Origin of the sequence: Aeribacillus composti (genome assembly GCF_031760945.1) — a bacterium.
Classification (GTDB): domain Bacteria; phylum Bacillota; class Bacilli; order Bacillales; family Aeribacillaceae; genus Aeribacillus; species Aeribacillus composti.
This window is the reverse complement of record NZ_CP134501.1, coordinates 1942220-1998960: the sequence shown is the minus strand read 5'-3', so window position 1 is coordinate 1998960 and position 56741 is coordinate 1942220. Positions and strand designations below refer to the sequence as shown.

Annotated in this window: 65 protein-coding genes and 1 pseudogene (2 of these 66 running past the window's edge); 43 read left to right on the top strand and 23 right to left on the bottom strand. The window is 38.4% G+C overall.

The window, feature by feature from the left end:
* On the top strand, positions 1-646 hold the 3' portion of the coding sequence (locus tag RI196_RS09690) for an HAD-IIA family hydrolase (protein WP_144598028.1). It extends 599 nt beyond the left edge of the window; the window shows 646 of its 1245 coding nt (coding positions 600-1245); its start codon lies off the left edge, out of view; it ends in the stop codon at positions 644-646.
* A gap of 553 nt (positions 647-1199) precedes the next feature.
* Here RI196_RS09690 and RI196_RS09685 read toward each other — a convergent pair.
* From RI196_RS09685 to RI196_RS09665, 5 genes are all read right to left on the bottom strand, one after another.
* Positions 1200-1832, bottom strand: a complete 633-nt coding sequence (locus RI196_RS09685; protein WP_311066135.1) for a response regulator — start codon at positions 1830-1832, stop codon at positions 1200-1202.
* Complete coding sequence (locus RI196_RS09680; protein WP_063387806.1) at positions 1825-2871, bottom strand: sensor histidine kinase; 1047 nt, start codon at positions 2869-2871, stop codon at positions 1825-1827. The genes RI196_RS09685 and RI196_RS09680 overlap by 8 nt, the downstream gene beginning before the upstream one ends.
* Positions 2868-3602 carry a cell wall-active antibiotics response protein LiaF gene (liaF, locus tag RI196_RS09675; RefSeq protein ID WP_066251251.1) on the bottom strand — a complete coding sequence of 245 codons (735 nt, stop codon included), beginning with the start codon at positions 3600-3602 and terminating at the stop codon, positions 2868-2870. Before liaF ends, RI196_RS09680 begins: the two co-directional genes overlap by 4 nt.
* Before the next feature lie 82 nt (positions 3603-3684).
* Positions 3685-4329: a PspA/IM30 family protein gene (locus tag RI196_RS09670; protein ID WP_063387808.1), complete on the bottom strand. Its 645-nt coding sequence runs from the start codon at positions 4327-4329 to the stop codon at positions 3685-3687.
* Between the two features lie 15 nt (positions 4330-4344).
* A complete protein-coding gene (locus tag RI196_RS09665; protein WP_063387809.1) occupies positions 4345-4686 on the bottom strand; it encodes a lmo0954 family membrane protein in 342 nt (113 codons plus the stop codon).
* Positions 4687-4820: 134 nt separating this feature from the next.
* On the opposite strand from RI196_RS09665, the gene RI196_RS09660 reads away from it, so the two are divergent.
* Positions 4821-5252, top strand: a complete 432-nt coding sequence (locus RI196_RS09660) for a hypothetical protein (protein ID WP_311066134.1) — start codon at positions 4821-4823, stop codon at positions 5250-5252.
* Positions 5253-5566: 314 nt separating this feature from the next.
* On the opposite strand, the gene RI196_RS09655 is transcribed toward RI196_RS09660, so the two are convergent.
* Positions 5567-6544, bottom strand: coding sequence for a LacI family DNA-binding transcriptional regulator (locus RI196_RS09655; protein ID WP_311066133.1), 978 nt, complete (start codon positions 6542-6544; stop codon positions 5567-5569).
* A 95-nt stretch (positions 6545-6639) separates the two neighbouring features.
* Between RI196_RS09655 and RI196_RS09650 the strand changes: the two genes are divergently transcribed.
* The 5 genes from RI196_RS09650 to RI196_RS09630 all read left to right on the top strand — a co-directional run bounded on the left by RI196_RS09650 (position 6640) and on the right by RI196_RS09630 (position 11629).
* The gene (locus tag RI196_RS09650) at positions 6640-6783 is read left to right on the top strand and encodes a hypothetical protein (protein ID WP_161939811.1); all 144 of its coding nucleotides are present in this window, start codon (positions 6640-6642) and stop codon (positions 6781-6783) included.
* 565 nt (positions 6784-7348) lie between these two features.
* Positions 7349-8290: a ring-cleaving dioxygenase gene (locus tag RI196_RS09645; RefSeq protein ID WP_130156992.1), complete on the top strand. Its 942-nt coding sequence runs from the start codon at positions 7349-7351 to the stop codon at positions 8288-8290.
* A 41-nt stretch (positions 8291-8331) separates the two neighbouring features.
* The gene (locus RI196_RS09640) at positions 8332-8943 is read left to right on the top strand and encodes an alpha/beta hydrolase (RefSeq protein ID WP_311066132.1); all 612 of its coding nucleotides are present in this window, start codon (positions 8332-8334) and stop codon (positions 8941-8943) included.
* Between the two features lie 1074 nt (positions 8944-10017).
* Positions 10018-10950, top strand: a complete 933-nt coding sequence (locus RI196_RS09635; RefSeq protein ID WP_094245876.1) for an aldo/keto reductase — start codon at positions 10018-10020, stop codon at positions 10948-10950.
* A gap of 97 nt (positions 10951-11047) precedes the next feature.
* Entirely contained in the window at positions 11048-11629 is a 582-nt protein-coding gene (locus RI196_RS09630; RefSeq protein WP_066251226.1) for an LOG family protein, read from the top strand.
* A gap of 83 nt (positions 11630-11712) precedes the next feature.
* On the opposite strand, the gene RI196_RS09625 is transcribed toward RI196_RS09630, so the two are convergent.
* The 3 genes from RI196_RS09625 to lexA all read right to left on the bottom strand — a co-directional run bounded on the left by RI196_RS09625 (position 11713) and on the right by lexA (position 15365).
* Positions 11713-12297: a lysophospholipid acyltransferase family protein gene (locus RI196_RS09625; protein WP_066251223.1), complete on the bottom strand. Its 585-nt coding sequence runs from the start codon at positions 12295-12297 to the stop codon at positions 11713-11715.
* 735 nt (positions 12298-13032) lie between these two features.
* The gene (gene gdhA, locus RI196_RS09620; protein ID WP_094245873.1) at positions 13033-14412 is read right to left on the bottom strand and encodes an NADP-specific glutamate dehydrogenase; all 1380 of its coding nucleotides are present in this window, start codon (positions 14410-14412) and stop codon (positions 13033-13035) included.
* Positions 14413-14741: 329 nt separating this feature from the next.
* The gene (gene lexA / locus RI196_RS09615) at positions 14742-15365 is read right to left on the bottom strand and encodes a transcriptional repressor LexA (protein ID WP_063388299.1); all 624 of its coding nucleotides are present in this window, start codon (positions 15363-15365) and stop codon (positions 14742-14744) included.
* Positions 15366-15524: 159 nt separating this feature from the next.
* Here lexA and yneA point away from each other — a divergent pair, with 159 nt between their 5' ends.
* From yneA to RI196_RS09570, 9 genes are all read left to right on the top strand, one after another.
* On the top strand, positions 15525-15839 hold the full coding sequence (yneA, locus tag RI196_RS09610) for a cell division suppressor protein YneA (RefSeq protein ID WP_063388298.1): 315 nt from the start codon (positions 15525-15527) through the stop codon (positions 15837-15839).
* Between the two features lie 18 nt (positions 15840-15857).
* A complete protein-coding gene (locus tag RI196_RS09605; RefSeq protein ID WP_066251220.1) occupies positions 15858-16508 on the top strand; it encodes a YneB family resolvase-like protein in 651 nt (216 codons plus the stop codon).
* 75 nt (positions 16509-16583) lie between these two features.
* Positions 16584-16814, top strand: coding sequence for a DUF896 domain-containing protein (locus tag RI196_RS09600; RefSeq protein WP_066251255.1), 231 nt, complete (start codon positions 16584-16586; stop codon positions 16812-16814).
* A 71-nt stretch (positions 16815-16885) separates the two neighbouring features.
* A complete protein-coding gene (gene tkt, locus RI196_RS09595; protein ID WP_066251217.1) occupies positions 16886-18895 on the top strand; it encodes a transketolase in 2010 nt (669 codons plus the stop codon).
* A gap of 113 nt (positions 18896-19008) precedes the next feature.
* Positions 19009-19440: a sporulation inhibitor of replication protein SirA gene (sirA, locus tag RI196_RS09590; RefSeq protein WP_157727967.1), complete on the top strand. Its 432-nt coding sequence runs from the start codon at positions 19009-19011 to the stop codon at positions 19438-19440.
* Positions 19441-19526: 86 nt separating this feature from the next.
* On the top strand, positions 19527-19745 hold the full coding sequence (locus tag RI196_RS09585) for a YneF family protein (RefSeq protein ID WP_063388294.1): 219 nt from the start codon (positions 19527-19529) through the stop codon (positions 19743-19745).
* A 321-nt stretch (positions 19746-20066) separates the two neighbouring features.
* Positions 20067-20777 carry a cytochrome c biogenesis CcdA family protein gene (locus RI196_RS09580; RefSeq protein ID WP_066251214.1) on the top strand — a complete coding sequence of 237 codons (711 nt, stop codon included), beginning with the start codon at positions 20067-20069 and terminating at the stop codon, positions 20775-20777.
* A 127-nt stretch (positions 20778-20904) separates the two neighbouring features.
* The gene (locus RI196_RS09575) at positions 20905-21261 is read left to right on the top strand and encodes a response regulator (RefSeq protein WP_063387698.1); all 357 of its coding nucleotides are present in this window, start codon (positions 20905-20907) and stop codon (positions 21259-21261) included.
* 70 nt (positions 21262-21331) lie between these two features.
* Positions 21332-21796: a CcdC family protein gene (locus tag RI196_RS09570; protein ID WP_063387697.1), complete on the top strand. Its 465-nt coding sequence runs from the start codon at positions 21332-21334 to the stop codon at positions 21794-21796.
* Positions 21797-21893: 97 nt separating this feature from the next.
* Here the strand turns inward: RI196_RS09570 and RI196_RS09565 are convergent, their stop codons facing one another.
* From RI196_RS09565 to RI196_RS09555, 3 genes are all read right to left on the bottom strand, one after another.
* Positions 21894-22319, bottom strand: a complete 426-nt coding sequence (locus RI196_RS09565; RefSeq protein WP_063387696.1) for a DUF2621 domain-containing protein — start codon at positions 22317-22319, stop codon at positions 21894-21896.
* A gap of 66 nt (positions 22320-22385) precedes the next feature.
* On the bottom strand, positions 22386-22589 hold the full coding sequence (locus tag RI196_RS09560; RefSeq protein WP_311066131.1) for a hypothetical protein: 204 nt from the start codon (positions 22587-22589) through the stop codon (positions 22386-22388).
* A 638-nt stretch (positions 22590-23227) separates the two neighbouring features.
* Positions 23228-23368: a small acid-soluble spore protein P gene (locus RI196_RS09555; protein WP_063387694.1), complete on the bottom strand. Its 141-nt coding sequence runs from the start codon at positions 23366-23368 to the stop codon at positions 23228-23230.
* Positions 23369-23522: 154 nt separating this feature from the next.
* Between RI196_RS09555 and RI196_RS09550 the strand changes: the two genes are divergently transcribed.
* The 8 genes from RI196_RS09550 (at position 23523) to RI196_RS09515 (ending at position 29381) form a co-directional block, all read left to right on the top strand.
* Positions 23523-23786 (top strand): hypothetical protein, encoded by a 264-nt coding sequence (locus tag RI196_RS09550; protein ID WP_063387693.1) that lies wholly within the window; start codon positions 23523-23525, stop codon positions 23784-23786.
* A 244-nt stretch (positions 23787-24030) separates the two neighbouring features.
* Positions 24031-26757: an aconitate hydratase AcnA gene (gene acnA, locus RI196_RS09545; RefSeq protein WP_063387692.1), complete on the top strand. Its 2727-nt coding sequence runs from the start codon at positions 24031-24033 to the stop codon at positions 26755-26757.
* A 158-nt stretch (positions 26758-26915) separates the two neighbouring features.
* Positions 26916-27425 (top strand): redoxin domain-containing protein, encoded by a 510-nt coding sequence (locus RI196_RS09540; protein WP_066248554.1) that lies wholly within the window; start codon positions 26916-26918, stop codon positions 27423-27425.
* A gap of 204 nt (positions 27426-27629) precedes the next feature.
* Complete coding sequence (locus tag RI196_RS09535) at positions 27630-27770, top strand: FbpB family small basic protein (protein WP_082829475.1); 141 nt, start codon at positions 27630-27632, stop codon at positions 27768-27770.
* Between the two features lie 73 nt (positions 27771-27843).
* The gene (locus RI196_RS09530; RefSeq protein ID WP_063387690.1) at positions 27844-27987 is read left to right on the top strand and encodes an acid-soluble spore protein N; all 144 of its coding nucleotides are present in this window, start codon (positions 27844-27846) and stop codon (positions 27985-27987) included.
* A 162-nt stretch (positions 27988-28149) separates the two neighbouring features.
* Complete coding sequence (gene tlp, locus RI196_RS09525; protein ID WP_063387689.1) at positions 28150-28371, top strand: small acid-soluble spore protein Tlp; 222 nt, start codon at positions 28150-28152, stop codon at positions 28369-28371.
* Positions 28372-28643: 272 nt separating this feature from the next.
* Positions 28644-29069: an acyl-CoA thioesterase gene (locus tag RI196_RS09520; protein WP_063387688.1), complete on the top strand. Its 426-nt coding sequence runs from the start codon at positions 28644-28646 to the stop codon at positions 29067-29069.
* Positions 29070-29072: 3 nt separating this feature from the next.
* Positions 29073-29381 carry a hypothetical protein gene (locus RI196_RS09515; RefSeq protein WP_066248556.1) on the top strand — a complete coding sequence of 103 codons (309 nt, stop codon included), beginning with the start codon at positions 29073-29075 and terminating at the stop codon, positions 29379-29381.
* A gap of 187 nt (positions 29382-29568) precedes the next feature.
* Here RI196_RS09515 and RI196_RS09510 read toward each other — a convergent pair whose 3' ends face one another.
* Both RI196_RS09510 and RI196_RS09505 read right to left on the bottom strand, forming a co-directional pair.
* The gene (locus RI196_RS09510; RefSeq protein WP_063387686.1) at positions 29569-29859 is read right to left on the bottom strand and encodes a HesB/YadR/YfhF family protein; all 291 of its coding nucleotides are present in this window, start codon (positions 29857-29859) and stop codon (positions 29569-29571) included.
* A 72-nt stretch (positions 29860-29931) separates the two neighbouring features.
* Positions 29932-31086, bottom strand: a complete 1155-nt coding sequence (locus RI196_RS09505) for a CapA family protein (protein ID WP_311066130.1) — start codon at positions 31084-31086, stop codon at positions 29932-29934.
* Between the two features lie 224 nt (positions 31087-31310).
* Here RI196_RS09505 and RI196_RS09500 point away from each other — a divergent pair, with 224 nt between their 5' ends.
* The 3 genes from RI196_RS09500 (at position 31311) to RI196_RS09490 (ending at position 34360) form a co-directional block, all read left to right on the top strand.
* Positions 31311-32576, top strand: a complete 1266-nt coding sequence (locus RI196_RS09500) for an ammonium transporter (protein WP_311066129.1) — start codon at positions 31311-31313, stop codon at positions 32574-32576.
* Positions 32577-32642: 66 nt separating this feature from the next.
* Entirely contained in the window at positions 32643-33620 is a 978-nt protein-coding gene (locus tag RI196_RS09495; protein WP_311066128.1) for a DUF294 nucleotidyltransferase-like domain-containing protein, read from the top strand.
* Positions 33617-34360 (top strand): exonuclease domain-containing protein, encoded by a 744-nt coding sequence (locus RI196_RS09490; protein ID WP_311066127.1) that lies wholly within the window; start codon positions 33617-33619, stop codon positions 34358-34360. The genes RI196_RS09495 and RI196_RS09490 overlap by 4 nt, the downstream gene beginning before the upstream one ends.
* Before the next feature lie 19 nt (positions 34361-34379).
* Here RI196_RS09490 and plsY read toward each other — a convergent pair whose 3' ends face one another.
* Positions 34380-34976 (bottom strand): glycerol-3-phosphate 1-O-acyltransferase PlsY, encoded by a 597-nt coding sequence (gene plsY, locus RI196_RS09485; RefSeq protein ID WP_311066126.1) that lies wholly within the window; start codon positions 34974-34976, stop codon positions 34380-34382.
* Positions 34977-35131: 155 nt separating this feature from the next.
* Between plsY and RI196_RS09480 the strand changes: the two genes are divergently transcribed.
* The 3 genes from RI196_RS09480 to parC all read left to right on the top strand — a co-directional run bounded on the left by RI196_RS09480 (position 35132) and on the right by parC (position 40112).
* Positions 35132-35539, top strand: coding sequence for a CoA-binding protein (locus RI196_RS09480; protein ID WP_063387680.1), 408 nt, complete (start codon positions 35132-35134; stop codon positions 35537-35539).
* Between the two features lie 195 nt (positions 35540-35734).
* Positions 35735-37657: a DNA topoisomerase IV subunit B gene (gene parE, locus RI196_RS09475; RefSeq protein WP_094246508.1), complete on the top strand. Its 1923-nt coding sequence runs from the start codon at positions 35735-35737 to the stop codon at positions 37655-37657.
* Between the two features lie 25 nt (positions 37658-37682).
* Positions 37683-40112 carry a DNA topoisomerase IV subunit A gene (gene parC, locus RI196_RS09470; RefSeq protein WP_066248567.1) on the top strand — a complete coding sequence of 810 codons (2430 nt, stop codon included), beginning with the start codon at positions 37683-37685 and terminating at the stop codon, positions 40110-40112.
* A gap of 985 nt (positions 40113-41097) precedes the next feature.
* Here the strand turns inward: parC and ric are convergent.
* The gene (ric, locus tag RI196_RS09465; protein WP_094245864.1) at positions 41098-41793 is read right to left on the bottom strand and encodes an iron-sulfur cluster repair di-iron protein; all 696 of its coding nucleotides are present in this window, start codon (positions 41791-41793) and stop codon (positions 41098-41100) included.
* A gap of 199 nt (positions 41794-41992) precedes the next feature.
* Here ric and RI196_RS09460 point away from each other — a divergent pair, with 199 nt between their 5' ends.
* Positions 41993-42736 carry a YwiC-like family protein gene (locus tag RI196_RS09460; RefSeq protein ID WP_066248572.1) on the top strand — a complete coding sequence of 248 codons (744 nt, stop codon included), beginning with the start codon at positions 41993-41995 and terminating at the stop codon, positions 42734-42736.
* A 279-nt stretch (positions 42737-43015) separates the two neighbouring features.
* On the opposite strand, the gene RI196_RS09455 is transcribed toward RI196_RS09460, so the two are convergent.
* Together RI196_RS09455 and RI196_RS09450 are read right to left on the bottom strand one after the other, a co-directional pair.
* Positions 43016-43228, bottom strand: a complete 213-nt coding sequence (locus tag RI196_RS09455) for a YozQ family protein (protein WP_311066125.1) — start codon at positions 43226-43228, stop codon at positions 43016-43018.
* 92 nt (positions 43229-43320) lie between these two features.
* Entirely contained in the window at positions 43321-44013 is a 693-nt protein-coding gene (locus RI196_RS09450) for a Crp/Fnr family transcriptional regulator (RefSeq protein WP_066248574.1), read from the bottom strand.
* Between the two features lie 338 nt (positions 44014-44351).
* On the opposite strand from RI196_RS09450, the gene RI196_RS09445 reads away from it, so the two are divergent.
* Both RI196_RS09445 and RI196_RS09440 read left to right on the top strand, forming a co-directional pair.
* On the top strand, positions 44352-45464 hold the full coding sequence (locus RI196_RS09445) for a TIGR04053 family radical SAM/SPASM domain-containing protein (RefSeq protein ID WP_311066124.1): 1113 nt from the start codon (positions 44352-44354) through the stop codon (positions 45462-45464).
* A 189-nt stretch (positions 45465-45653) separates the two neighbouring features.
* On the top strand, positions 45654-45776 hold the full coding sequence (locus RI196_RS09440) for a hypothetical protein (protein ID WP_268753464.1): 123 nt from the start codon (positions 45654-45656) through the stop codon (positions 45774-45776).
* A 460-nt stretch (positions 45777-46236) separates the two neighbouring features.
* Here RI196_RS09440 and RI196_RS09435 read toward each other — a convergent pair whose 3' ends face one another.
* From RI196_RS09435 to RI196_RS18570, 5 genes are all read right to left on the bottom strand, one after another.
* A complete protein-coding gene (locus tag RI196_RS09435; protein WP_063387670.1) occupies positions 46237-46539 on the bottom strand; it encodes a metal-sulfur cluster assembly factor in 303 nt (100 codons plus the stop codon).
* A gap of 44 nt (positions 46540-46583) precedes the next feature.
* Positions 46584-47831 (bottom strand): hypothetical protein, encoded by a 1248-nt coding sequence (locus RI196_RS09430; RefSeq protein WP_144598045.1) that lies wholly within the window; start codon positions 47829-47831, stop codon positions 46584-46586.
* Positions 47818-48045 carry a DUF2249 domain-containing protein gene (locus RI196_RS09425; protein WP_311066123.1) on the bottom strand — a complete coding sequence of 76 codons (228 nt, stop codon included), beginning with the start codon at positions 48043-48045 and terminating at the stop codon, positions 47818-47820. The genes RI196_RS09430 and RI196_RS09425 overlap by 14 nt, the downstream gene beginning before the upstream one ends.
* A 4-nt stretch (positions 48046-48049) precedes the next feature.
* Entirely contained in the window at positions 48050-48283 is a 234-nt protein-coding gene (locus tag RI196_RS09420) for a DUF2249 domain-containing protein (protein ID WP_063387667.1), read from the bottom strand.
* 583 nt (positions 48284-48866) lie between these two features.
* Positions 48867-48917 (bottom strand): hypothetical protein, encoded by a 51-nt coding sequence (locus RI196_RS18570; RefSeq protein WP_375338811.1) that lies wholly within the window; start codon positions 48915-48917, stop codon positions 48867-48869.
* Between the two features lie 550 nt (positions 48918-49467).
* On the opposite strand from RI196_RS18570, the pseudogene RI196_RS09415 reads away from it, so the two are divergent.
* The 10 genes and pseudogenes from RI196_RS09415 to RI196_RS09370 all read left to right on the top strand — a co-directional run.
* Positions 49468-50355 (top strand): annotated as a pseudogene (locus tag RI196_RS09415) (GTP 3',8-cyclase MoaA).
* Between the two features lie 10 nt (positions 50356-50365).
* Positions 50366-50866 carry a MogA/MoaB family molybdenum cofactor biosynthesis protein gene (locus tag RI196_RS09410; RefSeq protein ID WP_094245859.1) on the top strand — a complete coding sequence of 167 codons (501 nt, stop codon included), beginning with the start codon at positions 50366-50368 and terminating at the stop codon, positions 50864-50866.
* Positions 50867-50871: 5 nt separating this feature from the next.
* Complete coding sequence (locus RI196_RS09405; RefSeq protein ID WP_063387703.1) at positions 50872-51480, top strand: molybdenum cofactor guanylyltransferase; 609 nt, start codon at positions 50872-50874, stop codon at positions 51478-51480.
* 45 nt (positions 51481-51525) lie between these two features.
* Positions 51526-52791, top strand: coding sequence for a molybdopterin molybdotransferase MoeA (locus RI196_RS09400; protein WP_144598047.1), 1266 nt, complete (start codon positions 51526-51528; stop codon positions 52789-52791).
* Positions 52788-53291, top strand: coding sequence for a molybdopterin-guanine dinucleotide biosynthesis protein B (mobB, locus tag RI196_RS09395; RefSeq protein WP_186439295.1), 504 nt, complete (start codon positions 52788-52790; stop codon positions 53289-53291). Before RI196_RS09400 ends, mobB begins: the two co-directional genes overlap by 4 nt.
* Positions 53292-53323: 32 nt before the next feature.
* Positions 53324-53779 (top strand): molybdenum cofactor biosynthesis protein MoaE, encoded by a 456-nt coding sequence (locus RI196_RS09390; protein WP_130156967.1) that lies wholly within the window; start codon positions 53324-53326, stop codon positions 53777-53779.
* Positions 53776-54009: a molybdopterin converting factor subunit 1 gene (gene moaD, locus RI196_RS09385; RefSeq protein ID WP_063387661.1), complete on the top strand. Its 234-nt coding sequence runs from the start codon at positions 53776-53778 to the stop codon at positions 54007-54009. The genes RI196_RS09390 and moaD overlap by 4 nt, the downstream gene beginning before the upstream one ends.
* Positions 54010-54013: 4 nt before the next feature.
* On the top strand, positions 54014-54499 hold the full coding sequence (moaC, locus tag RI196_RS09380; protein WP_063387660.1) for a cyclic pyranopterin monophosphate synthase MoaC: 486 nt from the start codon (positions 54014-54016) through the stop codon (positions 54497-54499).
* 969 nt (positions 54500-55468) lie between these two features.
* The gene (locus tag RI196_RS09375; RefSeq protein WP_311067342.1) at positions 55469-56098 is read left to right on the top strand and encodes an ABC transporter ATP-binding protein; all 630 of its coding nucleotides are present in this window, start codon (positions 55469-55471) and stop codon (positions 56096-56098) included.
* Positions 56095-56741: the 5' portion of an ABC transporter permease gene (locus tag RI196_RS09370; RefSeq protein WP_311066122.1), read on the top strand. It continues 154 nt past the right edge of the window; 647 of the gene's 801 nt are visible here — the first part of the coding sequence; its start codon is at positions 56095-56097; its stop codon lies off the right edge, out of view. The genes RI196_RS09375 and RI196_RS09370 overlap by 4 nt, the downstream gene beginning before the upstream one ends.

The window sequence follows — 56741 nt, the reverse complement described above, 5'->3', positions numbered from 1 at the left end:
AGCAAAAGTGGTTATGATCGGCGATAACCCGTTAACTGATATATTAGGTGCTCATCAAGCAGGGATTCAAGCGATTTTAATTTCCAACGGGAAGAATGCACCGTTTCCATCTCCCGGGGATTACCGCAATCCGGATGCGGTGATCGGAAATTTGCAGTCTTTATTTGATGATCGTGTCAAAATTAAACAATGGAATACGCGTGATTTTGCATGGCCGGAGCGGATCGAAGCAGGAGTGGCGGGAATTATTTTTAACGAACAGCAGCAAGTTCTCCTATTAAAACGGTCGGATAACGGACTATGGGGCATTCCATCAGGGCATGTAGAGCCGGGAGAAAAGGTGGAAGAAGCAATTATAAGAGAAATTTATGAAGAAACAGGTCTTGAAGTGGAGGTAACCCGGTTGATCGGCATTTACTCAGATCCGGATTCACAAATTTTTTTATACCCAAATGGCGAAATCAGCCACTTTATTACAACCTGCTTTGAGTGCAAAATCATTGGAGGGACGCTGCGTCAAAAAACAGATGAAACGCTTGATGCACGATTTTTCGCTCCAAACGATCTGCCGGAAAACCTTTTAACGATGCATCCGAGATGGCTGCAGGATGCATTGGAAAAAGAGCATGCTCCATATATACGATAAAAGTCGGAATACTGTTGGGGGAAAATTACGTCTTTTTCAAGTTTCGAGCAGAAGAACCTTATTATGTATCTCATTTTACACTGTTCCTAAACCTAGAAACAAAAGGCTTATTAAATGTTCTATCTGCAAGGAAACGCTGCTATTTTTCGGCAGCATAGATAGTCATGCTAGGACTTTTGTTCATCTATTGTTTTTTTAAGAGAAAACTAGTTTTTGGCGGAAAACGAATAGGAAGATTTCTGATTTCTTTTACCGATTTTATCGATTATTTCGATTTCCGCCATCGTTTCGCTTGAGATTTTTGAATTATTTTTAGCCGATTTTATCAAGCGTTAACATGTTTATTTTTGCTTTTGTCGACGAATATGCATTCATTTGGTAGATGAATAACATCGCTTACGTATGTGATCTTCTATTAGGTTGGGAAAACTAGCAATTTTTTTGTTTTAATTATATATGTAAAATGATAAATAAATTTCGAATGAAATTTCCTGTATTTGTGTTTCGGTGAAAAACCAATTCCACTTTCTCTTTTCTTCGCTTATTGTCAATTTTACTTGATTAGCGAATGCTTGAACGCATAAATGACGGCTTGGGTGCGGTCTTGAACGCCCAGCTTGCTTAAAATGTTGCTGACGTGAACTTTGACGGTTTTTAATGAAATGAACAACTCATCTGCAATTTCTTGATTTGATTTCCCTTGAGCCATTAAAAGCAGCACTTCCATTTCTCGGTTTGTTAATTCTTCATGAGGATGGCGGTTTTGTTTTTTATTCATTCTTGCCATCATTTTCGTTGTCACTTCAGGCTCTAAGACAGATTGTCCCTGATACGTTGAACGGATTGCATCGGCGATTTCTTCTGCTTTTGAAGTTTTTAACATATAGCTGACAGCACCGGCTTCAAGGGCAGGGTAGACTTTTTCATCATCGAGAAAGCTTGTGACAATAATGATTTTTGCCTCTGGCCATTGATGAAGTATTTCTTTTGTCGCTTCAATCCCGTCCATTTCCGGCATGACGAGGTCCATTAAAATAATATCAGGCTTTAATTGTAAAGCTAGTTCAATGCATTTTTTGCCATTATCAGCCTCGCCGACGATTTCTATGTCAGGCTGGGACGATAAAAAAGCCGAAACGCCGATTCTTACCATTTCATGATCATCAACTAGTAATACTTTAATCATTTTTATCACCTTCATCTGTTAACAACGGTACTTTTATTTCCAATCTAGTTCCTTCATGAGGGACACTGACAATTTGCAATGTTCCGCCGATTTCGGCTGCACGTTCATACATGTTTTGCAAACCATATGCTCCTGATTTTGCCGATTGAACGTCAAATCCTACACCATCGTCGACAATCCGTAAAATGGCCATATTTTTCCGTTTGATCAGCAATACTTCAAGTGTATTCGCTTTGGCGTGGCGAAGAGTGTTTGACACCGATTCTTGCAAAATGCGGAATAAATGGTCTTCAATCCCTTTATCTAGAGGAAATTGCTCTGTCTTCCATTGGATGTTCATCGGCACCTTTTGCCGCAGCTCTGTGAGCAGTTCTTCAATTCCAGTTTGCAAAGATTTACCTTTTAAAGGGACAGGCCGCAAATGCAAAAGAAGAGCGCGCATTTCAAGCTGGGACTGCTGAATAATTTCTTCAACTAAATGGATTTGTTTGCTCGTTCCTTCATCGATTTTTTCCTTGTTTCCTTTAACAGCAGAAATGAGCATCGAGGCCGCAAACAAGTTTTGACTGACAGAGTCATGCAGCTCGCGTGCCAGCCTTTGCCTTTCTTGTGAAATGATTTCTTCCAATCTTTTTTCTTGTTCTTTTGCGTTTTCACCTGCAAGTTTTTGCGTTAATTTCGTCTGTTCAATGAGATGATGCTGCACTTGGTCAATTCGAAGGTTGATTTCATCTAATTCTTTAATGTTTATATGTTCATTTTGTTCAACCGTTTCTCCTTTTGTTATTTTTTTTAGTTTGTCTTCAATCTTGTGTAGTTTATCTTTAAAAGGAAGTCCGAATAGAATGCCGAAAAGCAAGCCGATGGCGCTGCTGATTACGAACGTGAAGAGGATAAACGGAATATCAAGAATTTTTTGTTTCCATAGTAATGTCCAATTAGGAAACAGGAACGTAAGCAAAAGCGAAACAGTGAAAAATAAAAAAGTGACTACTGATGTTACTAAGCAGATAATAATTTGTCTTTGCAATACATTCATGTTCTTTTCACCTCTATTCTGCCAAAGGTTATAGAGGTGATGATTTTCACTTTTTGGGCAGATTCATGATAGTTTTTGGACTCATATCGAATTGTTTCGTTCCATACATTCGGTTCACTATAATCAAAAATGGAGTAGGAGCCGATGAAACCGGAATGGTGGACGGACACTTCCAGCTCGTAAGGAACAATTATTTCGATATTGCCGATAAGCTTTCGGATGACAATCACCGCTTCACCTTTCGGAAGAATCGTATAGTTTAAATCTATTACTGTATCGCCGATGCCTGTTTGAATGTTGACATCGTTCCATCTGTATATTTGTTCTTCGGTTCGCTGCGTTCCGAACAATCTGTTTTGAAAAAGAGGCGTTTTGGAAAATGTCTCTTCTTGCGAGAGGATTGGATCTGCTTCTTCAATTTTAGGAGACTTTTTAGCAGCTACCTGCTTGTTTTGAACATAGTGAAAAATAAAGTAAATGAAAACAGCAAATAGAAGCAGTCGGAATGTAAACATATTGAAAAAAGATAGAACGCCGCCGATTATTCCGATCCAAAATAACAATAATCCTGATTTTTTCGGCATTCTTTTTCTTCCAATATATACGCAAAAAATCATCATCATTAGGAAGAAAAGGGCCTCACCATTGAAAAATAAAAGCTCTGCGATGAATAAGATGATGCCAATGACGAAAATCCATTTTGTAAAATCTATTTTCGATTGATGAAACACGAGGCTCCTCTCCTTCCTATTAGTGTGAACATAAATATGGAAAGGCGTAGAGAACTACGCCCTTATAGCATAACAATTTACGTTAAGAATTTGAATCCGTTTCTTGATTTTTTAATTCTTTTTCAAGCTTTGCGATTCTTGCATCAAATGTTAATGTATCGTATCTGTTGTTGATTCGATTTTCCAGTTCATCAAGGTAATTCTCTATTTCAGCAAAGCGAACAAAATGGTTCTTTTCGGAATTATGCTGCTCAAGAACTTGGTTGATCCGGGAGTAGGCGCGTGCAATATTTTCTCGTCCCATCAGCTCCATGCGCTTTATATGCATATCTTTTAATTTATGTTTCATTTCTTCATATTTATGTTCTAAGTCAATGAGCTGTTTCGTTGCTTGTTCAAGCGCTTGTTTTAATTTTGATGCACGCTCCTCATACTGCTGCTGCTCGTTGATGGCAAATTGATGCAATTCTTCTTCTTGCGCTTTCAACGCAATTTCGGCTTGATATTTTCTTTTTTCTTTTAAGTGTTCAGCATGGTTGTATTCTCTTAACAGCTCTTGTTTTAATAATCGTTGGCGTTCGATTAATTTTTGAACCTTTTCAACTTCCTTTTCACATTGGCGCAAATATTCATTTAATAGCGCAATTGGATTCCTTTGTTCCTGTTCATTCAATAAATCATGTAAATCGGCCATAATCACATTTTTTAATCTCGTAAATATGCTCATTTTTTTCCCCTCCATTTATTGTCGTTTTAGTGATTCCCATTGTTTTTCAAAATTGGTGAATGGATCGTCTGACACATACGGATCATTCGATTTTTTCCAATTATTAAAAATGAGATAAAGCACATATGCGGCGATTAAACCGAGAATAGCTGGGACATTTGCAGCTGAAACAGATAGTGCAATCAGCCCGACAATCCCCCAAAACCATTTTTTTGATTTTTTGTCGGATTTCACAAATTGTTTAAACGAAAAGTATAGAACAAGCAAACTGATAAGAAGTCCGACGATTGAGCCGAGATTGGCGATTAAAACTATTGCGGCTATTGCACCTGCGATGAACAAACCGATTTTTTTCATAATTTGAATGACCTCCTTTCAATTTTCATCTTACCTTTTGTGGTCGCTGCTCATAACGAACCTGAGGCATATTTTGAACTACGACTTGAGGCGTATTTCGATTTCCTTTCAATGATTATGTTCTGCTTAGGATCATGGTTAGAAGGGAGGACGGGGCATGGGATACATTGATCAATCTGTATAAAAAGCACGCCATTATTGATTTAATGCGATATTACACCGTGATGAATTTGTTAATGATCTTGTTGCTTTTCTTCCTTAATCTAGCGGATGTGCCTTGGCATTTAATTTTATTCGCCTTGCTGCTCGGGTTGAATTTTTTGCTGATTGGTGCGTTATTGATTTTATTGGTCAAAAATGTTGAAATGGCGTTCGGATTCATTGCCATTTATACGGTTGTCGAATACGTGACAAACGGCGAACTTATACCATGGCCGCACTTTTTTTACAAATTCAACTCGATGGTTGACGGAAATAAAGCGTTTGTTTATGCAGCAAATATTTTGAGCATCGTGATCGCAAGCTTGCTGATAAGAAGAAAATTAAAAGACGACTTTGGGAAATAACGCTCCAATTTTAAAGATTTTCATTGCTATGCAATTGAAAACATTTGTAAGGCCATTTGTGATTGACGTACACTTTGCTGTCGGCCAAAAAGGGGAGTAAGTATGCAGACAAGTTGTTAACCAGCTTTGAGTAGTAATCGATGAATTTCACACTGAACGTCAAAAGAAAGCGGAATATGGAAAAAGACGCATGCAAATCGTCAAAATGATTACAAAATCAAATGAAAAATCCTGCCAAGCTGCTTCGGTTTTTGCAGATGATCGTTTGGCAGGAATGATTTGAACTCTAAAGAGGGGGAAGCCTTCTTCATGGGTTACACAGTTTTCCGCTCAATTAACCGAAAAGGGAGAGTCATCTTCTTATTTGTTTGCTCCCGTTTTTCTTTACAATGAATAATCGATTGCACCGCAAGCTTCCCCATTTTTTTTATTGGGATTTCAATAGTAGTGATTCCCATGATGTCGGCAATAGGCTGATTATCAAAGCTTAAGATGGCAATGTCTTGAGGAATCTTTATTTTATATTGTTCGGCACTTAATAAGATACCTGCTGCCACTTGATCGTTTGTAACAAAAAAGGCAGTCGGTTTTTTCTCTAAATGCTGAAGCTTTTCCATAAGCTGTTTGCCGTCAGTGATCGATAGGCATTTGTCGAAGATCCACTCGCTTCGAATCGGTTCGCCTAATTCCTTCATTTTTGTTTTATAGGCTTTTCTTCTTTTTTTACTGTTTGGTCCTTCCATTCGTCCTAAAGTAAATGCAATTTTCGTATGACCTTTCGAAATTAAATAGTCCAAACCAAACTGAAATGCCTGTTCATGCGGAATGCTCAAAGAAGGGAAATGGCTTTGGTCTGAATCTTCGCAAAGAACGATCGGTCCAGCATTTTTATATTCTTTCAATACATCAAAGGAAATGGCTCTTGAACAAAAAATGACACCATCCAATAAGGTTCCCCGCAACAATTCCAATGCTTCAAGCTCTTTTGCTGGTTCATAATTCGTTTGAAAGAGAACAAGCTGCAAATGATGCTTGATCGCTTCCTCCGAAATCCCTTCCACAATGCTGCTAAAATAAGGATGATCGATTTTAGGCAGGACGACGCCGATCAAATTTGAAAAGCCTCTAGACAAGTGGACTGCATGAATGTTCCGTTTATAGTTGATTTCTTCTATCACTTTTAAAACCGCTTCTTTTTTTTCGTCACTGACATATGGATGATTATTTAAAACTCTCGAAACCGTTGTAACAGAAACACCTGCAAGCTTTGCAATATCACGAATCGTTGCCATGAAATATCCCTTTCTTTTAAAAATCCTTGACCTGAAACGCGTTTCATACATTATGTTGATGTTGACAAAGAGATGAGTTTGAGGGGGGGAGGAATATGATGAAAGGATTACTTATTTTAATTGGCTTATGTCTTCTCGAAATCATCTTAGCAAAATTGGCGTTAAAAGACAAAGATGCTTCGTTAATGGATTTTGCTGAGTTTTTTGAATTAGATGATAAAAAAGAAGATCAGAAATGATACCTGTCCGGTTACGGTATTCAACTTCATTTGTCTACATTTGCTAAAGCCATACGGATTTACTAATATTAAATTGCAACGGTCATTCCGATCAGTCTGCAAAAAGCAATTTGCTTTTGCATGTTTTCGGTTTATCTGAAAGCAGCTGGCGGATGCCGGCTACTTTCAGGATGTTGCGTGTTCATCACCAATCTTAAATTCGACTGTGTTTGCCGAGCCATCACAAAAAAATTTATGGAACGGCCAATTGCCCTTGCTACGGCAAGAACAACAATTTCTGTAACGATTTTGCGCGCAAGAGGAGAGGGAGGTTTCTCTTCGCATTCAAACGCTGCTCTTGCGATTGCTTTCATTTTGGTAAGGATGGTATTTTAGTGAATACGGAACGAAAAGAGATGAAAAATTCAACAGATCAGCATTTTGACAATAAATGAAAGATTTGATAAAATTATTTTGAATTAAAAATAATTTAATTCGAGATATTTTAATTCGAAATAATGACCCGTTAAAATGATTGATTTACAAAAACGAATCGCGTAAAGAAAATAATAAAGGAGAATCAAAGATGAAAAAGAAAACAGCTGGAATTCATCATATTACTGCTATTGTCGGCCATCCGCAGGAAAATATTGATTTTTATGCTGGAGTTTTAGGGCTGAGGTTAGTTAAAAAAACTGTGAATTTCGATGATCCCGGCACGTACCATTTTTATTTCGGGGATAAAGAAGGAAAGCCAGGGACACTGATTACTTTCTTTCCTTGGCCTGATGCGTATCAAGGAAAAATCGGCAATGGTCAGGTGGGTGTAACTTCTTATGTGATACCAGAAGGTTCCATGAGCTTTTGGCAAGAAAGACTAGATAAATTTAGAATTCCGTTTACAATGACAGAACGGTTTGGTGAGTCACTGCTTGTATTTCAAGACCCGCACGGTTTGAACATTGAGCTAGTGGAACGAAAAGAAGGAGAATTAAATCAATGGGAATTTGGCCATGTCACCTCTGATGTTGCCATTAAAGGATTTGGCGGCGCCGTATTATATTCATCATTTCCTGAAAAAACGTCAGAGTTGTTGGAGAATATTTTTGGACTTCAACGAATTGGAAGGGAAGGAGATTTTATTCGTTTTCAGTCTCCAAGTGAAATCGGCAATGTCGTTGATGTAAAAATTACTTCTTCCGGACGCGGCATCATGGGGGTTGGAACAGTCCATCATATCGCGCTTCGGGCAAATGACGACAACGATCAATTAGAATGGAAAACATCTTTAGAATCAAATGGATACAGGGTAACGCCAGTTCAGGATCGAAAGTATTTTCATTCTATTTATTTCAGAGAGCATGGTGAAATTTTGTTCGAAATTGCAACAGATCCTCCGGGTTTTGCAATTGATGAATCTTTAGATGCACTTGGAAAAGAATTAAAGCTTCCGGAGCGTTACGAAAAGTATCGGGAACGGTTGGAAAATAAGTTGATGCCAGTGGAAGTCCGTAACCTTGACGAATAAGAAAAGTAATGCTTAATAAACGCTGAGAAGGAGAAAAAACGATGAAACATATTTTTCAAAAAGGAAGCAATCCGGCAAAACCGACTCTCCTATTGCTGCATGGAACCGGCGGAAATGAGTTTGATCTTCTTCCCATTGCAGAAATTATTGATCCAGAAGCATCGATTTTAGCTGTGCGCGGAAATGTAATTGAAAATGGAATGCCGCGTTTTTTTAAAAGACTTGCCGAAGGAGTTTTTGATGAAGAAGATCTTGTTTTCCGTACAAAGGAATTAAACTCGTTTTTAGATGAAGCAGCACAAACATATCGATTTGATCGAAATTCTGTAATCGCAATCGGTTATTCCAACGGAGCAAATATAGCAGCCAGCCTTTTATTCCATTTTCGGGATGCGCTAAATGGAGCCATCTTGCATCACCCGATGGTGCCGAGAAGAGGGATGGATCTGCCGGATCTTTCAGGAAAAAACGTTTTTATTGCAGCTGGAAAGCGTGATCAAATTTGCTTTCCTGAAGAATCAATAGAGCTTAAAACATTTTTAGAAAATAACAACGCGAATGTGCACTTGCATTGGGAAAATGGAGGACATGAGCTGACTTTATCAGAAGTTCAGGCAGCATCCAATTGGTACCGGCAGCTTTATCAAAAATAAGCTGTGAAAGATACCAATAAAAGCAAGTAAATTGGATCAAAATGTTGCCAGCAATCAATTAGCCGTCATTCCAAAATGTTTATAACAAAATGCGGAAGGAAATTGGGCGTGCTCTTTCATTTGTAAATGTTTGTCATTCTCAAGGCTCGTACATCATATATCAAAAGAGCTGCTTAATTCCACGCAAAGCGGATCAAAAATGATCCGTAATGCAAAAAGTTTCGTCAAAGTGCGGGAGTTCTTATATTTGAAAAAATGTTTATCAACTTTGAACCTTGTGCATCAAATATATTAACAGAGCTGCCGAATTCCACAAGATTTACAATAGAAAATCGTGAGCGTTCGGTGGATTTTATGAAATCAAGATAAGTATTCGCAAAATAAATGTTTTGACAGAGGCATTAATTTGCAATTTTTCAGTAATGCTTTATCTGTTTTAATTAATTGATATAATTGCCGAAAAAAAGAATATCCTTCTAAATAAAAAGATTGAAAGTAAAGGACGGAATTGCTTTCAAGCAAACAGTGGGGCTGTCCGACGAGTTGCTAAAATGAAAGATTTTGAGAAATACAACTGTGAAGGACAAAAATAATGAAATAAAATTTATAAATGTTCTTTATAGAGGCAATGAAGTCCAACAAGAAGCGATTGTATGTGCTGAATGTCCGTCATAAAACTTTTGAAGAACCTAATGAAGAAAGAGAGCAAAAGAAAAGTCCTTCATAAGACTTCTGAAGGATATAAAAAGATTGAAAAAAATTGTATGTCCGATAAGTCTCTAAAATAATGCTCCCAAAAGTCAGTTAACCCTACTTTTGGGAGCCTCTTTATTTTGTTATTGCAGCAGGCAGCAATCTCTTAAGATATTTTTATGGTGCTTTAGACAACTTCAAGAATTTGAACATAATGGAACAAACAATAAACAGTCGAGCAACTGCTGCTTGAAAATGAATAAAAGAATCCTTTCATAATTTCATTTATAAAGCCATAATAATATTTAATAGCTTATTAGTTAAAAAACTGATTTTTCTGATAGAATTTGTTATAATGTTAATGAAAGGAGTTGAAATATTGTGACAAAAAAGACTAGATTAGGCAAGACCGATATATATGTGAACCCAATCGGGCTTGGAACAAATGCTGTTGGCGGGCACAACATTTTTCCAAACCTTGACGATGAAACTGGGAAAGAAATCGTTCGTACAGCTTTGGATCATGGAATAAATTTTTTGGATACGGCATTTTATTACGGTCCTGAGCGTTCGGAAGAAATTATCGGTGAAGTCGTCAAGGAGTTTGGGCGTCGTGATGAAGTAGTCATTGCTACTAAAGGTGCTCACAAATTTGTAGACGGAAAAGTTGTTCTTGATAACTCTCCCGATTTCCTTCGCGAGTCGGTCGAGGGCAGCCTGAAACGCTTAAAAACGGATTACATAGATTTATATTACATTCATTTTCCGGACGAAACGACACCGAAGGATGAAGCTGTCGGTGAATTGAAGAAGCTTAAGGATGAAGGGAAAATTCGTGCGATCGGTGTATCGAATTTCTCGCTCGAACAATTAAAAGAAGCGAACAAAGATGGGTATGTCGATGTAATTCAGTCCGAATATAACTTATTTAAACGACAAGCAGAAAAAGATTTGCTTCCTTACACGGCGGAAAATGGAATATCGTTTATACCATATTTTCCACTTGCCTCAGGTCTATTAAGCGGAAAATATTCGAAAGATGAGAAGTTCAATGATTCACGTGCACAAAATCCTTTGTTTCAAGGGGAAGCATTTGCGCGTAATCTCGAAAAAGTCGAGCAATTGCGTCCAATCGCAGAAGCGAAAAATGCTGAAATTGCTCACGTTGTGCTAGCATGGTATTTAACGGTCGATTCCATCGATGCGATCATCCCTGGTGCGAAGAAGCCGGAACAGGTACTTGACAATTTAAAAACGTTAGATGTCCAGTTAACAAAGGAAGAAATAGAGAAAATCAGTCAGATTTTTCAATAATTTTGTAAAAAAGCTGTGATGGAAATATCCCATTCACAGCTTTTAATAGGACTTTCTCATTCGTCAGAACGTTTAGAGAAGAAGCAGGAGTGGTAATATGAGACGTGTTTGTGTTTTTGCAGGATCGAATCCGGGAACAAATCCTAAGTATAAAGAAGCAGCTATCAAACTGGGAGAAGAATTGGTAAAAAACAGGCTTGAGCTCGTATATGGAGGCTCCAGCATTGGTCTGATGGGAGTGATTGCAAACACCGTATTAGAGTTAGGAGGCACCGTATTGGGCGTTATGCCGACGAATTTATTTCAAGGAGAGGTTGTCCACAAGCATCTCACTCAGCTTTATGAAGTCAATGATATGCATGAGCGGAAAGCAAAAATGGGAGAGCTTTCAGATGCGTTCATTGCTCTTCCCGGAGGCTATGGTACTTTTGAGGAAATATTTGAAGCGGTTAGCTGGGGGCAGCTTGGGATTCATGAAAAGCCTGTGGCGTTGTTAAATATCGATGACTATTACACGCCGGTAAAACAGATGATTGAGAATGCGGTAGAGGGAGGCTTCATGCCTGAAACGCATAAACAGTTTATGATTTTTGCAGACAATCCCTCTATATTAATAGATAAACTTCGTGCGTACAAACCGCCTTTGAAGACAAATAAGTGGATCGAACTAGATCGATAAATGAAAATATCAGAACTTTACTTCGCCTTTAGCTTTCTGATCAGTTTGTCTAAAAATGACAAGCTGATCAGAAACGTCAATGTTTAGTCGTTTATGCTTTTTTCAAGAGCTTTCAGCTTATGTTCAAGCTGTTGAAGCGCATCATCAATTTGATTTGCATTTTTCTCTAAATAGATTGGTTCGCCAAATGCAACGACAGCTTTTTTCCCGGCAAAAAAATCTTTTAAACTTTTTGGACCATGATAGGTTGCAGGCAATATGGGAACGCCGGCTTTCATCGCAATTGTAACCGCGCCTCTTTTTAAAGGAACTTCCTCGTCTGTTCTTGTGCCGCTCGGGAAAATTCCAACAACTTTATTTTCTTTTAACAGTTTCAAAGGAATTTTTAGTGCGCTCGGTCCAGGATTTTCACGATTAACTGGAAAAGCATGCATCTTTTTCAAAAACCAACCTATGAGCGTGTTCTGAAACAATTCTTTTTTGGCCATATAATGGACATGAATTGGAAAAAGTGCTGCGGCGAGCAAGACTACATCTACCCAGCTGCGATGAGAGCATGTAACAATAAAACGATGGTCTGCCGGAATATGCTGCTTGCCTTTGACTTCTAGCAAACTAAAAATTTTAATGATCAATATTGCAAGTTTTCCTGCTAAATGATAAATCATTTTGTTCCCCCCCCCCCGAATGACTTCCAGAAATATGTTTGCGTTGCAAAAGATCTGTATTTTCGGTTAGGGCGCATGTCGATTTTGTCTGCGTTCAGTTTAGCATTTTTACGTGATGCATGTAAAGTCGGTAGTACATCGTCAACGAATCGTCTTATCCAAAGTCAGTCAGTGAAAATACCGCCGTTTCATTGGAGGATGGGCAGCCGTATTCGGTGTTTTTTAGATGAACAAGTATTTGTGCTGAAGGTTATTGGCGCTGGATAAAAGGAGCAACCATATCAATAATAAAATGCTTTAATTGGAAAAATCAATTTTAATAGCAGTTACTTTGTTTCTATAAATTTTATACTTGATGATACAAAATATTGAGAGTAAAGAAGAGATGAAGCAGAAAAACAAACATCAGTGCAATCTGTCTTTTTTATTTAAAAAACAAGAGAGATAATCAATCCAGGCATCAGCGTAAAAAAATATGTAAGATAATCTGACATAAAACTTCAATTCTCTCATTGAATGGGATACACTGATAGGGAAAAATTTGATCCAATCGTGGAAATAAAGAAGAGTGAATTTGGATCGGTGTGATGTCAATTTCTATTCACTCAAGTTAAGATGGGGTATTATAGTGAGCATGATGAATCGCCAAAGCAGGTTAGGTAAAGCTTTAGCGATTATCATATATGTTTACTCACTATAAAGAATAAATGATGGAAATGACCATTTTTCTATCTTTTAAATGACTCCTTGTTCTACCATTGCATCAGCGACTTTTTTAAATCCTGCAATGTTAGCGCCGACGACAAGATTTCCGGAGCAGCCGTATTCATTTGCAGCGTTGACGCAATTTCGGTAAATGTTCTTCATGATATCACGTAATTTTGCGTCGACATCTTCAAAGCTCCAAGATAATCTTGCGCTGTTTTGAGCCATTTCTAATGCTGAAACAGCAACTCCGCCTGCGTTAGCAGCTTTTGCAGGTCCAAAAAGAATATTGTTTGATAAAAACACGTCGATCGCTTCTAATGTAGACGGCATGTTGGCGCCTTCTCCAACAGCTTTGAGTCCGTTGGAAACAAGGAGTTCAGCTGCTTTTTTATCGATTTCATTTTGAGTAGCGCATGGGAGGGCAATATCGCACGGAATGGACCAAATTCCGGAACAGCCTTCATAATATTCTGCATGAGGATGTTCATTTACATATTCTTTAATTCTTTTTCTTTCAACTTCTTTTAACCTTCTAACCGTTTCAAGATTAATTCCATTTTTATCAAAAATGTAGCCATCAGAGTCGCTGCATGCGACAACTTTTGCACCTAATTGTGTTGCTTTTTCAATCGCATATATGGCAACGTTCCCAGAACCAGAGACAACAACTGTGCTTCCTTTGAAGCTTAATCCATGGTCTTTAAGCATTTCTTCAACAAAATAAACAGTTCCATACCCTGTCGCTTCGGTTCTCGCTAGGCTTCCGCCGTAACCAATGCCTTTTCCGGTTAACACCCCAGCTTCAAATCCGCCGCGTATTCTTTTATATTGGCCAAACAAGTATCCGATCTCTCTTGCGCCAACTCCAATATCACCGGCAGGAACGTCAATATCTGGTCCAATATGTTTGTAAAGCTCTGTCATAAAGCTTTGTGTAAATCTCATAATTTCCCCATCTGATTTACCTTTCGGATCAAAATCAGATCCGCCTTTTCCTCCGCCGATCGGCTGCCCAGTCAATGAATTTTTGAAGATTTGTTCAAATCCTAAAAATTTAATAATGCTGGCGTTGACGGTCGGGTGAAAGCGCAAGCCTCCTTTATATGGCCCAATTGCACTATTATATTGCACTCTAAATCCGCGGTTTACACGCACTTTTCCTTCGTCATCCACCCATGGAACGCGAAAAATGATCAATCTTTCCGGCTCAACAATTCTTTCAAGTATTCCGTGCTTTATATATGTAGGATGTTGAGCAAATACAGGCACAAGCGAGTCAAATATTTCTTTTACAGCTTGAAGAAACTCAGGCTCATTCGGATTTTTTTCTTGCACGGATTGAAATACTTCATTGACATATTGCTTTGCATTTTCCAGTTCACTTTGTTTCATAAGTAATTGATTCATAGCACCTCTCCTATACCTAAAATTTAAGCAGTTAGAAGAATTCAAACAATTCAGTAAATCATCCCGGCACTGGCTAAGGAAGCGAAATCTACAATAAAAAATTCTACAACAAAATAAATCAAAAAACAATGACTGTTGAGAATTGTTGCATAATAGCTTTGCATGCAGGCGCGGAGAAGGCGCCTGAAATTTGTTTCATTGAATCTAGCTTGTCTGCATACATATTGATTAGAAAACATTTTTAAAAATTTAACATCGCTAAGAGAGGGAATTTTGAAAATTTTATAAAAAGAAAAAGGATGCCTCACCTGTTTTGAGACATCGAATATTCAGTGTATGGAACGGTATAGCCCGATCACTTTTCCGAGTATTGTCACATTTTTTAAAATAATCGGTTCCATTGTTGGGTTTTCCGGCTGAAGCCGTATAAAGTCTTTTTCTTTGAAAAACCTTTTTACGGTCGCTTCATTGTCGTCTGTGAGCGCGACAACGATGTCGCCGTTATTGGCTGTTTGCTGCTGTCTGACAATAACTAAATCTCCGTCCAGAATGCCTGCTTCGATCATGCTTTCTCCGACTACTTCAAGCATGAAAAGTTGATCATCACCTGATGCAATATGATTCGGAAGCGGAAAATATTCTTCGATGTTTTCAACGGCAGTGATCGGAATACCAGCCGTCACTTTTCCTATGACCGGCACGTTGATCACATTGTTTGTTAGAAGGTGGCTGCCATCATCGTCCAAAATTTCAATGGCTCTCGGCTTTGTGGGGTCTCTTCTAATCAGTCCTTTGCTCTCAAGCTTTGCTAAATGCCCGTGAACAGTTGAACTGGAGGCAAGACCGACCGCTTCGCCGATTTCTCTTACAGAGGGAGGGTATCCTTTCTTTTTTACTTCCTCCTTAATGAAGTTCAAAATATCTTGTTGTCTCTTAGATAATTTTGTTGACATGTCAAGCACCTCAGTCATATCAATTTGTGTCGATTATAGCATGATTTTTCCAAAAAAGCAAACGTAAGTTCGAATATTTGCTTGACAGAAACATGTGTTCCCTTTTATACTTAAAAACAAAAAACCGAACAAATATTCTGTTTCAGGGGGCGGTTCTAAATGGATAAATTATCATGGTCTTACATCGTTTCTTTTTTCCTTGTCATCATGGCGGCAGTTTTGGCGATTTCGTATACTGGAGAAAGGGAAGAGCTCGATCATTATTTGGAGGTTCAAGTGAAGGAAGGGGACAGTTTGTGGAAAATCGCTGATGAATATAAAGAATATGACAATATGTCTCATTCAGAGTTTGTTAAATGGGTTCAGGAGCGAAACAATCTCCAAAGCCTTGTTGTAAAACCGGGGGAAACAATCGTCATTCCGATTGAAAAAAATAAATACTACAATGCTGAATATTTGGCAAACAAAGAATAACCGCAAGGAGCATTTAACATGAGAGCAGTCGTTTATGCAAGAGTCAGCACTGAAAAAGATGAGCAGGAAACATCTTTGAAAAGACAGAAGGACGAGCTGTTAAAGCTCGCAGCTGAAAACGGTATGGAAGTTGTTGAAGTGATAGAAGAAAAAGCGAGCGGGTATGATGTTGATCGTGAAGGGGTTTTTCAACTGCTGGAATTGATTGAGGAGAAAGAAATTGAAGCGGTATTAATACAGGATGAAACAAGAATTGGCAGAGGGAATGCCAAAATCGCCATTGTCCATTCCATTTTGAAACAAGGTGTGAAAATTTTCACCGCTGCCCATCGCGGGGAGATGGAACTGTCTGAATCAGACACGATGGTGCTTGAAATCATAGGAATTGTCGAAGAATATCAACGAAAAATTCATAATTTGAAAATAAAGCGGGGAATGTTGAGAGCTATACAAAATGGGTACAGGCCTGAAAAAAATTTAAAGAATAGAAATTCTTCCTATAAAAGAGAGCGAAAAGAAGTTCCGATCGAGGAGATTGACCGATTGCGGAAAAACGGCCTGACATTTTCAGAAATAGCGGCAACATTAAGAGGATTCGGCTATGACGTTTCAAAAGCTACTGTCCATCGCAGATATCAACAATTTTTGTCAGAAAAAGGAGAATCATAGCAATAATTGTTGTCATTAGTGGTCGCATTTAGTATGATAAAAGAGCGCGGCAAAAATATACAAGGGGTTCAGCTTATGATTTCAAAAGAAAAACTTAACCGTATTAATGAACTATCTAAAAAGTCTAAGTCAGAAGGATTGACGCAAGAGGAAAAGCTTGAGCAGCAGCAATTAAGGCAGGAATATTTAGAGTCGTTTCGTCGGGATTTTCAAAACACCTTAAAAAATGTTACAGTGATTGATCCGAAAGGTAATGATGTTACACCGGAAAAATTGAAAAAATTTAAAAATAAAAGGCTGCATTAACGGATGGGTGTTGCCTTATTGCAACAATAAAGATAAGATTATAAACTGAAAATACAGATGAGAGGATGATAATGGTGACTCATTCCATTCAAGATTTATCCATCATGACGATTCGAACATTATCCATTGACGCGATTGAAAAGGCGAATTCCGGACATCCTGGAATGCCAATGGGCGCCGCACCAATGGCTTATGCGCTGTGGACGAAATTTATGAACATTAACCCTGAAAACCCTAATTGGTTTAATCGAGATCGCTTTGTTTTATCTGCCGGACATGGGTCGATGCTGCTTTACAGCTTGCTTCATTTATCGGGTTATGATCTTTCCATGGATGATATTAAGTCGTTTCGTCAATGGGGAAGCAAAACACCTGGACATCCTGAATACGGACATACACCTGGCGTTGACGCAACAACTGGACCATTAGGCCAAGGAATAGCAATGGCCGTTGGAATGGCGATGGCAGAACGTCATTTAGCAGCTACATACAATAAAGAAGGATACAATATTGTTGATCATTACACATACGTCATATGCGGTGACGGTGACTTAATGGAAGGGATTTCCTCTGAAGCAGCTTCCTTAGCTGGTCACTTGAAGCTTGGACGATTAATTGTTCTTTATGATTCGAATGATATTTCCCTAGATGGGGATTTAAATAAATCATTCTCAGAAAATGTAGAAGAGCGCTTTAAATCTATGGGCTGGCAAGTGCTGCGCGTTGAGGACGGCAACAACATTGAAGAGATTTCGAAAGCCATTGAAGAAGCCAAATTGGATGAACAACGACCGACATTAATTGAAGTAAAAACAACAATCGGATATGGTTCGCCGAATAAAGCAGGCACTTCTTCCGTTCATGGTTCGCCGTTAGGTCCAGAAGAGGCAAAATTGACAAAAGAAGCCTATGCATGGACATTTGAAGAAGATTTCTATGTTCCAGCAGAAGTTTATGAGCATTTTGAGAAAAATGTAAAAGAACGTGGAAAGCAGAAAGAAATTGAATGGAATAATTTGTTTGAAAAGTATGAGAAAGAATATCCTGAACTTGCAAAAGAGTTAAAGGCAGCAATCAATGGTGAATTGCCAGAAAATTGGGATCAATCTTTACCTTTTTATGAAGAAGGAAAAAGCGTTGCAACCCGTTCTTCTTCTGGAGAAGTATTAAATGCAATAGCTGAAAAAGTTCCTTATTTCTTTGGGGGATCTGCAGACTTAGCTGGATCAAACAAAACGACAATAAAAGGTTCAGGAGACTTTTCTGCGGAAGATTACAGCGGACGAAACATTTGGTTTGGTGTCAGAGAGTTTGCCATGGGAGCAGCATTGAACGGTATGGCTCTGCATGGAGGTTTACGTGTTTTTGGCGGAACGTTCTTTGTTTTCTCTGACTATTTGCGGCCAGCGATTCGTTTAGCAGCATTAATGAATCTCCCTGTAACTTACGTGTTCACTCATGACAGCATAGCGGTTGGAGAAGACGGACCAACACATGAGCCGATTGAACAATTAGCTTCTTTGAGAGCAATGCCGAATCTTTCTGTCATTCGTCCAGCTGATGGAAATGAAACAAGAGCTGCGTGGAAGGCTGCGCTGGAATCTAAATCAACACCGACTGCATTAGTATTAACGCGCCAAAATTTAGAAACTATTAAAGGTACGAAAGAAAATGCTGAAGAAGGTGTTGCAAAAGGCGCTTATGTCATTTCACCGGCGAAATCGGATCAACCGGATGCTCTTCTACTTGCATCAGGTTCAGAAGTAGCATTAGCTATTAAAGCTCAACAAATTCTTGCATCTGATGGAATTGATGTGCAAGTCGTCAGCATGCCGTCATGGGACCGTTTTGAAAAGCAATCAAAAGATTATAAAGAATCAGTTCTTCCTAGCAGCGTAACGAAGCGTCTTGCGATCGAAATGGCATCTTCGCTTGGCTGGGAGCGCTATGTCGGATCTGAAGGTGAAATCTTAGCTATCGACAAGTTTGGAGCATCTGCACCTGGGGAAAAAATTATAAGCGAGTACGGTTTTACTGTTGAAAATGTTGTCGAAAAAGTAAAAGAATTAGTTCGGAAATAATCGCCAAAATTAGTGCCTCTATCCGCCACCATAAGACAAACCTTTTACATTCCTTGCTTTATAATAGCAAAAAAGGAATGTAACAATGAGGTGAGCGCATGAGGCACTTTTATTTGTATTTGATAAAAAAGGAATTTGCTGAGCATTTTTATCATAGGGAATCGAAAATTTTTCAGTTATATCAAGAATTTTTTTGGACAAGGAAAACGCATCCTATTTTTGAACAATTGGAAAGGCAAGTCAATTATATTTCAAGAGCCATTCCCATTTCAGAAATAGATTTGCTGCTTCAGTCATTCTTGTCTCACCGAAACCATTATCAAAAGGTATCATCGATTCACGCCATCCAAATGGAAAATCAAAAAGGACAAGCTACTATGGTTTTAAAGGAACGGTATATTGAAATGATTTGTACCGGCAGCTTTGACGGTGAGTTATTGTTTTTTGATATATTGGGAAAATTTGATCCTTATTTTTTTGCCATGGATTTTACAAATGAACGATACGGGTGGCTGAGTCCAATTAAAGAAAGAAAATTTGTCTAAAGTTGAGGAAATTTGCTAATGAAATATTGTATAATGTCATATGGTTTAGTACACTGTATGATAGACAACATGAAGGAGGAAATAAGATGGAACTTTGGCTGGCGATATTAATCGCTGTTCTGGCATTACTTGCCGGCGTAGCGCTAGGCTTTTTTATCGCTCGAAAGTATATGATGAATTATTTGAAGAAAAATCCACCTATTAACGAACAAATGTTGAAAATGATGATGATGCAAATGGGAATGAAACCGTCCCAGAAGAAAATCAATCAAATGATGAAAGCGATGCAAAATCAATTAAAATAATTTCGTCTCAGGCATTATTGAATGATGTTTCATTAAATTAGTTCATGATGACCAATCATATTTTTTGACATCATGTAATTTTTATCTATACTATTTAATATATGCGTTGTTTTATAACGGAATTGTGAAGTAAGAATTAGTCTTTCCTTTCTCAAGGTAAGATTAATTCTTTTTTCGTTGTAAGAAGTTGTAAAAATAGTCATTCATGGCGGGAGAAGGTTCATTGTAATAATGTGCGGAAAATGTCAAACGTTCTTTTAAACATTTATTCAATGATCTGTTAGAATGGATGGAGGTAAATCTTTTGGAAGGAGCAGCAAAATGTCGGAAATTAATGTGTTTTTAGCATTTGGAGCAGGTTTTTTATCGTTTATTTCTCCGTGCAGCTTGCCTTTATATCCTGCTTTTTTATCGTATATAACTGGGGTATCGGTTAATGAGTTGAAAACTGAAAACGCTATGCTGCAAAAAAGAAGCTTATTACATACTTTCTTTTTTTTAGTTGGTTTTTCTGCCATTTTTATCGCAATGGGATTCGGCACATCCTTGATTGGAAACTTTTTCTTGAACTATCAAGATCTGATAAGACAAATAGGAGCGATCCTCATTATCTTTTTTGGACTCGTTATTCTCGGTGTTTTTCAACCTGATGTTTTAATGAAGGAAAGAAGGATTGAATTCAAAAATCGTCCAGCCGGATTTCTTGGATCTGTTCTGATTGGTATGGCGTTTGCAGCTGGATGGACTCCCTGTACGGGCCCAATTCTTATGGTAGTAATCGGTTTAGCGGCAACCAATCCTAGTTCTGGAGTTCTGTATATGACAGCATATGTGCTAGGCTTTGCAGTACCGTTCTTTATTTTATCATTCTTCATCGGGCGGATGAATTGGATCAAAAAACATAATGTGAAAATCATGAAAATTGGAGGCATATTCATGATTTTCATGGGAATTCTGCTGTTTTTTGATTGGATGACTAAAATTATTAATTGGATGAACAAAATTCTTATATTTTTACCAACCGGGTTTTAATTTTTAGTCATTTAAGAGAAAAACGAGATTTTTGACAATATTTTAAACCTCTCGGTACTTTTTTGTGACAGAAAGTAGTATAATATCAAAGGATTTAGTTTGCGAGGATAATTGAGGTGGAATTAATTTGAAAGCATTGATCGTTGACGATGCGAAATTTTTAAGGGAAACATTAAAGGACATTTTGAAAAAGCATAGTATTGAGGTTGTTGCAGAAGGGGAAAACGGCATCGAAGCGGTACAATTATACAAACAATTACAACCAGATGTATTAATCACAGATATCACAATGCCGAAAATGAACGGCATTGAGGCTATTACAAAAATTAAACAGGAATTTCCTGATGCGAAAATCATTATATGTTCGGCAATGGGACAGCAAAAAATGGTTATCGAAGCGATAGAAGCAGGAGCACTCGATTTTATTACAAAGCCTTTTGATGAAGATCGTGTGATGGAAGCCATCAAAAGAGTTATGAATTAGCCTTTTCATTTTGCTTTTTTTTCTATAATATTATTAAAGAAAGAAGCTGAAAATAAAAGGATGGTTCTGCATGGTCATTTGGTCTTCTATTACGGCTGTATTAATGGGCATTGTCGTAATTATGATCAGAACAAAGGCTGCTAAAAAGCCGGCGACAGCGAAAAAAATTATTTTGCCTCCGATCTTTATGAGCACTGGAGCCCTTATGTATTTATTTCCGCAATTCCGCATAACGCCGATGGAAATTTTAGAGGCGTTGACAGTCGGGCTGATTTTTTCGATTTTTTTAATAAAAACCTCTACTTTTGAAGTTCGGGGAGAAGAAATCTATTTAAAAAGGTCAAAAGCTTTTGTTTACATTTTGATTGGTCTGTTAGTTGTACGAATTCTGCTAAAATCTTATTTAAGCGCGTCTATCGATGTTGGCGAATTAAGCGGTATGTTCTGGCTGCTGGCTTTTGGAATGATTGTGCCTTGGAGAATTGCGATGTTCATTTCGTATAAAAAACTGAAAAATCAACTGAACGGAACGTAAAAAATACATATAGCTGCCGGCTGTTTAAAGCAGGTTACCGTTTATTCTATATAAATAAGCCTTTCGGGACAAATCCCCGAAAGGCTTATGTTTTTGTTTAAAAGAGTGCTTCATATTTGGAATAGTCGATATTTTTTTCTTTTAGTCTTTTAATTAAAAATTTATGGTCCCGTTTTGGAGTTGCGATAATATAGCCTCGAATGACTAAATCTTGCGTAATAGATGGAGCTTTTTCTTCTAATGCCAGTTGACCGATTTTTGCTGCGATTTTTTGTCTGGCAACATCGCGGAAAAGCTCTGGAACCGGTGCAACCAATTCTTCTAACAACGCCTTTTGTTCCTCTGACCATAAATGCCGAGTCTGTTGAATATAATACTCTTCCCAATCAAGTTCAGATTTTCCGTCTTCTTTCGGCAGCCGTTTCAAAAATTTGCGAAACATGAAGAAGCCGCCAATCGATAACATAGTTATAAGAAACACAACCCATATGAGAATAAACCATAAAAACCAGCCTTCAAGCATGAAATCACCCCCATCGCCTTAACATTTCCATTAATTCGTGCACTTCGGCGAAGTTGATGAAAACCGTTAAGGATTAATCGACTCATATGCATCTATCAATTCTTTTACAGCACGTCTCACAGCTTCTAATTTCTTTTTATGACGGCCGACAGAAAAGCAGTCATTAATTTCCGCGAAAACTTGGTATTCAACTGCATCACGGTAAATACTGATTTTAATATCGCCTGATTTGGAAGGATAAATTAACATTTCATATAAACGCCCGTTCATGACAGCCTCCAGACTTAAAAATTTTATATTATCAATATCTGTCATTTGCTGAAAAAAAAGCTTCCATTTTCACCTTACTATATTTTATGATAGATTCCACTTTCATTTCAATCATTTGTCATCAACTTTTTATTATTAATAAAAACATTGTTCTAAATGAAAAATAGATATAACTTAAAAATTCGTCGTTAAAGAAAAACCATAAACGAAGGATTTCCGCAAGACATAATATGTAGAAAAGACGTGTATAAATTCAAAACTGCGGCTGTCCAGAAAGTCAAATTCTCATTGAAAACATAAACATCATTTCAACATTTCTATAAGATGAAAGGGGACGTCTATAAGCTGAAGAAAGACTTATGATATGCTTAAAAGCCATAGTATGACAAGAGTTGGACGTTGCATTGATAACGGCCCAATGGAATCTTTTTGGCGAACCTTATAATGTGAAAGAGGGATATGAAACGTTTGAAGCGTTACAACAGACCATTAAGGAATATTCAGTTTTATAATAACGAACGTTATCAAAAAAATTAAACGGCTTAAGCCCATTAGAATGTAGAGCTCAAGCCGCTTAAAGCATTTTTATTATTTCCGCTGTCTACTTGGGGACATTTCAATTAAACATCCCCATTTTTTTATAAATCATGCTCCGAGTTATGTTTTTGGCGGCTATGATTTCGATTTTTTATTTTTTTCGATCCAGATAACGGCTCTGGCTGTCCCTTCCGATTTTGAACGTTTTGTTTTTGATCATTTTGTACTTGATCTTTTGCCATATACATCGCTCCTTAATATTTAATAGTAAAGAATAGCATTGTTATCTTTCGTCGTTTAGTTTGAATGATTTTGAAATCATTCATTCATTTTAGAATAAATTGATTTCTTGAAAAAAACACTATAGAAGATAAAAAAACGAAAGGAGTGCTATATTTGCCGTACCATAAAAATAAAAAACAAGCATTTGATGCAGTGCAACAAGGAATGGTGGAAGTTCATAAAGTACATGTCAATCTAACGAAAAACAGTTCTGATTATGGACATCAGCTAAAGCATCTTCGCCAGGAAATTAATGAGGCGTATGAACAAATTCAAAATGCATTGGAAGTTGCATCGGAAACGCAGAGAAAGCATTTAGAACAGTACAAGCGCGATTTAGATCGAATTGTGCAGGAAGTGAATTTGGATGAGACTTGAAAGCGGCGGAGCTTCCGTAGTTTTTCACTATTTTTTCTCTTATACGAACGTTTTCATTAGCAAGAAAAATTATACTGAAAATATTTAAATTTTTTAGTGAAATAAGCATTTCTTATAATAATTGATAACATCATTGATATTTACTTATCATAAAAAGTATATTAAGATTTAAATGTGTGATGTTTAAAGTGGGGAGATATTCGGCATTTTTGTCGAAATTACGTTTAAAGGGGGATAAAATGACATGTCACAGCAACAGTTAGAGAAAAATGACGTTTTCCGTGCAAGAAAAAGCTTTTCAATTAACGGAAAAACGTACAACTACTATTCATTAAAAGCGCTAGAAGATGCAGGAATTGGTCAAGTTTCCCGTTTGCCTTATTCAATCAAAGTTCTTTTGGAATCAGTCCTGCGCCAAGTGGATGGACGAGTTATTACAAAAGAACATGTTGAAAACCTTGCGAAATGGGGAACAGATGAAATTAAAAATTTGGATGTTCCATTTAAACCATCTCGTGTCATTTTGCAAGACTTCACCGGCGTTCCTGCTGTCGTTGATTTAGCTTCATTAAGAAAAGCGATGGCTGACATGGGCGGAGATCCACAAAAAATCAATCCGGAAAAGCCTGTTGATCTTGTTATCGACCATTCTGTTCAAGTGGATCGTGCCGGAACAGATGATGCGCTGCAATATAACATGAATCTTGAATTCGAACGAAATGCTGAAAGATATAAATTTTTAAATTGGGCTCAAAAAGCATTTGACAACTACCGTGCTGTTCCGCCAGCAACAGGTATTGTCCACCAAGTAAACTTGGAATATTTAGCAAGCGTTGTCCATGCGGTTGAAGGTGAAAATGGAGAATACGAAACATATCCTGATACGTTAGTTGGAACAGACTCCCATACAACCATGATTAACGGACTCGGTGTTTTAGGTTGGGGTGTCGGCGGAATCGAAGCTGAAGCTGGAATGCTTGGACAGCCTTCCTATTTCCCTGTACCTGAAGTCATCGGAGTAAGACTTGTTGGCGAGCTGCCTAACGGAACAACAGCAACAGATTTAGCCCTTAAAGTAACTCAAGTACTGCGTCAAAAAGGCGTGGTAGGAAAATTTGTGGAGTTTTTCGGCCCTGGTGTTGCAAAGCTTCCGCTTGCTGACCGTGCTACTATTGCGAATATGGCGCCTGAATACGGAGCAACATGCGGATTTTTCCCTGTTGATAATGAATCGCTTGAATATTTGCGTTTAACTGGTCGCGATGAAGAGCATGTAAAAGTAGTGGAAACATATTGTAAAGAAAACGGTTTATTCTTCACGCCTGAAGCAGAGGATCCTATTTTTACGGATGTAGTTGAAATCGATCTTTCTCAAATTGAAGCAAATCTTTCCGGTCCGAAGCGTCCTCAAGATTTAATTCCTCTTTCAAAAATGAAAGAAGAATTTCATAGAGCTCTTACAGCTCCGCAAGGAAACCAAGGATTTGGCTTGCAGCCGGAAGAACTTAATAAGGAAGTAACGGTTGAATTTGCGAATGGTGAAAAAACAACAATGAAAACGGGTGCAGTCGTTATTGCGGCGATTACAAGCTGTACGAATACGTCAAACCCATATGTTTTAGTAGGCGCTGGTCTCGTTGCAAAAAAAGCTGTTGAAAAAGGATTGACTGTTCCGAAATATGTAAAAACATCATTGGCACCTGGTTCAAAAGTTGTAACCGGTTATCTTCAAAATTCTGGCTTAATGCCTTATCTTGAAAAATTAGGGTTTAACCTCGTCGGTTACGGATGTACAACTTGTATCGGGAACTCTGGACCGCTTGCAGATGAAATTGAAAAAGCGATCGCTGAAAATGATTTGCTCGTCACATCTGTTCTTTCCGGAAACCGGAACTTTGAAGGCCGTATTCATCCGCTCGTGAAAGGTAACTATTTAGCTTCACCGCCTCTAGTTGTTGCTTATGCATTAGCAGGGACTGTTGACATTGATTTACTGAATGATCCAATCGGAAAGGATCAAAACGGAAGCGATGTTTACTTTAAAGATATTTGGCCTTCAATGGAAGAAATTAATGAAGTTGTGAAACAAACTGTTACACCAGAATTATTCCGTAAAGAATATGAACGTGTATTTGATGATAACGAACGCTGGAATGCCATTGAAACAACAGATGAGCCATTATATCAATGGGACGAAGAGTCTACTTATATCCAAAATCCGCCATTCTTTGAAGGATTGTCTCCTGAGCCTGGTAAAGTAGAACCGTTGAAAGGGCTTCGCGTTGTTGGAAAATTCGGTGATTCTGTCACAACAGACCACATTTCTCCAGCAGGTGCGATTGGCAAAGATACTCCTGCAGGCCAATACTTGCTGTCTAAAGGTGTATCGCCAAGAGATTTCAACTCTTACGGTTCAAGACGCGGAAACCACGAAGTAATGATGAGAGGTACGTTTGCAAACATCCGCATTCGCAACCAAATTGCACCGGGAACTGAAGGCGGATATACAACGTACTGGCCGACAGGCGAAGTAATGTCTATTTATGACGCTTGCATGAAATATAAACAGGACGGAACAGGACTTGTTGTACTGGCAGGAAAAGATTACGGAATGGGAAGCTCTCGCGACTGGGCTGCTAAAGGAACGAACTTATTGGGAATCAAAACGGTTATCGCTGAAAGCTTCGAACGTATTCACCGTTCTAATCTTGTTCTTATGGGTGTTCTTCCGCTTCAGTTTAAAGAAGGCGAAAATGCGGAAACACTTGGTTTAACCGGTAAAGAAGTATTGGATGTTCACATTGATGAATCGGTAAAACCGCGCGATTACATCAAAGTAACGGCAACTGATGAGAACGGAAACAAAAAAGAGTTTGAAGTATTAGTTCGCTTTGACAGTGAAGTTGAAATTGATTACTACCGACATGGCGGAATTTTACAAATGGTATTAAGAGAAAGATTAAAAGGATAATAATTGAAAAAAAGCGGGAACTGTTCATAGTTCCCGTTATTTTTTGGCTAAAATTAGACAATTGATATGAAATACTGTTTTTTTCACAAAAATAATATATGATGAAATTGGGCATCATTTCGAAATGCTATCGTATTGAATCAGAGGTGTTATGGTTTATGAAACAAAAGCTTGCTGTTTTTTTATTAATCGTATTAGCAGCGATTGCAGTATGGCAATGGATCAATTCCCAGAAGGAAACAGTCGGTTTAGAAATAGGAAACAAAGCTCCGAATTTTGAAGTGACGACTTTGGATGGAGAAAAGAAATCGCTTTCCGATTTTTATGGAAAAAAAGTACTTTTAAACTTTTGGGCCACTTGGTGTCCACCATGTAAAAAAGAAATGCCGATCATGCAAAAAATATATGAAAAGCATCAAGATGAAGTAACGATTGTCGCGGTTAACTTTACTGCCAGTGAGAAAAGTGCAAAAGATGTTGAAAATTTTGTTCAACAGGCTGGATTTACGTTTCCGATATTACTTGATCCAAAAAATAAAATGAACAGTGGATATAAAATTCTTACATATCCGACGTCATTTTTTCTTGATGAAAATGGAGTCATACAAGATAAAGTAGTGGGAGAATTAAATGAAAAAACGATAAAAGAAAAACTAAACCTGAAATAAAAAGACGCTGATTTCCTTTCGGGAATCAAAAAGAATCGGCTGACTTTGCCGATTTTTTCTTTTTGCAAAAGAAGAGTTTTTTTGAAACGTATGAAATTTTGCATTATTGGTTATATTGTCATTAAACATTCAAATTTTCAACGGGAAAGTGTCGGAATATTTTGTACAATAAAAGTAACAGAGAAAAGAAGTGAGGGATAAAAAATGAAAAAAACGAAAATTTCGTTTAAACAGCTTGTGTTGGAAAATAAGCAAAACTTGCTAAAAGACCGTGAAGCATTGAATGAAATTGAAGAAAGACTTGAAAAAAGGCTGGAAAAACGGCAATTGGAAAAATCGAGCTGATAGCAAACAGTCGTGTTTGACAGCATGTTTTCTGCTTTATTGGTAAACAATAAAAGCAGGAGGCGATTGTTTGATGACAAATTCAAATGATATCCAGTCTCATTTTAATCCGAATCATATCGGAACAAAACCGAGAGGATTCGGTGGAAACAAAGGGAAAAAAATGCAAAATAAGACGAATGAGCATCCTCAAGTGATTCAGACAAAAGGCGAGTAGGACATATGTCCACCGCCTTTTAATTTACATAATATAATTATGGTTCCATCATTTTTCTCCTTTTCATTGAGGAAACAGGTTCGTTTCATAATTTAACATCAAATGCACAAACTATATTTGAAATGGCGATAAAACAATTTTTCCCAGAAAGGAGAATATTTGATGCAAAATCGAACAAATCGTGATGACCGTTCCGACAATGTTGAAAAATTGCAGGAAATGGTACAAAATACGATTGAAAACATCGAAAGAGCAGAAGAAACATTAGAGTTTGCCAACGACAGAGAGCGTGAACAGATTGAGGCAAAAAATCGCCGCAGAGAAGAAAGCATTGAGGCGATGCGACAAGAAATTAAAGATGAAGCCCGTGAACGAAACTCCTAGCTTTCAATTTAGGTTGATAATTCCATTTTAGTTTTCGATTGCAAATGGAAATGTTATAATAAAATTGTTCATTGAAAATTTTTGTCTTCTAAATTCATTTGATGAACGGCCAACAATGGGACAAACTTTGTTGGACCGGCTTGAATAAAAAACAGACTCCGCAAAAAAATTTAAGTAAGAAAGTTGAAAAGGCCTAAAATAGAAAGCCTGTATCACAGACGCTGATGCAGGCTTTTTCGATCGATTTCATTTTTTGCAAGGGAGAGAAGCTTATGTTTGTTTCATCAAAAGAAATAGAAGTTCGTTATGCGGAAACCGATCAAATGGGTGTCGTGTACCATGCCAATTATATTATATGGATGGAAGTTGGACGGACGAAGCTGATCCAAGATCTTGGCTTTTCGTATGCAGCGATGGAGAAAGACGGAATAATTTCCCCTGTCGTGGATATTCAAATCGAATATAAAAAACCGATTACATACGGTGAAAAGGCAATAATACATACGTGGATTGAGAAATATAACGGAATTAAAACAGTATATGGATACGAAATTTTTAATTCTCATGGCGAATTGGCAGCAAAAGGTTTTTCCAGCCATGTTTGCGTAAAAAAAGAAACGTTTCGCCCAGTTGTATTTAAGAAATTATATCCTGAATGGCACGAAGCATATGTAAAAGCGATGAAAGAGGAGAGATAAAGATTGGCCTTTGGAATCAAGAAAGAGGAGCTTGCTGAGTGGAAGAAAAAAGTGCGGAAAGGGGAAATCGCCTTTTTAACGCATTATTGGTATGATGAACGGTTTCCGGATTATCATTCTGTAACAAAGGTCGGATGCAGCAATATAAAGCATTTAATAGAATGGGGAAACGAAAACGGTTTGAAAATGGAGTGGATTCATCATCATAAAGATTTTCCGCATTTTGACCTGCTGGGGGAAAAACAAGTAGAAATCCTGCAAAAATATCAGCTAACCGATCATTTAAGAAGATTTAAATTGCTGAAAAAATAAAAGATTTGACGGGCATCATGTGGAAGTCAGATTTGAGTAAAAAATGATGAGATGAAACAAGAAACCCAATCGGCAAATTAAATTTGCGGTTGGGTTTCTTTTACTGACTATAGCATGCTTCGGCTACTAGAACAGCTCTTTGACAAAGACTTGTTTTTCGACCTATAGCATGCTTTCAATCGATTTGCTAATTTATAAGACGAACAACAGGTTCATGAATTTTTTCATCCAATTGAATGGTCACGTCATGATTGTCGAAATACCATAAATCATCATGTTCAACATAAAATGTGACCCCTAGTTTTTCGGCTTTTATTCCGATTTGATTTGGTGCTTCTTTTGCAATTCCAAGGGAAAATCCGCTTTGCACATGACCGCATCCGCCATATCGGACAAAGAAGCGGACTGCATCTCCCTCGTTTAACTCCAATTCTTCCTTGTACCATTTTGCTGCATCATCGGTAATATTCAGTTTCATTTTTGTCACTCCTAATATCAGCTTCCTGTTTACATTATATTACATGAAAAGCTTTCTTTCCATGAATAAACTCTACTGGATAGAGTTCGTCACTTCTTTCGTTTCCAACCATTGATGCATATGCTTCATCACTTTTTCATAGGCGTTTTTGTCGATGCGGTCCAGCAATTCAACATAGTAATGATGATTTTTATTTTTGGTAACGTAGGTAGGGAGTAAACGCGGATTTTTCAAAGTCAGTGTCGTACCGTTAGCATCAGTCCGCTTAATTACATCAATCGAAAAAATCCCTCCGATGTCTTTTCCATCTCCCTTTTGGCCAGACAAGAAGTTGCCTAACGAATACACAACGATACTCTTGTTTCCATTTTTTCCTTCCAGCCATTCGATCGGCTGCAATACATGAGGATGGTGACCGATGATAATGTCTGCACCATGATCGACTAGCAGCTGCGCCCACTGTTTTTGAGCGTCGCTTGGAAAGGATTGATATTCTTCTCCCCAGTGCATGTTAACAATAGTTACATCAACTTGTCCATTTAGTGTGTCTAAATCCCTTTTCATTTTTTCTTCATCAATAAGGTTTACTAAATAGGGTTTATTTTTCGGAACTGGAATACCGTTTGTCCCATATGTATACGAAAGAAAGCCGATTTTCACCCCGTTGACCTGTTGAATTCTCCATGTATTGGCGTCCGCTTCGTTTTTAAAGCTCCCTACATACGGTAGCCCGATTTGTTCATAATGCTGAATCGCATTTAAAATACCTTTTTCTCCTTTATCTAAACTATGATTGTTTGCCGTTGAGACGATATCAATGCCAGCATCTTTTAGCGCATCTGCCACTTCGAATGGGCTATTAAACAACGGATAACTGGAGATTCCAAGTTCTGTTCCCCCAATGATCGATTCTTGGTTGGCGATGGCTAAGTCGCTTTTTGAGAGCAAAGGTTTTACTGTTGCAAACATTGGCTTAAAATTGTATGATTCGCTCCCGGTCCTCGCATCTTTAAAAAGCTGGCTATGTATGAGAACATCACCTATTGCAGAAACAGTGACGAGCGATTCGGTCGGCTCCACTTTTTTGGGAGCAGCTTGTATAGATTGTGGCGAATCATCCACATTTTCTTTTTTGACCGTGTTTTGCTCATTTGCCTGACCTTTGCTGCCGCATCCTGAAAAAAGCATCAAACAAATAATTGCGAATATTAAGAAAACCTTTCTCATAAAACCCTCCTTAAATACTGTTTTTATTATCATAAACGTTTTGTCGGAAAAAATAAACTATTGTCTAATTTTGTTTTTATGTTAGATTTTCTAACATACTTTTTCGAAAAATTATGGAAAATGAATTGACATTAAAATAAAACAGGTGTAAAAATAGAGATATACTTCTTATGTTATTTTTTATAACATGATTAAGAAGAAATAATTACATGGGAGGTTGTGCTATGGACTCATTAACGTTAATGAACAGTTTATGGGTGATGCTGGGAGCTATTTTGGTCATCTTTATGCAAGCAGGATTTATATTGCTCGAAGCGGGTTCTACACGAATGAAAAATGCCGGACATATTGCCGGAAAAACTGTTTTTACATTCGGAATTGCCTCCATTGTTTTCTGGGCAGTCGGCTATGGATTTATTTTTGGGAAGAACGGCAACTTTTTTGTAGGAATGTCTGACTTTTTTTATTCAGGATATGAAATAGATGGATTATCTCTTTCAACATCCGTCTTTTTTGTATTCCAGTTAGCCTTTGCCGGAGTTTCTCTAGCCATTGCTTTTGCTGGATTTGCGGAACGGGCGAAACTTTCAGTTTATTTAATTTTTTCTGTATTGTTTACCGCACTTGTTTATCCAGTTGTTGCTCATTGGATTTGGGGCGGAGGATGGCTGTCAGAACATGGAAAACAAGATTTTGCAGGTTCTACCGTTGTTCATTTGACAGGTGCAATGGCAGCTTTGGCTGCAACGATCTTGTTGAAACCTCGGATCGGTAAATATAACAAAGATGGTTCTGTTAATAATATTTATGGACATAACCAAGTTTATACAGCTCTAGGCGTACTTATTTTATGGGTTGGTTGGTTCGGTTTCAATGCAGGAAGCACGATTACAGTTGAGGATGGATTTTTTGGATTTGTTGCTTTGAACACGAATTTAGCTGCCGGAGCAGGAGCCGTAAGCGCCTTGATCATTTCATGGATCGCTGGCGGAAAAGCTGATATACCGACAATGTTAAACGGAGCGCTTGCAGGATTGGTCGCCATTACCGCATCTTGTGCATTTGTCGACACATGGGCTGCTGTCGTAATCGGGCTAATAGCTGGAATTCTCGTATATTTTAGTATGAAGTTTTTTGATAAAGTTAAAATTGATGATCCGATTTATTGTTTGTCTGTTCACGGAGTAGCTGGTGTTTGGGGCACTTTATCAACTGGATTTTTTGCAACCCCTGAATTAGCAACTATTGGTAACCCTGGATTGTTTTACGGCGGAGGCCTTACTCAGCTCGGCATTCAAGCATTGGGAGTGTTTACTTCAGGTTTATACGCCTTTGTTGTTTCATTCGTCATCTTAGCTGTGATGAAAAAATTGCTCAATGGCTTGCGGGTGACAGAAGAAGAAGAAATGATCGGTTTGGACTTAAGCGAGCACGGAGTTTATGGGTATCCGGAAGCATTTGAATCCAATGAACAAAAGCTTGGAAGCTAACCGCAAGAGCGTATGGATGATGTATCATCTGTACGCTTATTTATAAAAAAGGGGATTTTTATACACATGGGGAATCCTTACAAACAATTGAAGGAATGGCGCAACAGCCATTTGCAAAAAGCGAAAACAGTGACGGAATTAAACAGTATACACGATCAGGTTATGAAACAATCCTTCCATCTTTCTTTCGAGATTGTAAAAAAGAAATACGGCCCTGCGCCTTGTGAATTTACTTGGTTTTTAGTCGGAAGCGGCGGAAGAGGCGAGCAGGCGAAAATAAGCGATCAAGACCACGGACTCATTTTTCATTCCAATGAGAAAGAAGCTCTCGACTACTTTTTGCTGCTTGGAAAAGAAGTTTCATTCGGCTTGAACGTCATCGGTTATCCTTACTGCGAAGGAAATGTCATGTGTTCAACTTCTTTATGGTGCCGATCGGAACAAAGCTGGAGCAATCAGATCAATAAATGGCTGCAGGATGAAACATTTGATTCTATCCGCTATTTATTAATCTTTTTTGATGCGCGTATGATCATCGGACAATCCGAATCGATTCATCGACTGAAAAACCAAATTTTCCAATATATTCAATATAATCCTGATTTTCTCGGTCGATTGTTAAACAACACAATGCATGTCAAAAAAGGGGTGGGTATTTTTCATCAGCTGCTTCCTGAAACATACGGCCCTCATTCAGGCGCTATTGATTTAAAACAGGCCGGGTTATTGCCTTACATTAATTCTGTCCGCTTATTGGCGATCAAAGAACGATTGTTGGATACGTCTACGCTGTCGAGGTTTCAGCTTCTGATGAAGCAGGAGTATTTTCGTCATGTATTATCTCCATATCACACATATTTTCAAGAATTAGTAACGATTCATTTTAAAAATTCATTAAAAGCGAACACATATGATGAAGTTCATTACCTCTCTTTAAAGGATTTATCAAAAGAAGAAAAAGGAAGGCTAAAAAAAATCATTTTAGGCGGAAAAAAATTGATGAATGAAACGAAATCCATCATTGAAAAGGGCGTTAATCCATGAAACTTCCATCTTTTTTTCACTTGATGAAGCAATTTCAGGGGAAAATGCAATCTTCAGCATTTACAGGTCTTGAAACAAATCTTCAGCATGCAGCGTTTTTGCGGAAAATGGAACAAGACTTAAAGCGGGAGGAAAGCTTGTCAACTCCTCTTAAGGAGCTGGACGTTGTTGTGCTTGATTTGGAAACAACAGGTTTTTTTCCGGAAAAAGGGGATCAAATTCTTTCGATTGGAGCAGTTAAAGTTCACGGCATGCAGATTGAAGAAAAGCATACATTTTACTCTTTTGTTCAGTATGAAGGGGAAATTCCCGTTGATGTAAAAAAATTGACAGGAATTGTTGAAGAAGACGTAAGAGCTGCTCCCCCTATATCGGAAGTATTGATTCGTTTTTATCAATTTGCAGAAAATCGGACGCTTGTCGCCCATCATGCCAATCATGAAAAAAATTTTCTTACAGAAGCTAATAAGGAGCATTTCCGCATTCCATTTAAACATCGGATTGTGGATACAGCCATGCTGTTCCAGCTCGTTCAGCGAGAACAAATTGCCGTAAGTTTAGATGAATGCTGCCGGTTTTTTTCCATCCCGGTCCAAAAGCGTCATCACGCCTTAGAAGATGCAAAAATGACAGCCGCGATCTGGTGTGAATATGTAAAAATGTTTGTTGAATCAGGCTATAAAACGTTGATGGATGTGTTTATCAAACTATCACAATTAAAACAAGGAGCGAGAAGATGAGTTCCCGCTCCTTTCTATTTTACAGCCATTTCACTTTTGGCTCTGTTTTATTTAAGATCCTTTTAATATTGGCTCTGTGCCGATAGAAAACAAAGGTTGCGAGGATCGCGACAATGATCATTAAAGCCGCATCACCGGTAAAAATAGTATAAACTAACGTATACAGTGCTGTAACCATAGAGGATAAAGAAACATATTTTGATACATATAAAACAAGAAAAAATACAGCAAGCATGGATAAAAAGAGTAATGGGCTATAAAAAAGCAGCACCCCTCCGCTTGTCGCCACGGCTTTTCCGCCCCGAAAGCCTGCGAAAATTGGATACATATGTCCTACAGCAGCCACCATTCCTGCAATGAGCGTCCATGCTTGGTGTAGGTCACCACTAAGCAATACGGGGAGGCTTGCTGCGAGAGTACCTTTTAAAATGTCTGCAACCGTAACAAACAGCCCGGCTTTTTTTCCAAGCACTCGAAAAGTGTTGGTTGCACCTAAATTTCCGCTTCCATGTTCGCGAATATCAATACCGTATCCAATTTTGCCAACGATAAGTCCAAAGGGGATGGAACCAATTAAATAAGCTAAGATAAGGACTAAGATTAATAGAAAAGACATAATGAAACTCCTTTATATTCATGATTCTATTATTATTGTACACAATTGATTCGATCAGGACTATATTTTGTTGATAAAAGCCGTTTTAAAACTTTGGTGTTCGACGCTTTTACAGTTATAATAAAAGAAACATTGGAAGGAGTGAACAAATTTTCATGCAAAATCCAAGTCTAGACGAAATCCGTGATATTTTAAAAAAAAGCAAACGAATCGCTGTTGTCGGCTTGTCCAACAATCCTGAAAGAGAATCTTACCAAGTTTCACAAGCGATGCAAAATGCGGGGTATGAGATTATTCCTGTCAATCCGATGATCGATGAAGCCTTGGGTGTCAAAGCGGTCTCATCCTTAAAAGAAATTGAAGGACATGTGGATATTGTAAACGTTTTTAGACGTTCCGAGCATTTATTAGATGTTGCGAAAGAATTTTTAGAAATTGATGCCGATGTTTTTTGGGCTCAATTAGGCTGCGTTAACGAGGAAGCTTATCAATTATTAAAAGAAAAAGGTTATCCCGTTATCATGGATATGTGTATAAAAGTGGCGCATGCGTTAACAAAATAACAAATGTTTTCCCCCATCATCTTGATGGGTTCTTTTTTTGAAGAAAGGTTTGAAACATACGACATTTGAGTAATACAATAATATACGTTGCCGTGTAAGATTGCCAAACGCAGGGAAACCATGTAAAATACAGTTTACAAACATCTGTTCTTGTTTTTTGAAAGGAGTTATTTGTTTGTGGGAAAAGCAAAGATAATGGAATACAATGACGATGCGATTCAAGTATTGGAAGGATTGGAAGCAGTAAGGAAACGGCCGGGGATGTATATCGGCAGCACGGATGCTAGAGGATTGCATCATCTTGTATATGAAATTGTTGACAATTCTGTAGATGAAGCATTAGCAGGCTTCGGAGACCATATCATTGTCAAAATACATAAAGATGAAAGCATTTCTGTTGCTGATAAAGGAAGAGGAATGCCGACTGGCATGCATAAGCTTGGTAAGCCGACTCCGGAAGTAATTTTAACCGTGCTTCATGCAGGAGGAAAATTCGGGCAAGGCGGTTACAAAACAAGCGGCGGCTTGCACGGAGTAGGCGCTTCAGTCGTCAATGCTTTATCTGAGTGGCTTGAAGTGACGATTAAACGGGACGGATTTATTTACAAGCAAAGGTTCGAAAAGGGCGGGAAACCCGTTACGACATTAGAAAAGATAGGAGAAACAAAAGAAACCGGTACGACAGTCCATTTTAAACCAGATCCTCTCATCTTCAGCACTACGACTTTTCAATTTGACATATTGAGTGAACGATTGCGGGAGTCTGCATTCCTCCTAAAAGGATTAACAATTGATTTGATTGATGAACGGAACAATGTTCAAGAATCTTATTGTTATGAAAATGGGATCGAATCATTTGTCGCATATTTAAATGAAGGAAAAGAAACTCTTCATCCTGTTGTCTTTTTCGAAGGTGAGCAGCAAGGAATTGAAGTCGAATTTTCTTTCCAATTTAATGACGGCTACAGCGAAAACATTTTGTCGTTTGTCAACCATGTGAGAACAAAAGACGGCGGCACACATGAAGCAGGCGCCAAAACTGCCATGACAAGAGTGTTTAATGAATATGCCCGAAAGACCGGTTTATTAAAAGAGAAAGACAAAAACTTGGAAGGTACAGATATTCGTGAAGGGCTATCGGCAATTATCTCCGTCCGAATCCCTGAAGGACTTTTGCAGTTTGAAGGACAAACGAAAGGAAAACTCGGTACAACAGAGGCGAGATCTGCTGTTGACACAGTCATTTCGGAAAAATTATCTTATTTTTTAGAAGAGAATGCGGAGATCAGCACCCTCCTGATTAAAAAGGCGATAAAAGCGCAAGAAGCAAGAGAGGCGGCAAGAAAAGCGCGCGAAGAAGCAAGATCAGGAAAAAAACGAAAAAAATCTGAAATGTCTTTAAGCGGAAAGCTTACGCCTGCTCAATCACGGAATCCAAAGAAAAATGAATTGTTTCTTGTGGAGGGGGATTCTGCGGGAGGATCAGCGAAACAAGGTCGGGATAGAAGATTTCAGGCTGTTCTGCCTCTTCGCGGAAAAGTGATCAATACGGAGAAGGCGAAGCTGCAGGATATTTTTAAAAACGAAGAAATCAATACAATTATTCATGCAATCGGAGCTGGCGTCGGTGCTGATTTTAACATTGAAGATTGCAACTACGACAAAGTGATCATTATGACGGATGCTGATACGGATGGCGCCCACATCCAAGTGCTTTTATTGACTTTCTTCTATCGATATATGAAGCCGCTCATTCAGGCAGGGAAAGTCTATATTGCGCTTCCGCCTTTATATAAAGTAAGCAAAGGCAGCGGCAAATCCGAAGTCATCGAATACGCATGGAATGAGAAGGAGCTGTCCGCTGCCATTAAGAAGGTCGGCAAAGGCTACACAATCCAACGATACAAAGGGCTTGGAGAAATGAATGCGCCGCAGCTATGGGAGACGACGATGAATCCTGAAACACGCACTCTCATCCGCGTCCGGATTGATGATGCAGCAAGAGCGGAAAGAAGAGTGACAACCTTAATGGGTGACAAGGTTGAACCGCGTCGACAATGGATCGAAAAAAATGTGTCTTTTGGTATTGACGAAAATGACAACATGTTCGAAATTTAAAACAATGTGCTAGAGGAGGAGCAGCATGGAAGCTCAACAACGTTATGTCGATTTACCCCTTGAAGATGTGCTGGGCGACCGTTTTGGACGGTACAGCAAATACATTATTCAAGACCGCGCGCTTCCGGATGTTCGCGACGGGCTGAAGCCGGTGCAGCGGAGAATTTTATACGCGATGCTGATGGACGGAAATACGCATGATAAAGGATTTCGAAAAGCGGCCAAAACAGTCGGGAATGTTATCGGGAACTTCCATCCGCATGGAGATTCTTCTGTATATGAAGCGATGGTTCGGATGAGCCAGGAGTGGAAGGTTCGCAATGTTTTAGTGGAAATGCACGGAAACAACGGAAGCCTTGACGGCGATCCTCCTGCCGCCATGCGTTATACGGAAGCACGGCTGTCCAAACTTGCTTCCGAGCTTTTAAAAGATATTGAGAAAAATACAGTCGAGTTTGTACCGAATTTTGATGATACAACGAAAGAACCCGTCGTTCTCCCGGCGATGTTCCCAAACTTGCTTGTCAATGGTTCAACAGGGATTTCAGCCGGCTATGCAACTGATATTCCTCCGCATAATCTTGGCGAAGTCATTGATGCTGTGATTATGCGAATGAATCATCCGGATTGCACAGTTGAGGAATTAATGGAAGTGTTAAAAGGCCCTGATTTCCCGACTGGAGGAATCATTCAAGGAATCGACGAGATTAAAAAAGCATATAAAACAGGAAAAGGAAAAATTGTTGTTCGCGGCAAAGCGGAAATTGAAAAAATCCGAGGCGGAAAAGAGCAAATTGTCATTACAGAAATTCCGTATGAGGTCAATAAAGCAAATTTAGTTAAAAAAATAGATGACCTTAAGTACGAAAGAAAAGTGGACGGAATCGCCGAGGTGCGCGATGAAACGGACCGGACAGGTCTTCGCATCGTCATCGAACTGAAAAAAGATGCCGATGCTGAAGGAGTTTTAAATTACTTATATAAAAACACAGATTTGCAAGTTCCATATAACTTTAATATGGTTGCAATTCACCGTCGGCATCCGAAATTATTAAGCCTGCCTGAATTGTTGGATGCTTACATCGAACACCGAAAGGAAGTCGTGATTAACCGATCGACTTTTGAGCTCCAAAAAGCTCAAGAAAGGGAGCATGTCGTAAAGGGATTAATCAAAGCTCTATCCATCTTGGATGAAGTGATCGCTGTTATTCGTGCTTCAAAAGATAAACGGGATGCGAAAGATAATTTAATCAGTGAATTTGCATTTACTGAGCCGCAGGCAGAGGCGATTGTCTCGTTGCAGCTGTACCGTCTGACAAACACTGATATTACAGCGTTGAAAGCGGAAGAAGAAGAGCTTGAGAAAAAAATCAAGGGGTTAACAAGCATTTTGGAGGATGAAAAAAAGCTTTCCAAAGTCATTCAATCCGAATTAAAACAATTGAAAAAAACATTTGCCGATGAGCGGCGGACGAAGATTGAGGCGGAAATTGAATCCATAACTATCAATATGGAATCCCTCATCGCAAGCGAGGATACAATTGTTACTGTGACAAAAGACGGCTATGTGAAACGTACGAGCTTGCGGTCGTATACCGCATCAAACGGAAAAGATTTCGGCATGAAGGATTCGGATCGACTGCTATGCCAGTATGAAATGAACACAACAGATGTTCTTCTCTTATTCACAAACAAAGGAAATTATTTATATTGTCCTGTTCACGAGCTTCCGGATATTCGCTGGAAGGATATTGGACAGCATATTTCAAGGACCATTCCGATTGATCAAGATGAACGGATTGTACAAGGCATTCCTTTAAAAAGTTTTGACGACGAGAAATTTTTCTTGTTTGTTACGAAAAAAGGCATGGTGAAGAAAACGGAAATTCGCCAATATAAAGCTCAGCGATACTCCAAGCCGCTTGTTGCGATCAATTTAAAAGACGACGATGAAGTGGTTGCGGTTCATATAACTGATGGAACAGGATTGATTTTGTTATCCACCCGTTTTGGATACGGTCTTTTATTTCACGAAGAAGAAGTGAATATTGTCGGCTCCCGTGCAGCAGGAGTCAAAGGCATCCAATTAAAGGAAGGCGATGCAGTCGTTTCTGGACTTGTGTTTGCTGAGAAACATGTTAACGATCAAAAGCTCGCCATTGTCACGCACAGAGGCGCTGTGAAAATGATCAATATCGGGGAAATCGAACGAACACAACGAGCCAGAAGAGGATCAATGCTGTACAGAGAGCTGAAAACAAACCCGCATCGGACAGCGGCCATCTTACTCGTCAACGGAAATGAGAATTTGGTATTGGAAACGGAGAAAGGTATCAGGGAAATAGTGCCTCTTTCCAATGTGAAGGTGACTGATCGATACAGCAACGGTTCCTTTTACATAGATAAAGAGGAGGCAGGAGAAGTCGCTGATAGCTGGCTGGAAACGGAAGCATAAAAAATGATCACCCCTATCCGGATTTAGTGAGGATAGGGGTTTTTCACTCTAATACAGTGATATTTTGCTTCATTGGCGGTTTAGGAGCAGGTTCTGAAAGAAAACCGCTTGGTCTCGATCAGACATATTATTCGGACACATTTCTAAACGTTGTTTGAAATTGCATATCATTTTGTTTTTTAAAAACGACTGCCAGAGATCTCACATCTTTGTACAGAATCTAGATGGCGGATCGTTCAAGAGAGGATCAAGGAGAACTGGCACACTATGATTTGAAAGCGAGTGAGATGCTTTGGCCATTTCCCCAATGTCAAAAAAGGCTTTATGAAGAAAATAAAAGAAAACAGACTTGTTGGTACACTCTAGGCTTCGCAATCTAAATGCCATTTATTTGCGCTTTCAATGGGATTGATGAGAAAAATCCGAATTTTCATTCTCTTCTAAGCATGAAAAACAAAACAACGACCCATTTTTTTCGTCAATAGCCCCATTCAAAAAACCGTTTAGACAATGAATAGGTTTGCTGCACCTTATACAAAATCCTACAAATTCCTCCAATTTCCCTTCACTTCCTTTGTGATCGTAGTGGTGTAGTTGAAAAAAGTTGGATATAACTTATTATACTTATTATATCAGAAGAAAGATGTTTAAGTTATTCTTCTTTTGTGCCAAACAAGCAGAATATCAAAACAAGAAAAAGAGCGCTTCCAAAAAGAAAGAAACCATATCGAAAGCCGCTTATTCAGCAACATCAGCGAAAATGACGTCACACACCGAGGCGCTTTTCGTTTTTAGCTTTCTATTCCCTGAAAAAAACTCTATTACGACGGCATGCCATGAAACTTTGCTTGTCAATAGCCTTTAGCTTCGTCCTTGATAAAACGTTTTAAGTTTTAATGGTTAGATCAAGGTCTGAACAGTCCGTTTCCGTGATGTTGAAATAGTGAAGAAAGAGGCGGGGGATCGCCGCCTCTTCCACCCGAAATTATTGAAGAATGCGTGGAAATAATACGTTATTTTCCAAATGAATATGTTCAAATAAGTCTGATTCCAAAGCTTCTAAACGATTGTAAACGAGTTGATATGTTCGGCAAGCCCCGTTCGGAAGGGTATAGTCATTTGTGATCCGCCTAATTTCTTTTATGATATCCCCTGTTTTATCATGTTCATTCGTAAGATCGGCAATCATTTTTTTCATTTTTTGTTCGTTTTCGCTTGTCGGCTGCTTCTCGAACTGGCTAATAAGCGGAAATACTTCAGACTCTTCTTTCCATAAATGTTGTTCTAGTTCCGTTTTTAATTCATTAAACAATTTATGAACCTTTATTAGATGTGGATGATTTCCGCCGTGGACTCGCATAACTTTTGTCACATAGGGACTAAGGTTTGGCAGTTCTTCCAACAAATAACGATGATGTTTATTTATGATATGGTCAATAAGTTCTGAGTATGTTGCTGTCAACCAATTTTTCTCTGTTTTTTCATCAGTTGCAGCATACAGATCCTGCAATTGACTCATTAATTCCTCAATCGCCACTCCCCGTTTATCGGCTGCTTCTTTTAAAGAGCGATCACCGCCGCAACAAAAATCAATTTTATTTTTTTTAAAAACATCGCTCGCTTTCGGAAGCATTGCGACAATTTCTCCAACTGTCGTATTTTCCGTAAATATTGTTTTCATTATTTTTCCCTCCCAATTTCATTGTTAAAAAGATAATACCGCAACTCGTTCTTTTCAATAGTGACAGGTGTCACTTTCCCGTTTAGTGTTGTGGCTATTTTGTGACAAAACAAAGAGGTATGCAACAAATCACAACGTAGCTAGTTTTTTTCACTATAATGGAATTTAGAAGAAATTGTTGATGAAAGGTGGATACATGATGGCAACCGTCAAGAAATTAGTGATTCCAAAACAGCATGGAGCCTGGGCAATGCTTGTTATACCATTTCTATTGGGGGCTTATATAGGAGGGTTCTCTTGGATTCATATTCCATTATTTATCGGCTGGTTATGTTTATATTTAGCAACATATCCGTTACTGATGGCTATGAAAAATAAGCGCAAGCCATTTTATATAAAGTGGTTTGCTCTTTATTTTGCCGCTGCTGCCGTTATACTGCTCTTTCCATTAATGTATAGATGGGAAATAATATATTTCGGAATGGCGATGACACCGTTTTTTTTAATAAATATTTATTATGGGAAAAAGAAAAAAGATCGTGCTTTTTTCAATGATCTAGCAGCAATCGCTGTTTTTTGCATTGGAGGTCTTGCCAGTTCTTTTATTGTAAGCGGAGAAATAACAAAAGAAGCTTTCATCACCATAATGCTTTGTTTTTTATTTTTTGTGGGCAGCACTTTTTATGTCAAAACAATGATTCGGGAAAAAAACAATCCGAACTATAAATGGTTGTCATGGGGTTTTCATGTTTTCTTAATGATCGGCTTGGTCGCTACCGAGTATGCCGTTTTTATAATAGCTTATATTCCGAGTGTTATTCGAGCTGTTTATTTTTACGGGAAAAAAATGCCGATTTTAAAAATCGGTTTAATTGAAGTGGGCAATGCCGTATATTTTTGTTTTGCAATGTTTATGATCATCAATCTGTTCATGCTGCCGTAAGCGCATTTTCCCTTTGCAGAAGGTTGATTGCCCAATGATCCTTCGATTTTTTTGGGGAAGTAATGCCGATATATTTTTTTGAACGCTGTCAAGACAAAATTGGCCATGAAATTGGGGGTGTCTAATAAGTCGTTTTTACGGCTTATTGACGCCCCCATTAATGTTTTAGAAACGTTGATATATCGGTGTTTATGATTTTTTGTTTTCAATGGGGATTTGACTTTCTGGACAGCCCCATACAGGCATTTCACTTTTAATATCAGGAAAAAAAGGGCATTATTATTCTTTTTCAGTCTTCAACGGGATGTTGTTGCCGTCAACATCCTCCATCATCCCATCAATTGTGCCCTCCGTATATGTATCTCTTACTTGTTCCTGCGTTATGGCCAAACCTTGTGTTAGGTCGGATTCGCTGTCGCTCTTCACAGGTTCATCATATGCTCCGAAGGTTGGGTTATTTTTCATTTTCTTGTCTTGACGTTTTGTGGACATTTCGTTTCCTCCATGAAAATTCGTTTTCCTTTATTATGATTCTTAATCGCTTCAAACATTCATCAAAAAAACAGTTTTCTTTTTGGAGGCCGCTACATAAAGATTTCTTTCTCCAATTGTTCAGCATCAACCAAATAATATCCGTCGTCATCAACAAGAATAAGACCCTTCCGCTTCATCTGGTTAAGCGTTCTGCTTACGGTTTCACGGGAAGTTCCGATCATATTTGCCAATTCCCGATTCGTTAAATGGGTTGTCAAACGATAAAGTTTTCCTTGCGGCAGTGCATTCGTTTTGGTAAGCCGCAACAGCAACAATACGATTTGTTCATATGTATTATGAAGAATTTGCTCTTCTAACCGATTTTGCAAATCTATAATTTTTTCACTCATCACACGAAACAATTTGATGGACAATACCGGAAAGAGCATAAGCGTTTCCTCAAAATCTTTGATGGGAATGACAATTAATGTAGATTCTTCCATAACTTCTGCATGAGCAGGGTAAGATCCTTTGCGAAAAAATCCGGTATGGGGAAACATTTCTCCATTCTGCAAGATGGAAACGATTTGTTCTTTTCCATTTCTGTCCGTTTTATATATTTTAATAGTTCCTGAATGGATGAAATATACGTTTTCCAGCATGTCGCCTTGCATGAATACATATGATTTTGGTTGATAGGTACGTACTTGAGAGATAGCAACTATGGAAGTCAATTCTTCATCAGACAGTTCACGGAAAAGGGGAACGCTTCTTAATCTTTCAAACACCCAGCTATTTGTCATGGTATCACACCTTTATTTCAACTTTGATTTTCGTTTCATATTATAGCGTTTCTTTACAAATGAGTCGTGTGATGTAAATCATAGTTACCAATAAAAATAAGGTGTCTAACATACTTAAGGTTTGGGGCAGACCACCTCATCCATTTGCGAATTACCGAAGCAATCACGGGGAAGATCCGCAGCAGTTGAACATTTGTCAAAAGAATGACTTTTTCGTAAAAATCATTTCTTCCCTTTTACCGGAAAGTGTGATGGCCCTCACTTCGAAAATTTCACCTTTTTATATGATGAGAAGAAGCAGAGATATTTTTCATTTTAAAGAAAGGAGTTTGTATGTGATGATGGATTATGACCAAAACCCTTTTATTGTCATTTGGGAGTTGACGAGAGCATGTCAATTAAATTGTTTGCATTGCCGCGCCGAGGCGCAATATCATCGTGATCCCCATGAGTTGACTTTTCAGGAAGGAAAAAAATTAATTGATGATATTTTTGCGATGAACCAGCCGCTATTAGTATTTACCGGCGGTGATCCATTAATGCGGCCGGATTTATTCGCTCTTGCCGAATATGCTATTGAAAAGGGATTGCGTGTTTCAATCACGCCGAGTGCAACTCCAAATGTAACAAAAGAAGTGATGCAGAGGGCAAAAGATATCGGGCTTTCCCGTTGGGCATTTAGTTTGGACGGCCCGAATGCGGAAATTCATGATCATTTTCGCGGCACAAAAGGTTCTTTCGATTTAACGATGCAAGGAATCAAATATTTGCATGAATTTAAGATTCCTGTTCAAATTAATACGGTTGTATCACGCTACAATGTTCATGTTCTTGAAGAAATGGCGGATTTTGTTAAAAAACTTGATTGCGTTCTTTGGAGCGTTTTTTTCCTCGTACCAACTGGAAGAGGAAAACAATCGGATATGATTTCTCCTGCCCAACATGAACAAGTTTTTCGTTGGTTATATGAAAAGAGCAAACGTGTACCATTTGATATTAAAACGACTGCCGGACAACATTACCGTCGTGTCGTCTTGCAAGCCAAAATGCGCGAACAGCAAATAGATGGAAAAGAAATCCATTATGAAGATATTTTGTTTAAAGGGGCTACAGGGGAAGTGGACGGACTCGGCCGTGCTCCGAAGGGAGTAAATGATGGCAACGGTTTTGTGTTTATTTCCCATATTGGCGATGTTTACCCGAGCGGATTGCTTCCAATCAAAGCGGGAAATGTAAGACAAACACCACTGGCCGATATTTACAGAATTTCACCAATATTTCAAAAATTGCGCAATCCAAATCTTTATAAAGGAAAATGCGGTGTTTGCGAATTTCGTTTTGTTTGCGGAGGCTCACGCTCAAGAGCGTATGCTGTGACAGGCGACTATTTGGAAAGTGAGCCTTATTGTGTATACATTCCTAAAGCGCTTCGCCAAAAACGGGAAGTTTAAACCGTTGGAAACGCAAGCGGTTTTTCAATTTGATTGAATGGGCAAAAATCGGAAAAACATTTTTGTTGAGGTGAAATTTTAACAATTATTTGGCAATCAATAATTATATGATAAAGTTCACAAACATTCCCCGGCTATTTTTATGGTACAGATGATGGCACCATTCATCTGTTTAGGAGGGGGATTTTGGTGAAACAAAAAGCATTACTGCCAGTCACCACTTTAGCCATGACATTTGCATTTGCCGTATGGCGAATTTTATCTCCGTTAGCAAGTACGTTCCAAGATATTTATAACCTGACAGCAACATAAAAAAGCATCTAAGTTGCCAACCCGTCTTGCAAGGTTCTGTCATGCGAATTCCACTCGGAATTTACTGACCGGTATGACCGACGGTAAATGTATTCTTTGCTTTTACTGTTTTTAATTGTCCCATAGTTGGCGTCAGTTTTGCCAATTCTTACGGAATGACAATATTTTGAGCTTTTTCATTGGAATGGACGAAACGTCATTTGCGATTTCAGTTACATTTTTTTTGGTTGACACCTCCGGAAAAACAAGGAACAGCGATTATCCCCTGCAGGAAGACAGCATTTGAAAAAAGATTTTCCTGGAAGGGGATTTTTTTGGCTGGGAAACGATTAAACGAAAATTTTAAATGTGATGCCGTTTGTTTGGGAGCTGGAAGAAGAGCCAAAAACACCAAAATAATTGGGACTTCTTTCATAAAAAAGCTGTCCCTTTCAGGAAAGGAACAGTCTTTGAAAAACGTTTAGGAAAGAAACCCTAGCTGCCTTAATGCTTTTTCGCTCATTCTATCAGGGGACCAAGGCGGATTCCAAGTGATTTGGACATTTACGTCTTGAATGCCTTCAATATCACGCAACGCGCGTTTCACACCGCCTGCTATTGAGTCGTGCAACGGACAGCCGGGTGTAGTCAATGTCATTAAAATGAATGCAGTTCCGTCTTTTACTTCAATCTTATAGATCAGTCCTAAATCAACAACATTAATTCCCAATTCAGGATCTAAAACGTTTTGCAGTTTTTCCAAGATCTTTGCTTTTATTTCCATTGTAACATCACCCTTTATATTTCAGTAAATCGTTCCCTCATTTTTTATTTCAGCAATACGGAGCCAATCGTACAGGCAAATAATCCAGAAAACAGCACCATTCCTCCTTGAGCAAGATAAAATAGACCAGTACTTGAAGAGGCAAGAGCAGCGATCATGCCGATAAGACTCGCAACAAATAAACAGCATTCCATCACAATCCATTTTTCATTTATCATTTGTTTCAAAGTCGGCACCGCTTCTTTGCCGATTTTTTTGCTATACCGGTGTGTCCACCATAGAAAAGGAACAATTTTATATAAGTAGCCAATGATGCTTAATACAATCCAGCCGAACAGATAACAGTAGATGATGATGGAAAAGATGCGGGAATGGATTTCACTTTCAAAAGAAAAACCGGCCGCCGCTATATGCAGGATGACTCCAAAAACAATGGCCAAAAGAGCAAACAGAAAAGGTTTATCCAGCTTTTTCTTCATCCTTTTCTTTAAAATGGCAAACATATGGTATGCAAACAACCCATATCCGACAGCCATCAATTGAAGCCCTGCTGATAACAACCGGTCATTTGCCGTTATAAAACTGATGAAAGTTAACACAAGACCGCTTATATAAAAAATGTAGACATATCGGGCCGTGTTCATTGAAAAATGATGCGCCAATGAAAACATCGGAACCATTTTGTAAGAAAATCCGAAGATAAGAAGTGTAAACCAGCCGGAAAATCCCAGCAATATATGTGCTTTGAAAATCAAATCATGATCGATTAATTGTCTGCCGCTCCAAAAATGATAGGCAAGCGTCAATCCGAGCCCGATCGTTAGGAGCAAACAAATGAGGGCGGTACCAACAAATAAAGTGATGACCGTTCTTTTCTTCTGTTTTTTTAATGTCATGAACATCTGCCATAAAAACATTACAATCCCGCAAGTAAGAAGCAAGCCTGAAAATATAGCCATTTGAATATTAAAGGCCAGGCTGATGCTAAAAGATAGTATTCCTAATGACGTGACGACCATTTGGATAAAAGCAAATGATTCATTCCATATCGGGGTTAAAAACACGACTGGAACAAGCTGATACATGGCCCCCATGGCTGTCATTAAAGCAAAGCCAATCACTAATAAATGGACAGCTGACAATACGACAGGAAGGCGCATTTCTCCGGTTGAAAGCTGACGAGTTGACAGAAATAAAAGAATTTGAGAAAGGAAAAACGCCAGCAAGCCAAAAATAATAAACGAAAAAGGGATTCGAATATTCGTTTCATAAGTATGATTAGCCGTCATCATCGTCATCCTTCTTTTCAATCGTTATTTCATAGCTTCCATCACTGCGCTTTTGCGTTTGATAGGTATAACCGAGATCGTCAAGCTGTTCAAATAAAAACATCGGGCGGCGGTCATTAATAATTTTCAACGTTTCTCCTTTTTTTAATTTTGCTAATGCCGTTAAAGTCCGCATCATCGGTTGTGGGGGCTCTAAGCCGCGATTATCCAGTATCATTTTTTCATTCCTCCGTTTTAACAAAGGTAATTTTCCAATGTTTATCCTCTATTTTTTCCGCTTGATAAGAAAACCCTTTTTTCTTCATGATAGGAAAAAGCGGAACGGGTTTAAACGGAGCGTGTAAAATAAATACATCTCCTTGTGCAAGAGGCTGAATGGCCGCCATGATTTTTTGAAACGGCTCTAATTTCTTCTTTAAATCTTCGCGAACATCTAATTCAACAGTTTTTCCCATCCATATTCTCCTTTCCATCTTTTTTATCAATGTTCATCATAGTAAAAACAATTCCCGCAATTTGTGATTTGCTTCACTTCATCGGCATCACTTTTGAAAAGTTTATGAATAATTGATTCGTGATGCCGTATTGGCATATATCCTTCCAATTGAGGGAAGGGAAGATGTTGCAACATCAATTGAACTGCTTGTTAGAAAATGTTTCAGTTTTCAATGAAAGATCGGTACCATTTCGCTAAGGATATTGTTTTGCTTGAAATAGAAAGGAGAGTGTGTGTTTTTAAAGCGGAAACAGCTGATGGCATGTAGGGAAATTTATTTCTTTGTTAATATGGTCAGCGGCCATTGTGCGAAAAATACGTCTAACCCGGACAAAGCGCTATTGCAAAAAGATCATTCTAACATTGAAAGTATGTCATTGACATCAAAAAGATGGTTGCCTGAAAAGTGTGCTAGAAGAAAAAAGCGGGGCGTAAACCAAGTTAATGCCATTCTCGAAAACGATTGAGAAGTTGTTCATCTATTTAGGTAGCTGGTATTTTTTCATCTTATTGTAAAGTGTAACTTGTGAAATCTCTAATTCTCAGGAAACTTCGGATTTGTTGCCGGCGGTTTTCTTTAATGATTTTTCTATCAGTTGTTTTTCGATAGTATCTTTTTTTCAATCAACTTTGAGTTTTTTCGAGTCTGGACGGATTCTCGACAGGTGACCCGAAATGGAAAAAGCTAAGAAGATCCTGTTGATGGATGAACGGTTTTCTAATATAATAACCATTCTTTCCATCAAGTCGCCAAGCATTGGTACATTGTCCATAATGAAAACTGCTGATTCTATTATGAAAGCCTCCGTTTGCCGAAATCGTAAAATATTTTTTGTGTATCTATTTTGCTTTCTCAATTCATTATATAGAGCCCCATCATGTTAGCCATAAAAAAAATGATAAATTGGTAAAATGTATTCCAAATAGGTTTCTTTTTCAGAAAATTTTTTTTACAATTAATTTAACCTTTTATGATCATTCGAATTTATGTGACAGAGATCTCATTCTATTGTTTATCTTGTCTGTAACATATGAAGAATGAATGTATAAGGAGAGGAAGATGTTGCGAGATCAATTAACCGCCCTTTATTGAATTTGCGCATTTCGGTGACAGACCGATGTAATTTTCGTTGTGTATACTGTATGCTGAAATGGAAGGAAGACAGTATTCTTTTATAAAACGGGAATAACTAATGACGTTTCAAGAAATATATCGTTTGGCCAGCCTCTTTACGTTTAGGCATTCGAAAAATTCGTCTGACCGGGGGGAAACCGCTCCTCCGAAAGGACATTGATGTACTAATATCGATGTTAAAAAATATTCAAGATCTTCAAGACGTTTCATTGACCATTAACGGATCATATGCCAAGCGTTTAAAAAAAGCGGGCATGAACCCGGATCAATGTCAGTTTAGATGCTTTAAATAACGAAATTTTTTCTAAAATGAACGGAGGTAAAGCAAAGTCTGAGGAAATTGTAAGAGGAATTGAAGAAGCGGTTGCACAAGGTCTGGCGGTAAAGGTGAACATGGTTGTAAAAGGAATAAATGAGAGCGAAATTTTACCGATGGCTCGTTTTTTTGAAGAAAAAGGAATGACGATCCGCTTCATCGAATATATGGATGTCGAAACCTTAAACGGTTGGAAAATGGACGAAGTTTTGACGAGCAAAGAAGTTCATGATATGATTCACCAAGAAATACCTCTTAAACCAGTTCAGTCAACGTTTTTGGCGAGGTTCCCAAAAGGTATCGATACCGAGGTACGGATGTGGAAGGCGGCTTTATTTCTTCCTTATCAGGAGCTTTTTGTTCTGATTGCACGCGAATGCCCTAAAAAGTATACATGCTATTTGCCTCAAACGGCGTTGATTTATTAGTTAAAATGCGAAAGGGAGCAAGCGGTGAAGAAATATTGGATGAGATCACCCGTGTTTGGCAGGCTCGGGACGATCGTTATTCCGAAGAAAGAGGAAGGATCAATGCTCTTTCTGCAAACAGACGTGTGGAAATGTTTTATATTGGCGGGTGAGGTGTGATTGATGAGTGTATCTGAACATCGCAGCAAGGCAAATGACCCTGTTCGCTGCAAAGTGATCACCGTTTCTGATACGAGAACGAAGGATACGGATAAAAGCGGTGCATTAATCATCGAATTATTAACGAGAGAACAAATGGAAATAATAGATTACGAGATTGTGAAAGATGAACGGGAAGCCATTCAATCTGCTGTGAAAGAGGCTTCTGACGAAATTGATGTTTTTTTATTGAACGGCGGGACTGGTTTTACAAAACGGGATGTGACGGTTGAAGCGGTAAAAGAATTGCTTGACAAAGAAATGGTTGGTTTTGGGGAATTGTTTCGTTATTTAAGCTATAAAGAAATTGGAAGCGCATCCATGCTTAGTCGAGCGCTTGCCGGTTCAATTGGACAAAAAGTCATTTTTTGCATGCCGGGATCGACAAATGCGGTTCGTCTTGCCATGGAAAAGCTGATTTTGCCGGAACTTCGCCATCTTGTTTGGGAGATGAATCGTCAGTGAACAAGATGATCGGGATTGTGCTGGCAGGAGGACAGTCGAAACGGTTTGGGCAACCGAAAGCATTTGCGAAAAGAAATGGAAAGGAATTTATTTTATATAGTATCGAAGCGCTGCAATGTATCACAAAAGACGTGGTTGTTGTCATACATCCTGAAATAGATACGAAATGGCTGCAAAGGAACCAGCTGACATATATTCAAGATCTCGAATTGTATCAAGGAAAAGGACCTCTTGCCGGCATTTATTCCGTTATGTCCCAATTCAAATCCGAATGGTATATCGTTTTACCTTGTGATACTCCTTTTATCAATGCGCATTTGTTGAAAAAATTGCAATTATACAGAAATGACGGTTGTGAAGCGATTGTTCCTAGTGTTCACGGAAATATTCAGCCATTGATCGCCATGTACCATCATCGAGTGAAGGAAAAAATACGATGGCACCTTGAACAAAATAAGTTAAGCATGAAGCATTTTCTTCCAAGTATTCATACTAGATATGTTGAGATCAATGATGATGATGCTTTCATCAATATTAATACAAAGGATGAATATGACCAGTATATTGTTCATAATAACCTTTTTCCTCAAGCCTCCTTTTCCAAAACAAAATAAATGTTCCTTGGTAGTATCGGGTGGGGGCAAGAAGGGTGGAAAGGAATGGGATCGTTGCGAAAGCCAATTCAAGTAGAGGAAGCAATCGACCGGGTGTTGGAAAAAAGCTATGAAGGTGAAATAGAGTATGTATCAATCGAAAACAGCTTTCATCGTGTGCTTGGTCAAGATATAACTGCTACAACGGATGTACCTGGATTTGATCGATCCCCTTATGACGGCTATGCTGTTTGGGCAGCATCGACCGAGGCCGCTTCAGCTTCCAATCCAGCAGTTTTGGAAGTCGTCGGGACTCAAGGAGCAGATTCTGTTTGGAAAGAATCTTTAAAACCTTTTCAAGCCGTTAAAATTATGACTGGCGCTGCCATTCCAGAAGGTGCAAATGCCGTCATCATGAAGGAATTAACACAGGAATTCAGAAAAGACGGAAAAACATATGTGCAAATAAAAAGAAAAGTTGAGGCAGGAGAAAACATCTCCCGCATCGGAGAAGATATGAAAAAGGGCAGTTTGCTTATCGAAAAAGGAACCGTGATCACTCCGGGAATATCCGCTGTTCTGGCAACGTTCGGGTATCATTACGTTCCGGTTATGAAGAGCCCAAAGGTTGTCGTCATAGCAACCGGGAGCGAATTGCTTGAAGTGTATAAACCGCTGGAAAAAGGAAAAATTCACAATAGCAATACTTATATGCTGCAGGCACAAATTTTCAGAGCTCACGGTGAACCGATTTTATACGGAATTGTGAAAGACACATTTCAAAATGTATTTCAAGCTGTTACAAAAGCAATGCAAATGGCCGACATTATCATCACAACAGGCGGAGTGTCAGTGGGCGATTTTGATTATATCCCAAAGGTGTACGAGCATCTTCAAGCCCAAGTTTTATTCAATAAAATCGGCATGCGTCCAGGGAGTGTTACCTCTGCAGCTGTTGTCGGCAACAAAATTTTGTTCGGCCTCTCAGGCAACCCTTCCGCTTGTTATGTCGGTTTTGAGCTGTTTGTCCGTCCGTATATAAGGGCGATGCTCGGACAAAAAAATTGTTATTTAAAACGAGCCCGGGCGATTTTAACGAAAGATTTTTTAAAGCCGAATCCGTTCACGCGCTTTGTGAGAGCAAAACTGTCCTATCATGATGGAAAGCTAGTAGCTGATCCGATTGGAAGGGACAAATCAAATATTGTTTCATCCTTAATTCATACTAATAGTTTAATTGTTTTGCCTGGCGGAAGCAGAGGATTTCAAGCAGGCAGTGAAGTTAACGTGCTGTTAATCGAAGATGAAGAAGGAGCCTCCAGTTGGCTATGATGATTTTACAAGTGGTAGGGCATCAAAACAGCGGAAAAACTACGCTAATTGAAAAATGCATCAAAGAGCTGACCAATCATGGGATAAAAGTCGGTACTTTTAAACATCACGGTCATGGTGGAAAACCGGATGTTCCAAAAAAAGATACGTATCGGCATTGGGAAGCTGGTGCTGTTGTTTCAGCGGTTCTAGGGGAAGAAACTTTGCTGTTGCAAGCTGAAATAAAAGCGAATGAACATTTTTCGAACATTATGGAACTTTACCGGCATTTTTCAATTGATGTATTGATTATCGAAGGATTGAAAAAAGCTCCATACCCGAAAATTGTCTGTATCCGTGATGAGAAAGATCTTCATCTGCTTGATTTATCAAATGTGATCGCATCGATTAGCTCGATCCCTTTGAAAGAAAAACATTCATTTTTTATTAAAGATGAAGATTTGTATATCAGCTGGATCGTGAACTATGTAAAGGAGAAGCTGTTGGAAATGAGACAATAATGCCATTTTATATTATATTTGGAGGGATAATTATGTTTCAAATTGTGAAAGAACCGATAGATGTTTCACGTGTCATCGAAGCTGTTGTGGATCGAAATGCCGGAGCTATCGTTACATTTATCGGAACTGTAAGGGAATTGACAAAAGGAAAAAAAACATTGTATTTAGAATATGAAGCATATGAATCGATGGCTCAAAAAAAACTGGAACAAATCGGAGCTGAAATTAAACAGCAGTTTCCGAATGCTAAGGTTGCCATTGTCCATCGTATCGGACGATTAGAAATTACGGATGCCGCGGTCGTCATCGCCGTATCTACTCCTCACCGCGCTGATGCTTATGAAGCAAACCGTTATGCAATCGAGCGGATTAAAGAAATGGTACCGATATGGAAGAAAGAGCATTGGGAGGATGGCTCATTGTGGATCGGCAATCAGCAAGAAACGATTTCTTATGAAAAAGGCATTCCAAAGGAGATGAAGTCATGATCCGAATTTTATTTTTCGCCCAACTAAAAGAGCAGCTGAATAAAAAGGAGATGACATTGCCATATCAAGAAATAACTGTTAAACAACTCCGCGAACGGTTGGAAAAAGAATATTCACTGCCCGCCCTATCCTCCGTCCTTTTTGCCATCAATGAAGAATTTGCTGCAGAAGATGACATCATTCGGGATGGGGATGTTGTCGCCCTTATTCCGCCGATGAGTGGAGGTTAAAAACATGAAGAAGCTGACTCACTTAAATGAGCAAGGAAGGGCAAAAATGGTAGATATTTCAGAGAAACAGGAAACAGTCCGTACTGCACATGCCATCTCAAGTATTCTTGTTTCAAAAGAAGTGTATGAAAAAATCACAAGCTCACAGGTCAAAAAAGGAGATGTTCTGTCAGTAGCGCAAGTAGCTGGAATTATGGCCGCCAAACGCACGGCTGACATCATTCCAATGTGCCATCCGATTGCTTTAAAAGCGGTGGATATTCAATTTGAATGGAAATGCGACGAAAACAAATATGAATTAATGATCCATTCATTTGTGAAAACAAAAGGAAGCACAGGGGTTGAAATGGAAGCATTAACTGCTGCGAGCGTCTGCGCCTTAACCGTGTATGATATGTGCAAAGCAATCGATAAAGGAATGGTCATTGGCCAAACATATTTAATGGAGAAAACAGGCGGCAAAAGCGGTGACTTCCGCCGTGAACTATAACTTTTATAGGTAATTGATCATTATAGAAAAGAATTTTTAGCTGCAGAAAGAAACTAGTTACCATGAAACCAATCAACTTACTCTGTCTTTAAATAAAAGGACGCCAAGCTGAAAACTACAAGGAAAGAGACACTTTTGAAAAAAAGCATGATCATATCAAATGTTTCGCAATCCGGGCTCTTGGAACTGGAAAAATTTCTAAGGAGCCCTGTACATATTTTTCATTCGGCATATAAGAGCTTCTTCATTATCGATGAAGGGCTGCTTAAGCGTTGTGGACAACGAGCTTGTCGGGGTGTTCTCGTACCGTCCTATAACCGCCTCGTTGCCGTCTGTTTTGATTTATGTCATTCTTTCTGAACGATTCAATCAGCTCTATTTCACAAGTTATTCTATTGTTTTAAGGAAAAAATTTTATCATATCGAGTTGAATGCTTTTGCATCCCGTTTTGCAAAAAAGGCCAGGGGATTATGAAGTGTCTAGAGCCCCAAAATTGTTGGATTGCTGAGGCAGCATGGATAAAACGAAAAGTTAAGGACAAATTTTTTTAAGCTCCTCTGATCATTTCTCCAAAGCAGGGAAGAAAACTGCTTCAAGACGCAAAATGTCGATCTTCATTAAGCCCTCATGATCAAAAGGCGTTTTCCTTTCAATAACATTGATTTTCCGCTTCGCAAAAAATTTTACAAAATGCTCCAAATACGTTAAAATTTCATTCAAAAAGCTTTTTTTATTTAAAACAAGAGGTATAAAATTCAAATTTTTTATCTTTTTTCCATTCCTTTGTTCCGACATTAAATGAAATAAAAAATTTTCAGTGGTTTGCTGCACGAAATAAAATAAATAAGAGTGCCAAGCTTTTTATAAAGAGAGAAGTGTTTAATAAGTATAATGGTTTGAATCATTTGCAACTTTATTCATAATCAAAACAGGGGATTTCGCTTTTTATGAAGAAAGGGCTGTTTTACATGTTTCACATCAAAAATTTACGATACAAAGATATTCTATACATTGACGAGTTGAAAATTGAAGAAAAACAAGTAACGTGCATCATTGGCCAAAGCGGGGGAGGAAAGACAACACTTTTAAAAATGCTCAATCACATGCTGTCGCCAGATCAAGGAGAAATTGTTTATAAAGGCCGGTCATTGTTTGAATGGAATCCAATCGCTTTAAGACGGGAAGTTGTGATGCTTTCACAGCAGCCAGTAATGTTTGAAGGAAATATTCGAGAGAATTTGAATTTCGGCAGAATTTTATCTGAAAAAGAGCCTATTGACGATGAAAAGTTGAAAGAAGCACTAAAATTTGTGTGCTTGCAAAAAAAATTAGAGGATGACGTAGAACAATTGTCCGGCGGAGAAAAACAAAGACTTGCACTAGCCAGAATTTTTCTAATGGATCCAGAAGTTTTTTTATTAGACGAGCCAACCTCTGCGCTAGATAAAGGAACTGAAGAGAAAATCATGGATGCATTCATTCGTTATTCAAAGGAAAAAGAAAAAACGGTTATTATGGTAACACACTCAGATACAATACCAAAAACATATGCAGATAAAGTTATTACGATAAATAAACCAACAGGTGATAATCAATGAAGCAAGAAGTTATCAACATCGAATTTTGGAGGCTCTCGGCAGCATATTTATTTGTTCTTATTTTAATATTGCTTGTAAAAAAACGAGAAATTAAACGTGAAAAATTAATTGTCCTTTCAACTGCCAGGATGACGATTCAACTTGTGCTAGTCGGATACATATTGATGTATATTTTTAAAAATCCTTCACCTTGGATTGTTTTATTGGTGCTTTGTTTCATGGAATCGTTTGCCGTTTATAATATATTTAAACAGCTTCATAAGCCTTTATCGAAAAAATTGAAGCTGGTCATTGTGCTGTCAATGGTTATCGGCTCTCTCGTCAGCCTGTTGTATTTTAATCTAATCGTCATTCATTTTAAGCCTTGGTATGAACCTCAATACTTTATCCCGATTGCCGGAATGTTTATTGGAAATTCAATGATCGGTATAACGCTAGGCATGAAAGAAATGATCGAAAATTTTGCTACCCAAAAGAATCTGATTGAAGGGGCGCTCATGTTAGGTGCTAAACCCGATGCAGCAACAAAACCAATCGTAAACTCTGCATTTGATTCAGCTATTTTGCCGACTATCAATAACATGGTCGGTATGGGGATAGTGTTTTTGCCGGGAATGATGACAGGTCAAATCCTTGCAGGTAC

Bases quoted from the DNA above. Each gene is read 5' to 3' on its own strand.
- RI196_RS09680 (WP_063387806.1), bottom strand. From the start codon at position 2,871: ATGAATGTATTGCAAAGACAAATTATTATCTGCTTAGTAACATCAGTA.
- RI196_RS09505 (WP_311066130.1), bottom strand. From the start codon at position 31,086: ATGAGAAAGGTTTTCTTAATATTCGCAATTATTTGTTTGATGCTTTTT.
- RI196_RS09555 (WP_063387694.1), bottom strand. From the start codon at position 23,368: ATGGCAAAAGATCAAGTACAAAATGATCAAAAACAAAACGTTCAAAAT.
- RI196_RS09645 (WP_130156992.1), top strand. From the start codon at position 7,349: ATGAAAAAGAAAACAGCTGGAATTCATCATATTACTGCTATTGTCGGC.
- RI196_RS09425 (WP_311066123.1), bottom strand. From the start codon at position 48,045: ATGATACTGGATAATCGCGGCTTAGAGCCCCCACAACCGATGATGCGG.
- RI196_RS09580 (WP_066251214.1), top strand. From the start codon at position 20,067: ATGTCGGAAATTAATGTGTTTTTAGCATTTGGAGCAGGTTTTTTATCG.
- ric (WP_094245864.1), bottom strand. From the start codon at position 41,793: ATGAAAACAATATTTACGGAAAATACGACAGTTGGAGAAATTGTCGCA.
- RI196_RS09435 (WP_063387670.1), bottom strand. From the start codon at position 46,539: ATGGAAATAAAAGCAAAGATCTTGGAAAAACTGCAAAACGTTTTAGAT.
- RI196_RS09455 (WP_311066125.1), bottom strand. From the start codon at position 43,228: ATGTCCACAAAACGTCAAGACAAGAAAATGAAAAATAACCCAACCTTC.
- RI196_RS09585 (WP_063388294.1), top strand. From the start codon at position 19,527: ATGGAACTTTGGCTGGCGATATTAATCGCTGTTCTGGCATTACTTGCC.
- gdhA (WP_094245873.1), bottom strand. From the start codon at position 14,412: ATGAATCAATTACTTATGAAACAAAGTGAACTGGAAAATGCAAAGCAA.
- RI196_RS09660 (WP_311066134.1), top strand. From the start codon at position 4,821: ATGGTTAGAAGGGAGGACGGGGCATGGGATACATTGATCAATCTGTAT.
- RI196_RS09600 (WP_066251255.1), top strand. From the start codon at position 16,584: ATGATTTCAAAAGAAAAACTTAACCGTATTAATGAACTATCTAAAAAG.
- RI196_RS09540 (WP_066248554.1), top strand. From the start codon at position 26,916: ATGAAACAAAAGCTTGCTGTTTTTTTATTAATCGTATTAGCAGCGATT.
- RI196_RS09405 (WP_063387703.1), top strand. From the start codon at position 50,872: ATGATCGGGATTGTGCTGGCAGGAGGACAGTCGAAACGGTTTGGGCAA.
- RI196_RS09650 (WP_161939811.1), top strand. From the start codon at position 6,640: ATGATGAAAGGATTACTTATTTTAATTGGCTTATGTCTTCTCGAAATC.
- RI196_RS09630 (WP_066251226.1), top strand. From the start codon at position 11,048: ATGAGACGTGTTTGTGTTTTTGCAGGATCGAATCCGGGAACAAATCCT.
- tlp (WP_063387689.1), top strand. From the start codon at position 28,150: ATGCAAAATCGAACAAATCGTGATGACCGTTCCGACAATGTTGAAAAA.
- RI196_RS09390 (WP_130156967.1), top strand. From the start codon at position 53,324: ATGTTTCAAATTGTGAAAGAACCGATAGATGTTTCACGTGTCATCGAA.
- RI196_RS09500 (WP_311066129.1), top strand. From the start codon at position 31,311: ATGGACTCATTAACGTTAATGAACAGTTTATGGGTGATGCTGGGAGCT.
- tkt (WP_066251217.1), top strand. From the start codon at position 16,886: ATGGTGACTCATTCCATTCAAGATTTATCCATCATGACGATTCGAACA.
- RI196_RS09490 (WP_311066127.1), top strand. From the start codon at position 33,617: ATGAAACTTCCATCTTTTTTTCACTTGATGAAGCAATTTCAGGGGAAA.
- yneA (WP_063388298.1), top strand. From the start codon at position 15,525: ATGGATAAATTATCATGGTCTTACATCGTTTCTTTTTTCCTTGTCATC.
- parC (WP_066248567.1), top strand. From the start codon at position 37,683: ATGGAAGCTCAACAACGTTATGTCGATTTACCCCTTGAAGATGTGCTG.
- RI196_RS09510 (WP_063387686.1), bottom strand. From the start codon at position 29,859: ATGAAACTGAATATTACCGATGATGCAGCAAAATGGTACAAGGAAGAA.
- RI196_RS09565 (WP_063387696.1), bottom strand. From the start codon at position 22,319: ATGCTTGAAGGCTGGTTTTTATGGTTTATTCTCATATGGGTTGTGTTT.
- RI196_RS09400 (WP_144598047.1), top strand. From the start codon at position 51,526: ATGGGATCGTTGCGAAAGCCAATTCAAGTAGAGGAAGCAATCGACCGG.
- lexA (WP_063388299.1), bottom strand. From the start codon at position 15,365: ATGTCAACAAAATTATCTAAGAGACAACAAGATATTTTGAACTTCATT.
- RI196_RS09605 (WP_066251220.1), top strand. From the start codon at position 15,858: ATGAGAGCAGTCGTTTATGCAAGAGTCAGCACTGAAAAAGATGAGCAG.
- RI196_RS09375 (WP_311067342.1), top strand. From the start codon at position 55,469: ATGTTTCACATCAAAAATTTACGATACAAAGATATTCTATACATTGAC.
- plsY (WP_311066126.1), bottom strand. From the start codon at position 34,976: ATGTCTTTTCTATTAATCTTAGTCCTTATCTTAGCTTATTTAATTGGT.
- RI196_RS09685 (WP_311066135.1), bottom strand. From the start codon at position 1,832: ATGATTAAAGTATTACTAGTTGATGATCATGAAATGGTAAGAATCGGC.
- RI196_RS09460 (WP_066248572.1), top strand. From the start codon at position 41,993: ATGGCAACCGTCAAGAAATTAGTGATTCCAAAACAGCATGGAGCCTGG.
- RI196_RS09640 (WP_311066132.1), top strand. From the start codon at position 8,332: ATGAAACATATTTTTCAAAAAGGAAGCAATCCGGCAAAACCGACTCTC.
- RI196_RS09480 (WP_063387680.1), top strand. From the start codon at position 35,132: ATGCAAAATCCAAGTCTAGACGAAATCCGTGATATTTTAAAAAAAAGC.
- RI196_RS09445 (WP_311066124.1), top strand. From the start codon at position 44,352: ATGATGGATTATGACCAAAACCCTTTTATTGTCATTTGGGAGTTGACG.
- RI196_RS09420 (WP_063387667.1), bottom strand. From the start codon at position 48,283: ATGGGAAAAACTGTTGAATTAGATGTTCGCGAAGATTTAAAGAAGAAA.
- RI196_RS09560 (WP_311066131.1), bottom strand. From the start codon at position 22,589: ATGAACGGGCGTTTATATGAAATGTTAATTTATCCTTCCAAATCAGGC.
- RI196_RS09495 (WP_311066128.1), top strand. From the start codon at position 32,643: ATGGGGAATCCTTACAAACAATTGAAGGAATGGCGCAACAGCCATTTG.
- RI196_RS09535 (WP_082829475.1), top strand. From the start codon at position 27,630: ATGAAAAAAACGAAAATTTCGTTTAAACAGCTTGTGTTGGAAAATAAG.
- acnA (WP_063387692.1), top strand. From the start codon at position 24,031: ATGTCACAGCAACAGTTAGAGAAAAATGACGTTTTCCGTGCAAGAAAA.
- RI196_RS09430 (WP_144598045.1), bottom strand. From the start codon at position 47,831: ATGATGACGGCTAATCATACTTATGAAACGAATATTCGAATCCCTTTT.
- mobB (WP_186439295.1), top strand. From the start codon at position 52,788: ATGATGATTTTACAAGTGGTAGGGCATCAAAACAGCGGAAAAACTACG.
- RI196_RS09530 (WP_063387690.1), top strand. From the start codon at position 27,844: ATGACAAATTCAAATGATATCCAGTCTCATTTTAATCCGAATCATATC.
- parE (WP_094246508.1), top strand. From the start codon at position 35,735: ATGGAATACAATGACGATGCGATTCAAGTATTGGAAGGATTGGAAGCA.
- moaD (WP_063387661.1), top strand. From the start codon at position 53,776: ATGATCCGAATTTTATTTTTCGCCCAACTAAAAGAGCAGCTGAATAAA.
- RI196_RS09520 (WP_063387688.1), top strand. From the start codon at position 28,644: ATGTTTGTTTCATCAAAAGAAATAGAAGTTCGTTATGCGGAAACCGAT.
- RI196_RS09450 (WP_066248574.1), bottom strand. From the start codon at position 44,013: ATGACAAATAGCTGGGTGTTTGAAAGATTAAGAAGCGTTCCCCTTTTC.
- RI196_RS09670 (WP_063387808.1), bottom strand. From the start codon at position 4,329: ATGAGCATATTTACGAGATTAAAAAATGTGATTATGGCCGATTTACAT.
- RI196_RS09570 (WP_063387697.1), top strand. From the start codon at position 21,332: ATGGTCATTTGGTCTTCTATTACGGCTGTATTAATGGGCATTGTCGTA.
- RI196_RS09625 (WP_066251223.1), bottom strand. From the start codon at position 12,297: ATGATTTATCATTTAGCAGGAAAACTTGCAATATTGATCATTAAAATT.
- RI196_RS09665 (WP_063387809.1), bottom strand. From the start codon at position 4,686: ATGAAAAAAATCGGTTTGTTCATCGCAGGTGCAATAGCCGCAATAGTT.
- RI196_RS09655 (WP_311066133.1), bottom strand. From the start codon at position 6,544: ATGGCAACGATTCGTGATATTGCAAAGCTTGCAGGTGTTTCTGTTACA.
- RI196_RS09410 (WP_094245859.1), top strand. From the start codon at position 50,366: ATGAGTGTATCTGAACATCGCAGCAAGGCAAATGACCCTGTTCGCTGC.
- moaC (WP_063387660.1), top strand. From the start codon at position 54,014: ATGAAGAAGCTGACTCACTTAAATGAGCAAGGAAGGGCAAAAATGGTA.